This is a genomic window from Comamonas sp. MYb69 (assembly GCF_037479315.1).
Taxonomy (GTDB): domain Bacteria; phylum Pseudomonadota; class Gammaproteobacteria; order Burkholderiales; family Burkholderiaceae_C; genus Comamonas.
This window is the reverse complement of the sequence record NZ_JBBGZG010000020.1, coordinates 55,623-97,437: the sequence shown is the minus strand read 5'-3', so window position 1 is coordinate 97,437 and position 41,815 is coordinate 55,623. Positions and strand designations below refer to the sequence as shown.

The 41,815-nt window shown below is 63.1% G+C and carries 37 protein-coding genes (1 of these 37 running past the window's edge); 24 read left to right on the top strand and 13 right to left on the bottom strand.

Annotated elements, in window-relative coordinates:
- Positions 1 to 233: 233 nt before the first annotated feature.
- Positions 234 to 1,418: a TniB family NTP-binding protein gene (locus WH303_RS22275; RefSeq protein ID WP_339521140.1), complete on the top strand. Its 1,185-nt coding sequence runs from the start codon at positions 234 to 236 to the stop codon at positions 1,416 to 1,418.
- 10 nt (positions 1,419 to 1,428) lie between these two features.
- Positions 1,429 to 2,781, top strand: a complete 1,353-nt coding sequence (locus tag WH303_RS22270) for a TniQ family protein (protein WP_339521139.1) — start codon at positions 1,429 to 1,431, stop codon at positions 2,779 to 2,781.
- Between the two features lie 294 nt (positions 2,782 to 3,075).
- Here WH303_RS22270 and WH303_RS22265 read toward each other — a convergent pair whose 3' ends face one another.
- Positions 3,076 to 4,260: a TniQ family protein gene (locus WH303_RS22265; RefSeq protein ID WP_339521138.1), complete on the bottom strand. Its 1,185-nt coding sequence runs from the start codon at positions 4,258 to 4,260 to the stop codon at positions 3,076 to 3,078.
- Between the two features lie 301 nt (positions 4,261 to 4,561).
- On the opposite strand from WH303_RS22265, the gene WH303_RS22260 reads away from it, so the two are divergent.
- The 6 genes from WH303_RS22260 (at position 4,562) to WH303_RS22235 (ending at position 11,787) form a co-directional block, all read left to right on the top strand.
- Complete coding sequence (locus WH303_RS22260; RefSeq protein WP_339521137.1) at positions 4,562 to 5,158, top strand: GspH/FimT family pseudopilin; 597 nt, start codon at positions 4,562 to 4,564, stop codon at positions 5,156 to 5,158.
- Between the two features lie 68 nt (positions 5,159 to 5,226).
- Positions 5,227 to 5,856, top strand: a complete 630-nt coding sequence (pilV, locus tag WH303_RS22255) for a type IV pilus modification protein PilV (protein WP_339521136.1) — start codon at positions 5,227 to 5,229, stop codon at positions 5,854 to 5,856.
- Position 5,857: 1 nt separating this feature from the next.
- On the top strand, positions 5,858 to 6,823 hold the full coding sequence (locus WH303_RS22250; RefSeq protein ID WP_339521135.1) for a PilW family protein: 966 nt from the start codon (positions 5,858 to 5,860) through the stop codon (positions 6,821 to 6,823).
- A gap of 21 nt (positions 6,824 to 6,844) precedes the next feature.
- On the top strand, positions 6,845 to 7,642 hold the full coding sequence (locus tag WH303_RS22245; protein WP_339521134.1) for a pilus assembly PilX family protein: 798 nt from the start codon (positions 6,845 to 6,847) through the stop codon (positions 7,640 to 7,642).
- A gap of 98 nt (positions 7,643 to 7,740) precedes the next feature.
- Positions 7,741 to 11,352 carry a pilus assembly protein gene (locus WH303_RS22240; RefSeq protein WP_339521133.1) on the top strand — a complete coding sequence of 1,204 codons (3,612 nt, stop codon included), beginning with the start codon at positions 7,741 to 7,743 and terminating at the stop codon, positions 11,350 to 11,352.
- 12 nt (positions 11,353 to 11,364) lie between these two features.
- Complete coding sequence (locus WH303_RS22235) at positions 11,365 to 11,787, top strand: type IV pilin protein (RefSeq protein WP_339521132.1); 423 nt, start codon at positions 11,365 to 11,367, stop codon at positions 11,785 to 11,787.
- Positions 11,788 to 11,869: 82 nt separating this feature from the next.
- Here WH303_RS22235 and rpe read toward each other — a convergent pair whose 3' ends face one another.
- Complete coding sequence (gene rpe, locus WH303_RS22230) at positions 11,870 to 12,550, bottom strand: ribulose-phosphate 3-epimerase (RefSeq protein WP_021025696.1); 681 nt, start codon at positions 12,548 to 12,550, stop codon at positions 11,870 to 11,872.
- A gap of 50 nt (positions 12,551 to 12,600) precedes the next feature.
- On the opposite strand from rpe, the gene apaG reads away from it, so the two are divergent.
- The 6 genes from apaG to WH303_RS22200 all read left to right on the top strand — a co-directional run bounded on the left by apaG (position 12,601) and on the right by WH303_RS22200 (position 17,603).
- Positions 12,601 to 13,011, top strand: a complete 411-nt coding sequence (gene apaG, locus WH303_RS22225; protein ID WP_021025695.1) for a Co2+/Mg2+ efflux protein ApaG — start codon at positions 12,601 to 12,603, stop codon at positions 13,009 to 13,011.
- Entirely contained in the window at positions 13,011 to 15,104 is a 2,094-nt protein-coding gene (locus WH303_RS22220; RefSeq protein WP_339521131.1) for a site-specific recombinase, read from the top strand. Before apaG ends, WH303_RS22220 begins: the two co-directional genes overlap by 1 nt.
- Before the next feature lies 1 nt (position 15,105).
- Complete coding sequence (gene thiL / locus WH303_RS22215; RefSeq protein ID WP_339521130.1) at positions 15,106 to 16,089, top strand: thiamine-phosphate kinase; 984 nt, start codon at positions 15,106 to 15,108, stop codon at positions 16,087 to 16,089.
- A gap of 57 nt (positions 16,090 to 16,146) precedes the next feature.
- Positions 16,147 to 16,710: a phosphatidylglycerophosphatase A family protein gene (locus WH303_RS22210; protein ID WP_445228321.1), complete on the top strand. Its 564-nt coding sequence runs from the start codon at positions 16,147 to 16,149 to the stop codon at positions 16,708 to 16,710.
- Positions 16,707 to 17,234, top strand: coding sequence for a CinA family protein (locus WH303_RS22205; RefSeq protein ID WP_339521129.1), 528 nt, complete (start codon positions 16,707 to 16,709; stop codon positions 17,232 to 17,234). Before WH303_RS22210 ends, WH303_RS22205 begins: the two co-directional genes overlap by 4 nt.
- Positions 17,235 to 17,366: 132 nt before the next feature.
- Positions 17,367 to 17,603 carry a glycine zipper domain-containing protein gene (locus tag WH303_RS22200; RefSeq protein WP_027010612.1) on the top strand — a complete coding sequence of 79 codons (237 nt, stop codon included), beginning with the start codon at positions 17,367 to 17,369 and terminating at the stop codon, positions 17,601 to 17,603.
- 45 nt (positions 17,604 to 17,648) lie between these two features.
- On the opposite strand, the gene WH303_RS22195 is transcribed toward WH303_RS22200, so the two are convergent.
- The 3 genes from WH303_RS22195 to WH303_RS22185 all read right to left on the bottom strand — a co-directional run bounded on the left by WH303_RS22195 (position 17,649) and on the right by WH303_RS22185 (position 20,946).
- Complete coding sequence (locus WH303_RS22195) at positions 17,649 to 18,734, bottom strand: TFIIB-type zinc ribbon-containing protein (protein WP_339521144.1); 1,086 nt, start codon at positions 18,732 to 18,734, stop codon at positions 17,649 to 17,651.
- 165 nt (positions 18,735 to 18,899) lie between these two features.
- Positions 18,900 to 19,997, bottom strand: a complete 1,098-nt coding sequence (locus WH303_RS22190; protein WP_339521128.1) for an SPFH and helix-turn-helix domain-containing protein — start codon at positions 19,995 to 19,997, stop codon at positions 18,900 to 18,902.
- Positions 19,998 to 20,136: 139 nt separating this feature from the next.
- A complete protein-coding gene (locus WH303_RS22185; RefSeq protein ID WP_339521127.1) occupies positions 20,137 to 20,946 on the bottom strand; it encodes a UPF0149 family protein in 810 nt (269 codons plus the stop codon).
- A gap of 216 nt (positions 20,947 to 21,162) precedes the next feature.
- On the opposite strand from WH303_RS22185, the gene WH303_RS22180 reads away from it, so the two are divergent.
- A complete protein-coding gene (locus WH303_RS22180; protein WP_339521126.1) occupies positions 21,163 to 22,884 on the top strand; it encodes an FMN-binding glutamate synthase family protein in 1,722 nt (573 codons plus the stop codon).
- Positions 22,885 to 22,953: 69 nt separating this feature from the next.
- A complete protein-coding gene (locus WH303_RS22175; RefSeq protein WP_339521125.1) occupies positions 22,954 to 23,820 on the top strand; it encodes a hypothetical protein in 867 nt (288 codons plus the stop codon).
- Between the two features lie 76 nt (positions 23,821 to 23,896).
- Here the strand turns inward: WH303_RS22175 and WH303_RS22170 are convergent, their stop codons facing one another.
- The gene (locus WH303_RS22170; protein ID WP_339521124.1) at positions 23,897 to 25,240 is read right to left on the bottom strand and encodes a dicarboxylate/amino acid:cation symporter; all 1,344 of its coding nucleotides are present in this window, start codon (positions 25,238 to 25,240) and stop codon (positions 23,897 to 23,899) included.
- A 165-nt stretch (positions 25,241 to 25,405) separates the two neighbouring features.
- Here WH303_RS22170 and WH303_RS22165 point away from each other — a divergent pair, with 165 nt between their 5' ends.
- Positions 25,406 to 28,057, top strand: a complete 2,652-nt coding sequence (locus WH303_RS22165; protein WP_445228320.1) for a PAS-domain containing protein — start codon at positions 25,406 to 25,408, stop codon at positions 28,055 to 28,057.
- On the opposite strand, the gene WH303_RS22160 is transcribed toward WH303_RS22165, so the two are convergent.
- The 4 genes from WH303_RS22160 to WH303_RS22145 form a co-directional block, all read right to left on the bottom strand.
- Positions 28,043 to 28,705: a response regulator gene (locus WH303_RS22160; RefSeq protein ID WP_260718283.1), complete on the bottom strand. Its 663-nt coding sequence runs from the start codon at positions 28,703 to 28,705 to the stop codon at positions 28,043 to 28,045. The genes WH303_RS22165 and WH303_RS22160 overlap by 15 nt on opposite strands.
- A gap of 80 nt (positions 28,706 to 28,785) precedes the next feature.
- Positions 28,786 to 29,772, bottom strand: a complete 987-nt coding sequence (locus WH303_RS22155) for a Bug family tripartite tricarboxylate transporter substrate binding protein (protein WP_339521123.1) — start codon at positions 29,770 to 29,772, stop codon at positions 28,786 to 28,788.
- 68 nt (positions 29,773 to 29,840) lie between these two features.
- The gene (locus tag WH303_RS22150) at positions 29,841 to 30,983 is read right to left on the bottom strand and encodes an acyl-CoA dehydrogenase family protein (RefSeq protein ID WP_339521122.1); all 1,143 of its coding nucleotides are present in this window, start codon (positions 30,981 to 30,983) and stop codon (positions 29,841 to 29,843) included.
- 41 nt (positions 30,984 to 31,024) lie between these two features.
- On the bottom strand, positions 31,025 to 32,602 hold the full coding sequence (locus tag WH303_RS22145) for an AMP-binding protein (protein ID WP_339521121.1): 1,578 nt from the start codon (positions 32,600 to 32,602) through the stop codon (positions 31,025 to 31,027).
- A 210-nt stretch (positions 32,603 to 32,812) separates the two neighbouring features.
- Here WH303_RS22145 and WH303_RS22140 point away from each other — a divergent pair, with 210 nt between their 5' ends.
- From WH303_RS22140 to WH303_RS22110, 7 genes are all read left to right on the top strand, one after another.
- On the top strand, positions 32,813 to 33,994 hold the full coding sequence (locus WH303_RS22140) for a thiolase family protein (protein ID WP_339521142.1): 1,182 nt from the start codon (positions 32,813 to 32,815) through the stop codon (positions 33,992 to 33,994).
- Positions 33,995 to 34,055: 61 nt separating this feature from the next.
- Complete coding sequence (locus tag WH303_RS22135) at positions 34,056 to 34,823, top strand: SDR family NAD(P)-dependent oxidoreductase (protein WP_339521120.1); 768 nt, start codon at positions 34,056 to 34,058, stop codon at positions 34,821 to 34,823.
- Between the two features lie 170 nt (positions 34,824 to 34,993).
- The gene (locus tag WH303_RS22130) at positions 34,994 to 35,770 is read left to right on the top strand and encodes a crotonase/enoyl-CoA hydratase family protein (protein ID WP_339521119.1); all 777 of its coding nucleotides are present in this window, start codon (positions 34,994 to 34,996) and stop codon (positions 35,768 to 35,770) included.
- 75 nt (positions 35,771 to 35,845) lie between these two features.
- On the top strand, positions 35,846 to 36,832 hold the full coding sequence (locus tag WH303_RS22125) for a Bug family tripartite tricarboxylate transporter substrate binding protein (RefSeq protein WP_339521118.1): 987 nt from the start codon (positions 35,846 to 35,848) through the stop codon (positions 36,830 to 36,832).
- Positions 36,833 to 36,844: 12 nt separating this feature from the next.
- A complete protein-coding gene (locus tag WH303_RS22120; protein ID WP_339521117.1) occupies positions 36,845 to 38,569 on the top strand; it encodes a long-chain-fatty-acid--CoA ligase in 1,725 nt (574 codons plus the stop codon).
- Positions 38,566 to 39,369, top strand: coding sequence for an SDR family oxidoreductase (locus WH303_RS22115; RefSeq protein WP_133855895.1), 804 nt, complete (start codon positions 38,566 to 38,568; stop codon positions 39,367 to 39,369). The genes WH303_RS22120 and WH303_RS22115 overlap by 4 nt, the downstream gene beginning before the upstream one ends.
- Positions 39,366 to 40,163, top strand: a complete 798-nt coding sequence (locus WH303_RS22110) for an enoyl-CoA hydratase/isomerase family protein (RefSeq protein ID WP_339521116.1) — start codon at positions 39,366 to 39,368, stop codon at positions 40,161 to 40,163. The genes WH303_RS22115 and WH303_RS22110 overlap by 4 nt, the downstream gene beginning before the upstream one ends.
- Positions 40,164 to 40,173: 10 nt before the next feature.
- Here WH303_RS22110 and WH303_RS22105 read toward each other — a convergent pair whose 3' ends face one another.
- From WH303_RS22105 to WH303_RS22095, 3 genes are all read right to left on the bottom strand, one after another.
- Positions 40,174 to 40,506, bottom strand: coding sequence for a hypothetical protein (locus WH303_RS22105; RefSeq protein ID WP_339521115.1), 333 nt, complete (start codon positions 40,504 to 40,506; stop codon positions 40,174 to 40,176).
- Between the two features lie 67 nt (positions 40,507 to 40,573).
- On the bottom strand, positions 40,574 to 41,689 hold the full coding sequence (locus WH303_RS22100; RefSeq protein WP_339521114.1) for a CaiB/BaiF CoA transferase family protein: 1,116 nt from the start codon (positions 41,687 to 41,689) through the stop codon (positions 40,574 to 40,576).
- Positions 41,690 to 41,734: 45 nt separating this feature from the next.
- Positions 41,735 to 41,815: the end of an IclR family transcriptional regulator gene (locus WH303_RS22095; protein ID WP_116926261.1), read on the bottom strand. 702 nt of this gene lie beyond the right edge of the window; 81 of the gene's 783 nt are visible here — the last part of the coding sequence; its start codon lies beyond the right edge, outside the window; it ends in the stop codon at positions 41,735 to 41,737.

Genomic DNA, 41,815 nt, shown 5'->3' with positions numbered 1-41,815 from the left:
TTACCATTCAGTTCGGAGACCGCATCTCCATCAACTGAAGCCCGTCCCGTTTACACAAAATATCGGACACGCCCAGTCACAGAGAGCCTCTGCTAGATCTTGCAGACCGCCAGTTCGCGCCTACCACAGCTGTTATTGAGCCTGCCGCCGGAATCCAGTCCTTGCTTAGGCGCACACTGACCCTCGCTAATCCGCTAAGCCCGTCAAATCGCAAGCTGTGCAATCAGATCGGTGTGCTTGAGTCAGTAGATGCTTTAAAAATGCTTACTCCTGCCCAAGGTGGCGGGATGCTCCTATCGGGCATGACAGCTGCCGGCAAGTCGGCGTTACTTACACGCGCGCTCGAGATCTTTGCCCCACAACAAGTACTCGATCATGGAAATTCTGAAACAGGTGGGTACTATCGGCTACGGCAATGCGTGTATCTGCTTGTCGACCATCCGAGCAACGGCTCACGCGGCGCATTACTCAAGCGCATCTTGCAGTGCCTCGACAGCAAAGTCCAGACAACCTACTACGAGGAACATCGGAGGGTCACCAACCTAGACTCGCTATTGGTGACAGTGTCCAAGCTACTCACTCGCCATCGTGTTGCACTGCTATGTGTCGACGAAAAGCAGGAATCGACATTCGAGGACAGCCCCTGGCGAATGGAATTCGCTCTTTTTTATCTTCAGTTGATGAATTTGGGGATATCTGTTGTTCTCGCGGGTAACCCTTTGGCCTTTGAACACCTCGGCAGCTACAGCCAGCTCATGCGCCGCTTCAGTACTGGAGGAGTTCATTCGCTTTTTCCTGCAGACCCCCGCAGAGACCCTTGGTGGGCACGTGATTTTGTTCGTCACGCGAGGGAATTTTCGATTATCGAAGAATGGACTATTGATGAGCAAAGAAGGTCTCTGTTCGAAAACGAGAACTCAGCTGGCTTGCCGGGCCTCTTTATGGCTTATCACCAAGAGGTTCAAAGGTCAGCCCTCCGCCGCGGCGGCCTTTTCGCAGCGGTCGGAGAACAAGACTATCTCGCAGCTCAAACCTCCCCACGTTTCAAGCATTTGCGCCGAATCGCACTAGCAGCGGCCTCAGAAGAGGCTCGTCTTTCGAGTCAATTCATCGACATTCCGCCAGTAACTAGGCCGATAAAAACACCCAAGAATACAGTCATGCGCAGTCCAACTGACGCCATGAATACAGCGGCCCCAAAAGTAACAATTACCGCGGCAGAGAAGCTCGTCCGTAGCTTCAAAGCTAGGCAAACCAGGCAAACCAATCAGATCTCTCAGCGCCTCAAAGCGCTGAGCAAATTGCCACCCGAGGACGTTAGACGCTTAGGAGTAAGCGAAGATTTAATTGATAGTATGACTAAACAACTGGAAGCTCTCAAATCTGTTGAAAAAAAGAAGCCGGGACGAGCCAACTAGAGGAGTCATGATGCAGCACGATGCTTCAAAATCAGGTCGCTTCACTGCAACCCACAGCCTCTTTTCAATCCATCCAGATGAGACGCTGTATAGCTGGTGTGCTGCAAACCATGCCATGAGCTGTTGCCGCAACTCTGCGGCAACAGCTTCAGAGCTTCTTGGTGCCGCTCATGCTGTTCGACAACATGAGTTCCCGCATTCGCTTGAAAGGTTCACTGCTATCTCAAAAGCAGAGCCAGCTTCCTGCCTTGGGCTTCTCCGCGATCATTCGGTAGCTGGCTTCTACCTACCGTTCCTAAGTGCACAAGCGCAAAAAGAGCTCGCCTATCAAGCACTACACCCACAATCAACGCACTGGATGAGAGCAGTGTTGGGATCATCACGCACCCAACAGGTAACGCATCCACTGAAATGGTGCTGTCGTTGCATGCAGCATGACATAGAGAACATCGGCCGCCCCTTATGGCATACAGTCCACCAATACCCGACAGCTGTAATCTGTACCCAACATAACGAGCCATTGCGTTCGAGCTATCGAAGACGCAAGCAATGGCGTTTGCCTAGTAAAGAGGACGGGATCGCAATTGTGGTCCCAGACGCCTTGAGTCAACTTGCGAGCAATGCTGCTGCATTAGGCAGCCATCTTCAAAGGACTCCATGCATAGACATGCTCTCTTTGCGCCGCTCCGCTATCTGCCGGTTACAGGAAATTGGTGTCATACATTCAGCCAATGGTATGCGGCACGAACGAATCGCTAGATGGTTCTCTTCCACCGGATCTTCCTCTCTAGTGCGGATTGCACAACCCGAGCTAAACGAACTCATTGATGGCAGCCTAATCCCGGGACTGCTTTGGCGAAAAAAAAAGTCGACGGCGATTGCCTGGGTGGTCTTATGGAACGCTCTGGAGTGGAAGTCCCATCATGAGCTCATTCACTCTTTTGCAGATGCGGCTTCGGGTCGCAGTCCGTCCATAAAAGGCCAACTCCCGTTATTTAATGAATTTCCAACAGATTCATTAGTGGCGCCAGAATACGTCCGTGACGCGTTTCAATGCTGCGACAGCTATGCGGACGTCATGGAGCGGTTACGCGTTAGCCGCCGTGATGTTGTTAGATGGTTGGAAGTCGACCCCACACTACGTAACGAGTGGAAATCGCGTCTCCGTAACACTCACCAAGCTGAATGCATTGAACGCATCCGATGCTTCGTACAAAGCGCACCACAAAGCCGGCGAGCTGACATTGAAAATCACTGCAGTGCCGACTACCGCTGGATGCGTGAACATGCGCCCAACCAGCTGGCTGCTTTGATGAAATCGCTGGGCAATCGAAGCTCGTCGCAATTTAGGTTTGAATACTAAACAAAAACCATTTGGGTGGACTTTTTAAAACCTACGATCAGCTTTTCCATAGAGAAAATATGAATTCACTACGTGACTTGCACAACCTTTAATTTCTGCAGTGGACGCTGCAAAGCCAAACTCCCAAACAGGCATGAATGCATCTGAACCGTGCCTTATATGAGCTTCTAATTATCTAGAATTTGGCACAGAAAATATATCAGGAAATCACCACCCATATTAAAACAAACTGATAAATTTATAGAGAAATACAGCTAACAAATCCAAAATTAGCACTGGCGTTTCCAAACATGATTACATACGATTTCCAGGAAGAATATTTCTCACTGTTTCCGCCCCAAGATCCAACACCATCGATTTACGGACTTTGCTCCATGCAAGTTGAATTGTAGTATACGAAAGACCTGAAGCAACTGCAGCTGAATGAAGACTCAAAGGCATTATCAATGCATACGTAGTTCGACTACTGATACCTAAACGAGATGCATACTGCCTAACAACGTTTGAGAAGCATAATTGATAGGAATGAACGCTTGGCAGCGCGTCACCAGAACCTAGAACTCCAGATACTTTTGGACAGATCAACTGCATCACGCGGCGCAGAAGAATTCTGACGGAGAGATATTTGTCACCGTTTTCGAAAACATTCTCCGCAATCAACAAAGGTATATTTATTAACTCCCACACCTGCTTGATCGAAGAGACCTCCCACTCACGACAGATATAATCCACCACTACCTTTTGCGCATCGACCCAAGATGGAAAGTTGGAGATAAACAGCGAAACTTCATCATTCCATACGTTATGGCGAAATGTGTTCACCTGCGTCTCAAAAGCATTGGCAATATTCTTAATCAGCGACCAATGTGCATCCCGCACGTGAATAATTTCACCTTCAAAATTAGTACTATTGCACTTCGGGCACGGTTCACCTGGTAGACGGAAATTCTGTACTGCTCCAATGGCTGTACCACAGCCTTTACACATTGAAAGCAAAGGATTGCCATGAATGTGACAGATAGCAACCTGGGGAATCTGATGAATAACTTTCCAGCTTGCGAAACCGTACGCCTCAGACTCTATACTCGCACAGCATTCACACCAACGAAGATTTTGAACACTCGCAGATCTGACAATGGAATTGTAAGGATTACCGAGAATCAACAATTTTTCGAGAGCATCGGCTTCAGCCATGTTCTGCGAGAGATTCAGATATCCATATAGCGTGTGCTGGCGGAGCAGTTCCTGAGGTGTGAGAATTCCTGCAAAGTATGTTCGGCTAACGTAACCTGCATTCCATCCCATACATAGCGGAAGTTTTATGTTGTGCGGTAAGTTTAGAAAATTTGCGACTGTCTGCCTCTTCGACAGGTGGCTTGAAGAGCGAAGTCTGTGAACAAGCGCAGTGTAAAGATACGTGCCGCTTTTTAAGGTGGCACCAGCCCCGGCCATAGGGTTTTCGAACTCTATTCCAGTCATTCTTCACAAGACATGACGTGGGTCGCCAAATTTTCCAACTATCGCCAACGAAGTGCGAGTGGCAGCACACTCACGTTGCCTCTGAGACAGAAGAGCTTTTTCTTCAACTCTATTCAGTTGCTCCAGCTGCAGGGTTTTGTTCACATCAGTCATTAGAGATTCTTTCGGGCCCAGCCGGTGATTGTGCCGCAGATCATCCAGCGCCTCAGTTCCCGGTGGCCATGCATCTGCGGCCAATGCCGCTCATCGCCTCTGCCCTTCCGCTCGTCGCCCGTGTCCGCTTATTAGCAAAGTATTACCTATGATTCATTTTATGAAACATGGGCAATGGTCACTGCTGCGCCGGACATCCGGCTTTACTGCGATCGAACTTTTGGTGGTGATCGCCATTGTGGCGATTCTCGCTTCGCTGGCTCTGCCCAGCTTCAAGGGCTTGACCGAACGCTGGCGTGTCCGCAGCGCCGTAGAAGACCTGCAGTCCACCCTGTACTACGCCCGTTCAGAGGCCATCCGGCGCGCGGGCAATGTGGTCATTGTCAAAAAGGCCGATGGCGACGGCTGCACCAATGCTGGAAGTGACGCGCAATGGGGCTGCGGCTGGTTGGTGTTTGTCGATACCAACCGCGATGGCGCTCAGAGCGGCACTTCAGAAATCACACTGCAGCAAACCAGTGCGCCGACACGCACCGAAGTGGAGATCAGCAGTGCGGGTACCACCATGAACGCCATGATCAGTGTCGACCGCTGGGGACATTTCAGCAATAACACTGCACAGACCTTCGTCTTTCGGGCTTGGCCGCAAGGATCGAGCAGCAGCGATTCCGCAGCCTCCGCGCTTTGCATCCAGCCCGGTGGTTTGATCAAACGCCTGAGCTCAGGCGCTGCGGATTGTCCTTGACCATGCAATGCCCATCGATACGCGGTCCACGGTCGCCCATGACAAGCCCAAATACAGAAAGAAGTCCTATGCGCAGATTGACGAGAATCTCTGCAACGCAGCGCGGCCAGCGAGGCATCAGCTTGCTGGAGTCACTCATCGCCCTGGTGGTCGCCGCTCTCGGCATCTTGGGCATCGTGGGCGTGCAGCTGCGAACCCTCAGTGACACGCAAACCAGCGTTCGCCGAGAGCAGGCGATCAGGCTCATCGAAGACCTGAGTGAACGCATGAAGGTCAATCCCAATGCGATGGCCAATATGAGCAGCTATCTCAGCGATTGGGACGATACACCCAGCCCCAGCAAAACTTGCAGCACCGTTGTTTGCACGGGTGCGGAACTCGCCGTCTACGATGTTTCTCAGTGGAAAGCATTTGTCAGCAGAGCATTGCCATTGGGCGATGCCAATCTCTTCACGTCCGCAGGCGAAGACGTCGCTGCCAACCGCCGTCAGTTAGGCGTGATGATCCGGTGGCGAGAAAACGAGAGGAAAGGGGCCGACAGCGATTACCGCTCCGCCATCAATGCCGCTTCGGACAGCGGCGCCGCCGTGAGCTGCGGCGAAGGCTACACCTGCCACCTGCAGTACATCCCCGTCAGTGCCCGCTGCGCACCCTACAAGGGCACCAGCACTGCCCGTTTTTTCTGCCCAGGGATTTGATATGCATACAAAAAACACAAAGGGCTTGAACAGCGTGCCTGCAGCGACTCTGGGCCACGCCTTCAAACCAAGACACCAAAGCGGCATCACGCTGGTTGAGCTGATGGTCGGCGTCGCCATCGGTTTGATGGTTGTTGCGGTCGCAGGCGGCGCGCTGATGGTCTCGCGCAGCACTTCAGGGACCGTCAGCGATGCAAGCCAGTTGCAGCAACAGGCTGGATATGCCTTTCGCGTCATTGGACAACAACTGAGGCAGTCGGGCTCGCTCTACCTCAACCTCAATGCCACCAAGAATGCCAACACAGACATTGACCGGTATGCGCTGCCGGTGGCTTTCGAGGCCAAGGCCACCTCATCACAACCGGACCGGAATTTTTCCCCCGCCACTGACACCATCAACGGCACAGACACCACGCTCACCCTGGGTTACCGACGCTACAAGGAACCGGTGTACCCCCTCAGCGACACATCCCTGGCGACGCAGTCGCTGTCCCGGGATTGCCAAGGTGGCCCCCAGGACCTGGACACGGCGGACAACAACAGCTTTATGCGTATTTCCAGCGCATTCGCACTCAACGCCAACAACCTGGTCTGCACGGGAACCTCGGGAGCAACCCAGCCGGTGATTGGCAACGTCGCCAATTTCAGAATCCGCTATCTTCGTATGACCGACATCGCCAGCGGCGCGCCCAAAATCCAGTACGTCAATGCAGCTGGAGTCGGTACCAACTGGGGACAAGTTACCGGCGTGGAAGTCTGCCTCGTGCTTTATGGCACCGAGCGCATGAACCTGACCACTGCCAGCTACACCGACTGCGATGGCACCACCGAGGTTGACTACGCCAGCGCCGACGCCACCGATATGAGCGGAAGCGCCATCGGCGCAAATCGCGCCCAACGCCTGCACATGGTGTTTCGCAGCGTCTACCAATTGCGCAGCCAGGGGCTGATTGGCAATGTGCTGTAACCCGAACCAAGAGCCCTAACCATGCAAGGCAGATTCTTCATTCGCGACCAACGCCCACCGCTCCGCCAGCAGCGCGGCGTAGCGCTGTTCGTCGTCATCATCTTTGTCATGCTGTCGATGCTGCTGGCCCTGTGGTCGGCACGTACCTCTTTGTTTGGGGAGATGTTGGTCAGCAATGATGCAGATTACCAGCGTGCCTTTGAGGCAGGACAAGCGCTGCTGCAGGATGCGGAGCTGGACATCCGCAACGAGAATGCTGACGGATCGGTGTGCAGCGGCACTGGCGATGTCTGCCGTCAGAGCACCGCAGACCAGATTCCGCTGGAAGCGCCCTCCGTCGGCAAGCTGCTGGCAACGCTGGACAGCCAAACCTACAAGTGCCGCAACGGCCTGTGCACCAAGCGCCAGGGCAACCAGGATTTCTGGAACAACAGCGATGCCGATCGCGGCGTTACCTTGGCGCAGATGACCAGCACCCCCACCGGCGGTGCGCCCGTCGGTGCGCGTTATGGCCAGTACACCGGAGCGAAGCTGGGCAATGCCAGCAACCCGGCCAACCCTATTCTTGCAGACCGCAGTGCTGCCAACCGCGGCGGCTGGTACTGGATTGAGGTGCTGCCCTATGACGAAAGCAGCAAGAACTCGAACCTGATCGTGGCCGAAGACAGTGCCGGTAACAGCATGGTGGCCAATAACTTTTTGGCGCTGAATATGATTCCGAATGTGGTTTATCGCATCACCAGCCTTGCACATGGCCGCAAGCCCAATACCCAGGTCGTTTTACAGCAGACCTATGCCCGGCAGCGACTCAAGGACTGAGTCTCTGGCGCTGGATCCTTCACGCTTTACCAGCCACATGCAGGCCTAGTGCCGAGACTGGCTAAAACCCATTATTCGCAGTATCGACAGGAGGCGCTGTGGCTCATAACAACACCCCCCATTTCCGCAAACACCTGCTGGCCTTGGCGGCTTGCGCTGCTTTGCTACCGCAGGGCAGCTGGGCACTGGACCTGGCCAGCGGACCGCCAGGTACCAAAGAGCCCTATGTGGCCCCCAACATCATCATCTCGATCGATGACTCGGGGAGTATGCAGTACCGCCTGGACCGCGAAAACCAAAGTGGCGCGAGCAATACCCAGGTGCCAAATACCGATGGTTCTTGGCCAGTGTCAGCCCGGCGTATCAATGTGCTTAAGTACGCCCTTATCGGAAATGGTGGCAGCGGCGGCGTATTGCGCGATACCTCACTGCTGCCAGACGGCAAGGTGCGCATGTCTTGGCAGGCCATGTGGAACAACGGCAATGCCTCGGGTGCAGGCAGCGTCGACAGCACCTCGATGAACACCAACTCGATGCGGGTCCTCAATACCAGCCACCGCAACAACTTGATCAGTTTTGTCAACGGCCTCAGCGCGGTGAACGGCACACCCTCACACAAGATGTTCTCGCAGGCTGATGCTTATATGCGACGTCCGCTGTCGACGAACAGCCCCTGGGCGTCGGTCCCTGGAACGACAGGATCGCCTTATCTGGGCTGCCGCCGCAGCTACCACATCATCATGACGGATGGCCGCTGGAACAGTGGAGCCTCCAAACCCAGCCAAACGGACAATGCCACGAACCTGACCTTGCCCGATGGTACCGTCTACGGTGGCACCACGGCCGCCGCCCGAGCCAAGAGTGCACTGTACCGCGATGCATTTGACAATACGCTGGCGGACTGGGCCTTCTACAGCTGGGCCGTGCCGCCGCACACCACCGGCTGGACTGGCACGATGCAGCCCACGGCTGACTACCGCAAGGCACCAGCAACTGAAACGTTCACCAGTGGTTCCACCACCGGGACGCTGGACCGTTACTGGAACCCCCGATACAACCCGGCCACCTGGCCGCATATGGTGACCTACACCATCGGTTTCAGTGCGCTGTCCTACACATGGAAGCAGAACTACAGCGACGCAAAATACAACATCAGCGCTTCATCCAGCATGGTGCCTTTTGGCTATGACGGCAGCTTTCCCGCGCTGGTCAATGGCACCAAGACCTGGCCCGACATGAACGGCGGCGGCGAAGATGTTCGTGCATTGGACCTGTGGCACTCGGCCATCAATGGGCGGGGCCGCTTCTATGCAGTAGAAAAAGGCGAGGATCTGGAGAAGGCCTTCCGCGAGATTTTTGGCCAGATCAACACCCAGACGGATGCCGACCTGACCTCCTCGGTCAGCAGTGGCTCGAATGCGGCGCGCTACGATGTGGCCACCTTCACTGCGGGCTACCAACCCGACTCCAACTGGAAGGGCTATGTCGCAGCCAGAACCGTGAACAAGAGCGGCACCAGCACGCCAGCATGGGAGAACAAAACCACCGCCGACTTGCTGGATGCCCGCACCGGTGTGACTGATCGACTGGTCCTTGGCTGGAGTGACCAGTGGGTGACCAAAACCGGCACGACCTCAGGCGACAAAGGTGGTGTGCAGTTCAAGTGGGCCAGCGACCAGACTTACCTGAGCACCGCGCAAAAGGCCAAGATTGGCCTGGCCAGTGCCACCCCTATTTCCACCAGTGGCGAGAGCATTGTGAACTTCATCCGAGGCGATCGCACGCTGGAAGGCTCCGACACCACCGGCTACACCACCGCCAAGCCCTTCCGCGAACGCAAGAGCCGCCAGGGCGACATCATCAACTCCGGCGTCTGGTATACCGGCGCGCCGTCCGGTACCTACGCGCTCCAAGGCTACAGCAGCTTTGTGCAAGCCCAGAAGAATCGCGTTCCCATGGTCTATGTCGGCGGCAATGACGGCATGTTGCATGGTTTCTCTGCCACCGATGGCTCTGAAAAAATGGCCTACGTCCCCAATGGCGCCTTGTCAACGATCAAGAACCTGGCCGGCTCTGGCTATACCCACCAGTACTATGTCGATGGCTCCCCCATGACGGGCGATGTGGAGCTTGGCGGCGTCAAGGAAACCACTCCTGGCACCGAAGCCTATATTGCCGACTGGCGCACCTTGTTGGTAGGCACCATGGGTGCTGGCGGCAAGGGCTACTTTGTGCTGGATGTCACCAACCCGGCAGCTGGCAGCACCTCTAGCGCACCCAGCTTTGCGGCAGCCAATGCCAACACGCTGGTGCGCCTGGACCGGACTCGCGGCGTAGCAGACGCCTTGGATTGCACGGCGCTGACGGGCACCCAGCGCACCGCCTGCATTGCAACCGCTAGCGAGAACAACGACATCGGTCACATAACCGCCAAGCCGGTGATGGACGAAACCGACTTTCTGCGCACCACACAGATCACGCGGATGAACAACGGCCGCTGGGCCGTGGTGATGGGCAATGGCTACAACAGCACCAACCAACGCCCCGTTCTGCTGATTCAGTACCTGGACAAGGGCCAGGAACTGGTACGCCTGCCAGTCACCAGCCAGGCCGCTGGCACCGGCTATGCCATTGACAATGGCCTGTCCGCTCCGCGCCTGATAGACCTGAATGGCGATGGACGGGTGGACATCGCCTACGCCGGCGACAACCAGGGCAACCTCTGGAAATTCGACCTCACCAGTGACGTCGCCAGCGAGTGGAATGTGGCCTTTAGCAGTACGCCGCTGTTCACCGCGCGCGGTCCTTCGGCCCTCAGCTCCTCATCACGCAGCAATGTGCAGCCGATCACTGTTGCACCGACCGCTCGCGCAAACGATCGGGTCAAGGAAGTGACGCAAACAGACGGCACCAAGAAATCTGTACCCGTGGGCGGCATGATGGTGGCCTTTGGTACCGGCCGCAATGTGAGCCGAACCGACCCCAGTGATGTGCTGGTGCAAAGCATTTATTCCGTGCTGGACAATACACGCTACCGTGTCCGAAAAACCGAAGGTTCCAGCCAATGGTTGGAAGTACATCCTGGTAAAGCATGCGACTCTTCAGCACCGGCTGAATGCCTGGTAGTTCCAGCGCCCGCAGCCTTGGGCACGGGTGTAGCGACTGCCGGTTTGGCCAAGCGTGAGATCGCCGAGCTGACGATTGCCGGTGGCGTAGGCGGCCGGGTGGACGAAGTGGACACGCTCGACAAGACCACCTGGGGCACGACCTACAACGGTTGGTACATGGACCTTCCAGCGGTGGGCGAGCGCGCGCTCAAGAACCTGGAGCTGTATGACAACACCAATATCCTGGTTGCCTACACCCAGGTGCCGGCCAAGGGCCTGGATGTGGATGTCACCCGCGAAAGCTGCGACTCCACGTCGGTCGATACCGAGCGCCAGTACCGCACCATGCTCAATATCATGGACGGCAAAAAGCCCAGCATCCAACTGATCAACCTGGGCAGCAATACCTCCTTCGGCGCGACGGAAAACGGCAATGCTTCGCGTGCACAGGTTGACAAAGGCTCGCACTCCCAGGTTGCATCGTCGGAAACGCAGATGCTCGATATCAGCACCTGTACTGGCGACCGCTGCATCAACAATATGGAGGCACTGCTGCGCATGCCTGAACAAACTTTGCGCCCCAGCTGGCGCCAGCTGCAGTAAGAAGGACCAGCAATGACACCGAAAAACCTGAGGATGCAGCGCGGCTTCACGCTGATTGAATTGATGATTGTGGTGGCTGTCGTCGGCATCCTGACTGCGATCGCGCTGCCCAGCTACAACGAATACATCCTTCGCGGTCACCGCGCAGACGGGCGTACGACCTTGCTGCAAACCGCTCAGTGGATGGAGCGTGCGGCTACAGCCAATGGCACCTACCCAACGAGTCTTCCTAGTAGCATGACCTCCATGGCCTCTGGGCGCTATGCGATCAGCCTGGACTCAGACGGCGCCACCTTCACGCTGACAGCCACGGCCCAAAACGCCCAGGAACATGACAAGTGTGGCAACTACACGCTGACCAATACAGGTCTGCAAGGCGCCAATGGCAAAACCGAAGGCGCTTCCGGTTACGACAGCAGCTGCTGGACAAAATAAGCCGCCGAGCAGCACCAGTAAAAAAGGCTCCAGCAATCCATTGCCGGAGCCTTTTTTATCGCCCATCCTCAGGGCAAAACCATCACCCCAGCGCCCCCCGCATCTGCTCAATCACCCCCTTGTAATCAGGCTTGCCAAAAATCGCACTGCCCGCCACAAAGGTGTCGGCCCCCGCATCCGCCACGCGGCGGATATTGGTTTCCTTGATGCCGCCGTCGACTTCCAGGCGGATGTCCTTGCCGCTGGCGTCGATGCGCTTGCGCGTTGCTTCGATCTTGCGCAGGGTCGAGTCGATGAAGCTCTGGCCGCCAAAGCCGGGGTTGACGCTCATCAGCAAGACCAGGTCGATGTCCTCGATCACCCAGTCCAGCACGTCCAGTGGCATCGCCGGGTTGAACACCAGGCCAGCCTTGCAGCCCTGCGCCTTGATGGCCTGGATGCTGCGGTGTACATGGGCCGAAGCATCGGGGTGGAAGCTGATATAGTCGGCGCCTGCCTGGGCAAAGGCGGCGGCCAGCTCGTCCACCGGCTGCACCATCAGGTGCACATCGATAGGTGCCGGCGTACCGTCAGGCTTGATCGCATGGGGCTTCAGGGCCGCGCAAATCATCGGCCCGAAGGTCAGATTGGGCACGTAATGGTTGTCCATCACGTCAAAATGTATCCAGTCCGCGCCAGCGGCCAGTACGTTGCGCACTTCCTCGCCCAGGCGGGCAAAGTCTGCAGACAGGATTGAGGGGGCAATTCGGTAGGTGGAGCTCATCCCTCTATTGTCGCAGTTAGTATTTCTACCTGACTTCAATCCAGTTTCACATGCCAAAGTTCCAGTTTGAGGTGTCGGTGACACCACAGTACCTGCCTGAGCAGTCCCTGCCCGAGGCCGGCGTATTCCACTTTGTCTATAGCATCATCATTCGTAACAGTGGTGAGGTTCCCGCGCAGCTGATCGCGCGGCACTGGATCATCAAGGACGCCACCGGCTTGGTCCAGGAGGTCAAAGGCCTGGGGGTGGTGGGCCACCAACCGCTGCTCGCTCCCGGCGAATCCTTTGAGTACCAGAGCCAGTGCCGCCTGGCCACCCCGCAAGGCAGCATGGAAGGCAGCTACCTGTGCATCAGCGATGAGGCCCAGACCTTTGACTGCCCGATCCCCCGCTTCACGCTCGACGCCACACAGTACCCCGCCCAAGACGACGACCTGGCGCAAGGACGAGTGCTGCATTGATGTTCAGCAAGAAGAAACCAGATCCGCTGGCGCAGCTGCTCGCAGCGCTCGACCCTGATGCCCCGCTGGCCGAGCGCAACCTCTGGATCATCGAGATCGCCGCCTGGATTCGCGGCCAGCAAAACTCGGTCGACGCGGCCGTGGCCCGCGTGAGCCAGTTGCTGGACGCCATCGATGGCGATGCCGCGCTGCGGGACAAAGTGCAGCGCTGGTGGGCCGTGCAACTGCAGACGGTGGACCTGACGGCGCTGCTGGCCGATTTTGGCTTTGCGCCCCGCACCGCCTTCTTCAATGAGCTGGCCGAGCGCCTGCGCTGGAAGCTGCTGCCCTCCACGCCCGAGACGATCGACGCCACCGTGCTGTTCTCGATGGTCCTGCACACGCCTTTCGATGCCCAGTGGCTCAAGGCCATGGACAAGCCCTTGCTCGAGCGCATCGCCCAGCTGCTGTCGCCCGGCTTTGTGTCGCTGGAGGTGATGGTCGTCCCCACGCAGATTGCGCAAAGCGATGTCGATGCCGGCAGCATTGCCGGGCTGGAGCACTACGGCAACCGCCTCTCGCCCTGGCAGCACCTGGTGCTCAATGCCCTCACCTATTGCGCCGGCCAGATTCTGGCGGCCGGCTTTGCGCCGGAGCTGCGCCTGCGCATGAGCGGCAGCGCCAAGAACACCCAGCCCTTCTACAGCCTGATCAGCGGCGTCGAAGAGCTGCGCCGCGCGATGCTGCACCCCAGCCCCAAGGCCGCCGATGTGCTGGAGGCCGAAGAGAATGTACGCCGCAGCCTGGACGAATGCCGCACCGCCGTGGCCTCGATCTACGAACACTTTGAAGACAATGGCGTCTCGGTCGGCGTCGTGTTCCGGCTGCGCCAGCTGCGCATGCGCATCTTGCGCGTGCGCGAGCTGCTCGACTGCCTGCTGTCGGCCAACCCCAAGGTCATCACCGCCAAGCTGCTGGCCCACCTGGTGGCCGTGGGCCTGGAGCGCCAGAGCATCCGCGCGCTGATCTCGTCCAACTCGTCGCTGCTGGCCTCCAAGGTGGCCGAGCGCAGCGCCGAGACCGGTGAGCACTACATCACCCGCGACAAGCGCGAGTACGCGCAGATGGCGCGCAAGGCCGCGGGCGGCGGCCTGGTGATGGCCTTCACCACCTTGATCAAGTTCGCACTGCATGCGGTGGCCATCTCCGCGTTCTGGGGCGGCTTCATCGCCGGCTTCAACTACGCGATCAGCTTTGTGCTGATCCAGCTGCTGCACTTCACCGTCGCCACCAAGCAACCGGCGATGACGGCACCGGCGATGGCCGCCAAGCTCAAGGAGTCGGGCGATACCGAGGCCGGCATTGCGTCCTTTGTCGACGAGGTCAGCTACCTGGTGCGCTCCCAGGTGGCTGCCGTGCTGGGCAATGTGTTCACCGTCTTCCCGATGGTGCTGCTGCTCACCTGGGGCTGGGCGCGTGCCACCGGCTCGCCCTTTATCGACCAGCACGAGGCCGAGCAGACGCTGAAGTCATTGACCCTGCTGGGCCCCTCGGTGTTCTATGCCGCGTTTACCGGCGTGCTGCTGTTCTCCTCCAGCATCATCGCCGGCTGGACCGAGAACTGGTTCGTGCTGCACCACATGGATTCGGCCATCCGCTACAACCCGCGCATCACCGGCTTTTTGGGCAAGGCGCGCGCTGCGCGCTGGGCGGGCTTCATGCGCCGCCATATCTCCGGCTTTGCGTCCAATATCTCGCTGGGCTTCATGCTGGGGCTGATTCCGGTGGTGGCACAGTTCTTTGGCCTGCCCATCGATATCCGCCACGTGACCCTCGCTGCCGGTCAGATCGCCGCAGCCGCCACCAGCATGGGCTTTGAAGTGCTGCACTTCCACGGCTTCTGGCTCTGCGTGGCGGCCCTGCCCTTGCTGGGCGGCTTCAACATTCTGGTGAGCTTCTACCTGGCGTTCCGCCTGGCCCTGCGCGCGCAAAACGTCAGCAATGTCGAGCGCTCGCACATATACAAGGCGCTGCTCAAGCGGGTGCTGACCCGGCCGCTGAGCTTTTTGCTGCCGCTGCGTTTGAGCCGCAACGCCAGCCCGGGAGGGCGCTGAGATGGCCCAGGGCGAGTTCGAACTGATTGCGCAGTACTTCCAACGGCCGGTGCAGCGGGCCGTGCTTGGCGTCGGTGACGACTGCGCCTTGCTCGCGCCCCGGCCCGGCATGCAGCTGGCCATCTCCAGCGATATGCTGGTGCAGGGCCGCCACTTCTTTGCCGATGTGGACCCGCGCACGCTGGGCCACAAGGCGCTGGCCGTCAACCTCAGCGACCTGGCTGCCACGGGCGCCCAGCCGCTGGCCTTCACGCTGGCGCTGGCCCTGCCCGCTGTCGATGGGCCTTGGCTGCAAGGCTTCTCGGAGGGCATGTTCGCCTTGGCCGATGCCCATGGTTGCGAGCTGGTGGGCGGTGATACCACCCAGGGCCCGCTGAACATCTGCATCACCGTGTTTGGCGAGGTGCCAGCCGGCCAGGCGCTGCTGCGAAGCGGCGCCCAGCCCGGCGATGACATCTACGTCAGCGGCCAGCTGGGCGATGCCCGCTTGGCGCTGGAGGCCTTGCTTGGCCAGGTGCAGCTGCCCGCCGCTGCGCTGGCCGCAGCCCGCCAGCGGCTCGAAAGCCCCAGCCCGCGCGTCGCCCTGGGCACTGCGCTGCGCGGCATTGCCAGCAGCGCGCTGGACTTGAGCGATGGCCTGGTCGGCGACCTGGGCCATATCCTGCAAGCCAGCGAGGTGGGTGCCGAGCTGCAGGCGGACCGGGTGCTGGCGTGCATGGCAGCGACCGCAGGCGCACCGGGCGCGGCACTCAACCTGCCCATCGACCTGCAACTGCAATGCTGCCTGGCGGGCGGCGATGACTACGAGCTGTGCTTTACGGCCGCCGCAGACCGGCGCGATGCCGTGCAGCAGGCCAGCCTGGCCGCGCAAACCCCCGTGCAGTGCGTTGGCCGCATCACCGCCGCAGCAGGCCTGCGTGTGCACGATGCGCAAGGCCAGCCACTAGCGCAGCACTGGGCCTCGTTTGACCATTTCAAGGCCTGACGGGTCTGGTGGCCCGGCGCTGGCTGGTGCTGCACAGCGCCTTGCCGCAGGCTTATGATGGCGGGCATGAGCGACTCGCCCTTTTCCCCTTCCGCGCCCGGCGCAGCAGACCCCATTGCGGCGCCCCGCCGCGCCAACTGGTCCTTCATGCTGCGCAACCCCCTGCACTGGATGGCGCTGGGCTTTGGCTCGGGCCTGAGCCCGGTGGCACCGGGAACGGTAGGCACCTTGTGGGCCTGGGTGGCCTACCTGGTGCTGCAGCTGTGGCTGACGCCAGCGGCGATTGGCTGGGTGATTGGCGCATCGCTGGTGCTCGGCTGGTGGGCCTGCACGGCCACCGCACGCCACCTCGGCGTGGCTGATCCCGGCGCCATTGTCTGGGATGAGATCATCGCCTTCTGGCTCATCTTGTGGCTGGTCATGCCCACGGGCTTCTGGGGCCAGTTGACCGCTTTTGTGCTGTTCCGCTTTTTCGACGCCGTCAAACCCCAGCCGGTGCGCTGGGCCGATCGCTGCTTCAAAGGCTTTGGCTGGGGCGGCGGTTGGGGCATCATCTGGGACGATCTGGTCGCCGCTTTCTGCACCTTGCTTGTCATCGCCATCGGGAGACATCTGCTATGAACGCCACCGCTGCCTTGCTGACCAAAGATGGGCTGCCCATCCCGGAAACCGTGGCCCAGCTGGCCCAGCACTTGAGCCACCGGGGCTGGATGATGGCCACGGCCGAGAGCTGCACCGGCGGCCTGATTGCCGGCGCCTGCACCGAGCGGCCCGGCTCCAGCCAGTGGCTCGATTGCGGCTTTATCACCTACTCCAACCGCGCCAAATCCGCGATGCTCGATGTGCCCGCTGCGCTGATCGCCGCCCATGGCGCTGTCAGCGAGCCGGTCGCCCGCGCGATGGCCCTGGGCGCCATTGCGCAGTCCCAGGCCCAGGTCAGCGTGGCGGTGACCGGCGTGGCCGGGCCAGATGGCGGCAGCGCCAGCAAGCCCGTTGGCACCGTCTGGTTTGGCTGGCAGGTGGCCGGGCAGCTGCACAGTGAAGTGCAGCGGTTTGACGGCGACCGCCACGCAGTGCGCCAAGCCACCGTGCAGCATGCGCTGCGCCGCCTGCTGGCGCTGGTGCAGGCTGCCCCGGCGCAGTAAGCGCTGTCCCACACCCAAACTTAGCCTTGGCCGATGCGGCAAGCGCGTGCGCTGCGCCACACTTCAACCATGGCAATCCGGTTTGCAGCACTCTTCCGACTGACAGCCGATGCGACCAAGAGGAGAACCCTAATGAAACGACTTGCAATCACCACCGCTTCCATCGTGCTGGCGCTGAGCGGCCTGACCGCTTGCTCCAGCAACCCCACCAATGCCCAGATCGGTACCGGCGTGGGCGCCGTGGCCGGTGGTGTGCTGGGTGATGCCGTGTTCGGCTCGACCCTGGGCACCATTGGTGGTGCAGCAGCCGGTGCCTATTTTGGCAACCAGGTCGGCGACAACATGGATGGCAACCGCCGCCGTCGCTAAGCGCTGAACACCAAGGGGGTGTTCCACCCCCTGCATCCTGCCCTCTTAACGGCTGGCTGCCATCAGTAACACCAGTACCAAGAGCACCGCCAGTGCGGTGAACAGAATTTTTACCCAGCTATAGGGTTGCTCACCGGCCAACTGGCCGGTGTAGCCGTTGGCAAGAATCTGGTAGCTCTTGCTGCCATAGGTATAACCGACCAGCCACACGGGCACCAGCACATGCTTGAAGCTGCGGCCCTGGTACTGGCGCTGCACCTGCAGGTTGCGGTAGGTGTCGCCCGGAATCTGGCGCGCACACAGCGCCTGCACCTGCTGGTCCATATCCCCTTCGTTGATCGTGGCGGCCCGGTTCAGGTCGACCTGGTAGCGCTCCACGGTCCAGCCGCGCACAAACTCGGGCGAATAGGGTTTCAGATCGGTCCGGGTCGGGAAAGGCTCCACCTTCTGCAGCAGCCCCTGGTGCACCCCAACCGTGCCTGCAACCAGTTCATCGTCAAAGAAATGCTGCAGGCTGCCCGAGGCCGGCTCCCAGCGCACATGGCGTACCTGGCGCGTGCTGATGTTGCCATTGGCATCGCGGTACTGCTCGGTCGTGTAGTAGTAAAAACCGGCATCGGCGCGCCACTGGGCCTGCACATGGGCATCAAAGGTCCAGTACGGCAGGTAGATGCCTTTGAGCGTATCGGTCAGCGCCGCGTTCTTGAACTTGTTGGGCGCAAACCAGCGGCTGCCATACCATTTGCGGATCAGGTCGCGCACCTGGCCGTCGCTCACCTTGAACGGCAGCAGGCTTTGCGGCGTGATCGCGTCGTTGCGTTCTTCATGTGCTTGGATCGCGGGTGAGCCGCAGAAATCGCAGCGCGACGCCACCCGCCCATCGACAAACACCGAAATCGCGCGGCAGTTCTGGCACTGGTACTCGCGCCGTGCCTCGCCCCAGCCGCGTCCGCTGGCGGGGTTGGCCAGCGCGGCGGCCAGGTCCTGCTCGACGATCTCGCCCCCCAGCTGTTGCTGCTGCTCCTCGGTCCAGGGCACCACCGTGCCGCAGTAGGGGCACTTGAGCGACTGCGCCTTGGCATTCCATTCCAGATTGCCACCGCATTCGGGGCAGACATGCTTGGCCACCATCGAGGTCGGTGGCGGCGCAAAGGGGTCAGTGGCGGGAGTGGGTGAATTCACGGTCAAACTCAGCGTTGGCGCACAGCAGGTCTGCGCCACAGGCTCTCAAAACGGGGTCACACCAACGCGCATGCACCGGCCAAGGCAGCGGTGCATGGCGCGATCAGCGCAGATTTATCCGCGCAGGAACTCGTTCAGCGATTCCTGCGAGATGCGCCAGGCGCTGCCAATCTTGCGGCCCTTGAGCGCGCCCGATTCCAGCTCGGTCACGACATCCTGCACCGTCACGCCCAGCGCCTGGGCCGCCTGCTCGGGCGTCAGCACCTGCAGGCCGGCGCCGGCAGCCGCAGCGGGTGCCGCTTGCGCAGCCTGTGCGGCAGCGGGCGAGAAGGGGTCGCTGGCAGCGCCACCGGACGGCTGCTGCATGCCCTTCATCATCTCCTGCGCCATGCCAAAGCCCATCGCCATCGTCGCGGGGATGGTGGCCGCTGCCGCGCCTTCGCCGCCATTGGCCATCGCCTGGCCCATCTGGTACTTCACATAGTCGTTGAGGTTGCCGATCGCGCTCATCGACGAGCGCTTGTCGATCGCCTGTTCCACCTCGGGCGGCACCGAGACGTTTTCCAGCAGGAAGCTGGTGATCTCCAGGCCGTATTTTTCGGTGACGGCCGGGTTGATCAACTGCAGCAGCGCATCGCCCATCTCGGTGTAGCGCTGGGCCACATCGAGCACGGGCACCTGGGCCTTGGCCAGCGCTTCGCTGAAGATGCTGACAATGCGCGAGCGCATCGTGTCGGCAAACTCGTCAAGGCGGAAATTCTGGTCCGTTCCCGCCACTTCCTTGAGGAACTTGGCCGGCTGCACGATGCGGAAGTCATAGGTGCCGAAGGCGCGCAGGCGCACGACACCGAAGTCCTTGTCGCGCATCATCACCGGGTTGGAGGTGCCCCATTTGTTGCCGGTAAAGAGGCGCGTGTTGATGTAGTAGACATCGCACTTGAAGGGCGAATTGAAGCCATACTTCCAGCCGCGCAGGGTCGACAGAATCGGGATGTTCTGCGTCGTCAGCTGGTGGCGGCCGGGGCCGAACAGGTCGGCAAACTGGCCTTCGGAGACAAACTGCACCTGCTGCGATTCGCGCACGATCAGCTGGGCGCCGTTCTTGATTTCCTTGTCCTCATCGGGCCAGCGGTACGACAAGGTATCGCGCGAGTCATCGGTCCACTCGATGATCTCGATCAGTTGCTTGGTGATGATGTTCATGAGGTTCATCGGTGATCCTTGGCCAAAAGAGGATGAAAACCAGGCCATTCTAGAGCCACTGCCCGCTCGCGGCCATGTCAATCTGGGCCCGCACAGCAAAACAGCCGCAAAAGCGGCTGTTCTCAGAGCGGATGGTGAACGCCTGCTATCAGGCGCCGCAACATTTCTTGAACTTCTTGCCGCTGCCGCAGGAGCAGGGGTCGTTGCGGCCGGGTACCTCGCCCTTGACGATGGTGGCCTGGCGCGGGCCCATGCTCTTCCAGATCTGGCGCAGGTCGTACACCGCCCAGATCGCTTCGCCAAAGGTCTCCACGCGCTCCTGGCTGGTGCTGGCGGGGCCATTTTCGTCGTACATGCAGACCGTGGGGGTGCCGGTGTCGTCCTCGGTCAGGGCCACCACAGATTCCAGCGCATCGTTCAGCCAGCGGGCCGCTTCCTTGTCGCGCGGTGCGGTCCACTCATCGGCCCAGTTTTCCACGACGAACATGAAGCCCAGCGCCCAGACCTGTCCAAACGAGGGGATCTCCTGGCCGTCCAGCTCCTGGCGCTCTTCCTCGGGCAGGCTGGCAATGGCGCCGCGCATGTCCATGGCATCGGGCTGGAAGGTGTCGTCGTCTTCGAGGCTCTTGACATCGGCATCGAGCTGGGCAGTCACCTCGTTCCAGCGGATCTGCCAGAGCTCCAGAAAACGGTCCTGCTGGGCCCGGTCCTGGAAGGCCGGCAGCTGTGGCAGCTTGCCATCCGCATCGCGCTCCAGCAGCTCGCCATCGCCCACCAGCATCGGCAGAAACTCTTCGACCGGCACCGCGCGGCGCGTGCAGACCAGTGCGGTGAGCGCGCCGTCGGCAAATTCCCACTGCGGAATCTCTTCGGCGCGCGTGCGCATGTCTTCCAGGATCTGGTCGATCTCGGTCAACTGGTCGTCATTCAATCCATCGGGGATCTGGGGCTGGGTCATCGGAGCTCTCTCAATAGGGGGCCGCACAGCACAAACCCCTGCACGCTTGCAATGCCACCAGCGCCCCCTATGATGGGTCTGGTTTTGTAACAACATTGCAATGGCAGACGGCCGCTGCGCCTGGCAGGGCCTGCAGTGTAGCGCCAGCCAGGCGCCTGTGCTGCAGCCCGGGATTTGCGCGCGCTTGTGGGCGGTCTGACCTGCACCCCACACCCCATGAACCAGCTCAACAAGATTTTCCCCGTCCGCTACACCGTGATGGCGCTGTGCATGCTCTTGCTGGTCGTCGGCATCATCGCGCTCGTGCTGCAGGCCAGCGCCTGGTGGTGGCTGGCCGTGCTGGCCGGCGCCGCACTCACGCTGCTGGGCCTGCGCGACCGGCGCCAGACGCGCCACGCCATCCTGCGCAACTACCCGGTCATCGGCCATATGCGCTTTTTTCTGGAGTTCATCCGCCCGGAAATGCGCCAGTACTTCATCGAAAGCGACACCGAGGCCCTGCCCTTCTCGCGTGCCCAGCGCTCGCTGGTCTACCAGCGCGCCAAGGGCGATCCGGACAACCGCCCTTTTGGCACCTTGATGGATGTGGGCGCACGCGGCTATGAATGGGTCAACCACTCGATGGCGCCCACGCGGCTGGACGGCCATAACTTCCGCGTCTGGATCGGCGGCTCGCCCGATGCGCCGTCGCAATCGGTCGCGCCCTGCACCCAGCCCTACCATGCCAGCGTCTTCAACATCTCGGCGATGAGCTTTGGCGCGCTGTCGGCCAATGCCATCCTGGCGCTGAACAAGGGCGCGCAGATTGGCGGCTTTGCCCATGACACCGGCGAAGGCTCGATCAGCCAGCACCACCGCGTGCACGGCGGCGACCTGATCTGGGAGGTGGCCTCGGGCTATTTCGGCTGCCGCAATGACGACGGCAGCTTCAGCGAAGAGCGCTATATCGCCAACGCCACCCAGCCCCAGGTCAAGATGATCGAGCTCAAGCTCAGCCAGGGCGCCAAGCCCGGCCATGGCGGTGTGCTGCCCGGCGCCAAGGTCACCCCCGAGATTGCCGCGGCGCGCGGCATTCCGGTGGGCATCGACTGCATCTCGCCGGCCCGCCACAGCGCCTTCTCCACGCCCGAGGAGATGATGCATTTCATCGCCCGGCTGCGCACGCTCTCGGGCGGCAAGCCCACCGGCTTCAAGTTCTGCCTGGGCCACCCCTGGGAATGGTTTGCCATCGTCAAGGCCATGCTCAAGACCGGCATCACGCCGGACTTCATCGTCGTCGACGGTGCCGAAGGCGGCACTGGCGCAGCGCCGGTCGAGTTCACCGACCATGTCGGCGTGCCGCTGCAAGAAGGCCTGCTCTTGGTGCACAACACCTTGATCGGCGTGAACCTGCGCGACCGCATCAAGCTGGGCGCCGCCGGCAAGGTCATCACCGCCTTTGACATCACCCGCATGATGGCGCTGGGCGCCGACTGGTGCAATGCCGGCCGGGGCTTCATGATGGCGCTGGGCTGCATCCAGGCGCAGACCTGCCACACCGGCAACTGCCCCACTGGCGTCACCACGCAAGATGGCGTGCGCCAGCAGGCACTGGTCGTGCCCGACAAGGCCACGCGTGTGGCCCAGTTTCACAAAAGCACCTTGCATGCGCTGCAGGAGCTGGTGCAGGCCGCCGGCCTCCAGCACCCTTGCGAGCTCAATGCCCACCATATCGTGCGCCGCATCAGCGACACCGAGGTGCGCCTGCTGTCCAACCTGCTGCTGCAGGTGCGGCCTGGCGCGCTGCTCGACGACCTGGCGCACCAGCACGACGTCTTTCGCACCTACTGGCCGCTGGCCAGCGCCGAGAGCTTCCAGCCACTGGCGCAGCCCCATGTCAAACCCTCGGCACCGGCCGACCACCAGGACATGGTGCCCCAGGCGGCCGAGGCCTCTTGAGCGGGCAGCGATAATGCAAGGTTTTCACTGTTGCTGGAGTGGCCGCTGCGGCGTGCGCCCCGCTTGCGCATGACCGATACCGCTTCCCCCTTACAGCCCCCTGCCCCCGCTGGCGCCCCGCCCGGCACCTTGCCCGCCGAGCGCCCGGACTATGCCGCGTTTTTGCAGCAGCACCTGGCCAGCCAGGCCTTCAATGTGGTGCGCTATGAGCTGCCGGGCGAATCGGTCTGGCTCAAAAAAGCCGGCCCGGCGATAGCGGCCTGGCGCTACCGGACCTTGGGCCTGCTCTCGCGCCTGCTGGATGTACCGGTGCTGCAACCCGTGGTCAACCCGGGCGGGCAAGCCGCCATTGCGACCGAGGTGCGGCGCCTGCGCGACCTGCATGCGCGCGGCCTGCGCGTGCCGCTCGTGCTGGCCGATGCGCCCGAGGGCTTTCTGATGCGCCACCTGGGCCTGCCCGGCGGCGATACGCCGTCGCTCAGCGACGAGATCGAGGCCGCCGCACGCCAAGCCCCCGCCAGCACCTTGGCGCTGTGGCAGCAGGGCTTTGCCGCGCTGCAGCGCGTGCATGCCAGCGGCACCTGCCTGAGCCAGGCCTTTGCCCGCAACATGGTGCGCTGCCCCGATGGCGTCATCGGCTATATCGACTTTGAGGACGACCCGCTGGCGACCTTGCCGCCTGCGCTGTGCATCGTCAAGGATGCCCTGTGCTATGCGCATTCCACCGCGCTGTTCCTGGACAATGCCGGCACCCTGGAGGCCGCGCGTGCCGATTGGCATGCCTGGCTGGCGCAGACCGAGCCTGCGGTGCGCGCCGCGCTGGAGCGCACCGTGCAGCAGATGCGCTGGGTCGGCAAGCTGCCCAACCAGCGCAAGCTGGGGCGCGATACCCTGCGCCTGCGGGCGATGTATGGCCTGCTGCGCCCGCTGCCCTGAGAATCTGCTTTAAGGCATTTCACCGACAAAAAATGGCCTGCATCTGCAGGCCATTCCTTTTGGAGCGGGGTGTTGATCAGCCCTTGGCGGTATCCACCACGGGCACCTGCACGGGCGCGCTCTCCAGCACCGGCTCGTTGTTCAGCACCGCGTTGAGCTTGGTGTAGTCCAGCGCGTTTTCCCAGCGCGAGACCACGACGGTGGCAACGGCATTGCCGATAAAGTTGGTCAGCGAGCGGCATTCGGACATGAAACGGTCCACGCCCAGGATCAGCGCCATGCCGGCCACCGGCACTTCCGGCACCACGGCCAGGGTGGCAGCCAGGGTGATGAAGCCCGCGCCGGTCACGCCCGCAGCGCCCTTGGAGCTCAGCATCGCCACCAGCAGCAGCGCAATCTGGTGTCCCAGGGTCAGGTGGGTGTCGGTCGCCTGGGCGATGAACAGCGCCGCCAGGGTCATGTAGATGTTGGTGCCATCGAGGTTGAACGAGTAACCGGTAGGCACCACCAGGCCCACCACCGACTTGCTGCAACCGGCCTTTTCCATCTTGTGCATCAGCGATGGCAGGGCCGATTCGGACGACGAGGTACCCAGCACCAGCAGCAGCTCATCCTTGAGGTAGCGGATCAGCTTGAGCACCGAGAAACCGCAAGCACGGGCCACAGCACCCAGAATCACCAGCACAAAGAGCAGCGAGGTGATGTAGAAGGTCGCGACCAGCTCGGCCAGGTTCAACAGCGACCCCAGACCGAACTTACCGATCGTGAACGCCATCGCACCAAAGGCGCCGATGGGGGCGAGCTTCATCACGATGTTGACCAGCTTGAAGACGGGCTTGGTCAGCGATTCGAGCAGGTTGAGCACGGGCTTGCCGCTGTCACCAACCATCGCCAGCGATACGCCGAACAGCACCGCCACCAGCAGCACTTGCAGAATGTTGTCGCCGACAAAGGGGCTGATCAGGGTCTTGGGGATGATGTCCATCACAAAACCGGTCAAGGTCATGTCATGCGACTTGGCCACGTAGGAGCTGACTTCCTTCTGGTCCAGATCGGCCACATTGATGTGCATGCCGGCGCCCGGCTGCATCACATTGGCCACGATCAGGCCCACGATCAGCGCCAGGGTCGAGAAGGTCAGGAAGTACACCATGGCCTTGCCGAACACACGGCCCACGGTGCTCAGGTGCGTCATGTTCGCAATGCCGGTCACGATGGTCAGGAAAATCACCGGCGCGATGATCATCTTGATCAGCTTGATGAAGGCATCGCCAAAGGGCTTCATCGCCGCACCATATTGGGGCTCGAAATGCCCCAACAAGACACCGATGGTGATGCCGATAATCACCTGGAAGTACAAAGTCCGGTAAAAAGGCGGTGCCTGGACGGGCGCCTGGCTGGCGGTGGTATCGATCTGCATGGTGGGGCTCCAAAGATTCTCGGCACCAACTCGGTGCGCTGAGGCGCGTTTGTATCCCAGCCCTTACAGATTGCCCATTAGACATTAGTATTAGGCGCTGCCTTCCCAGAGCTACGGAAAACCCAAACCCAGGGAAACTACCTAGCCCGTTGTTACACCTTAGCCATGATTCCCCGCCGCTCCCTGCGATCCCTGTGGACCTTCTGCGCCGTGCTGCTGAGCACGGCCGCTGCTGCCGCGGGCGCCTGGCACTGGATGCTGCAGCACAGCCTGGCCGAGGAAAACCTGCAGGCCCACCGCCAGCTCGTCCTGTATGCGCAGGCGCTCAGCCAGCGCCTGGACCGCTACCGGGTGCTGCCCGATGTGCTGGCGCTCGATGCCGAGCTGCGCGAGGCGCTGACCCACCCGCAAAGCCCCGAGCAGGTAGTACGCCTCAACCGCAAGCTGGAGCAGGCCAACGGCGCCAGCCTGGCCTCCACCCTCACCTTGATCGATGCCCAGGGCGTGGCCCTGGCCGCCAGCAACTGGCGCACGCCGTCCAGCAATGTGGGCGAGGACTACAGCTTTCGCCCCTATGTGCAACTGGCGCTGGCGCAGGACAAGGGCAGCTTCTACGGCATCGGTGTGACCACCGGCGAGGCCGGTTACTTCCTCTCGCGCGCCATCAGCAGCGATGCCGGCGGCCAGCACCGGGTGCTGGGCCTGATCGCGATCAAGATCGTGCTGCTGGAGCTCGAGCGCGAATGGATCCAGAACCCCGACATCGTGCTGGCCAGCGATACCAACGGCGTCGTGTTTCTGGCCAGCAACGAGGACTGGCGCTACCGCAAGCTCAAACCCATCGATGCCCTTGCGCAGCAGGAGATGGACCGCACCCAGCAGTACCGCAGCCAACCGCTCAAGCCCATGCGCTATGCGCAGGAGCAGCCGCTGGACGAAGGCGGCGCGCTCGTGCATTGGCAGGACCCGGCTGTGGGCCGCAAGCTCTGGCAAACCGTGACCTTGCCCGAAACCAGCTGGCAGCTGCATATCCTGCACGATGTGGACAACAGCCTGGCCTCTGCCTGGTGGGCCGCTGGGGCGGCGGGCGGCAGCTGGCTGGCGCTGTCGCTGCTGCTGCTCTATGCGCGCCAGCGCCAGCGCTTATCGGCCTTGCGCCAGCGCAGCCGCGAAGAGCTCGAAGCGCTGCTCAAGCAACACGCCCAAGAGCTGCGCAGCGCGCAAGATGGCATCGTGGCCGCTGCCCACCAGGCCGATGCCGGCCACAGCCAGAGCCTGGAACACCTGCCCCAGGGCGTGGTGGTGATCGATGCCGCGCTGAACCTGGTCGCCTGGAACTCGCGCTACATGGAGCTGTTCCGGCTGCCGGCGGGCCTGTTGAAAGTGGGCATGCCGGTCGAGGAGCTGTACCGGTACAACGCGCGCCGGGGCCTGCTGGGCACCGGGCCCATCGACGAGGCCATCGAGCGGCGCATGCAGTTTTTGCGCAGCGGCAAGCCCCATGCGCGCGAGAGCGAAAAGGCCGACGGCACCGTGCTGGAGATCCGGGGCAACCCCCTGCCCGATGGCGGCTTTGTGACCAGCTATGCCGACATCACCAGCTACAAGAATGCCGCGCGCGAGCTGCGCTCGCTGGCCGATGCGCTGGAAAAGCGCATCGCCGACCGCACCGAGGACCTGGCCCAGGCCAAGCGCGAGGCCGAGCAGGCCAACCGCTACAAGTCCAAGTTTGTCGCCGCCGCCGTGCATGACCTGCTGCAGCCGCTGAATGCCGCGCGCGTGTTTGCATCGCTGCTGCGCCAGCATGTGCAGGGCGACAAGGCCTTGCAGTTGGCCAGCGATGTCGAAGGCGCGCTGGCCTCGCAGGACGACATCCTGAACAGCCTGCTCGATATCGCACGCATGGAATCGGGCCAGCTCGAGGTGAACCGCCGCGACTTTGCGCTCCAGCCCATGCTGGCCCAGCTGGGCAGCAGCCTGGGCGTGCTGGCCCAGGGCCATGGCCTGCAGCTGCAGGTCGTTCCCTGCCGCGCGGTGGTGCACAGCGACGAGGCGCTGCTGCGCCGCATCGTGCAGAACTTTCTCTCCAACGCCATCCGCTACACGCGCCAGGGCCGCATCGTGCTGGGCTGCCGCCGCGTCGGCCAGCATTTGCGTATCGAGGTGCATGACCAGGGCCCGGGCATCCCCGAGAGCCTGCACCGCGAGATTTTTGAAGAATTCCGCCGGCTGGAGACAGGCCGCCAGCATGAGCGGGGCGCCGGCCTGGGCCTGGCCATTGTCGAGCGCCTGGGGCGCCTGTTGCAGCACCCGATTGGGCTGCGCTCGGCGCTGGGCCGGGGCTCGGTCTTCTGGGTCGAGGTGCCGCTGAGCCAAACCGCCTTGGCCCCGGAGCCACCACGCCAAACCACTGAGGCAGCGCCTGCAGGCGTCAACGCCGCACCGCTGCAAGGCGCCAGCGCCTGGTGCATTGGCCCGGCCGCCATCCACGGCGCCGCCCCGCTGCTGCAGCGCTGGGGCTGCCAGGTGGTGCCGCAAGCCGATGCCGAGGCGGCCTTGGCACAGGCCCAACGCAGCCAAGACGGGTGGCCTGCCTTGCTGGTGGTGGATGCCGCGTATGCCACGCCAGCAGCAGTCCGTGCCTTGCAGGCCTGCGGGCCCAAGGCGCCGGGCGTCGTCTGGCTCAGCACGGATGCGGACAGCCAAGATGCCGCCAGCCAGCAGGCCATTGCGCTGGGTTGGGGGGTGCTGACGCAGCCCGCGCGGCCGGCGGCGCTGCGTGCGCTGGTCGGCCAGCTGCTGCTACGCCAGCGCTGAGTCGTCCGTGGGCAGGCCGCCATCGGCCTCCAGGTTGCGCACCAGCACGGCAACCTGGGTGCGGCTGTGGCAGCCCAGCTTTTTCAGGATCGCGGTCACATGCACCTTGACCGTGTGCTCGGTCACGCCCATCTCCTGCGCAATCTGCTTGTTGAGCAGGCCATCGGCGAGGTACAGCAGGGTCTTGAACTGGTGCGGTGTCAGCTGCGCCATGCGGGCGGCCAGCTCGGCATCTTCTTGCGACAGCTCGGCGGCCATCGAGGGAAAGACGGTGTCACCTTCCAGTACCGCCTCGATCGCTGCGGTGATCGCGTCGGCGGCGGCGGCCTTGGAGATAAAGCCCGAGGCGCCAAACTGCTGGGCGCGGCGGATGATGCGCGGGTGGTCGTTGGACGAGATAACCACCACCGGCAACTGCGGGTAGGCGCCGCGCACATGCAGCAGCGCCGAAAAGCCATGCGTGCCCGGCATCGTCAGATCGAGCAGCACCAGCTCAATGCCCGGGTGCGCCGCCAGCGCTGCGCTGAGCGAGCTGGCACTGGAGGCTTCGAGCACCTCGAAGGCGCCAAAACGCCCCCGGATCACCTGCACCACGGCAGCGCGAAACAGGGGGTGGTCATCGGCAACAAGCAAGGCGGGAGGGGACATAGACGATAGTCTGCCATGGCTGGGCTTCTCCTGTACTGCGCCACCGCCCTGAAGTCCCGTTAAAGCGCTGTGTTTTCGCGTCAATCCATCGAGATCTTCGCCGCATCGACAATCGATTTCCAGTGCGCCGCATCGCGCGCGAGCAGCGGCTTGAACTCCGCCGGCGTCGAGCCCACGGGGATCAGGCCCATGTCCAGCAGGCGCTTGCTGATCTCGGGCATCTTGACGATGGCAGCCAGCTCATTGCCCAGCTTGTCCACAATCGGCTGCGGGGTGCTGGCGGGTACAAAGTAGCCAAACCAGCCATTGGCCTCAAAGCCGCTGTAGCCGGCCTCGGCCATCGTCGGCACATCGGGCAGCGCGGGGTGGCGCGGCGCGCCGGTCACCGCCAGGATGCTGACCTTGTCCGATTTGATATGTGGGTAGGCAGCGGCCGCATCGATAAAGGCCGACTCCAGCTGGCCGCCCAGCATGGCCGCCATCTCCGGGCCCGAGCCCTGGTAGGGGATGTGCACCATGTCGATGCCGGCCTTGAGCTTGAGCTGCTCGCCATGCAGGTGCGACGAGGTGGCATTGCCGTAGGAGCCGAAGTTGAGCTTGCCGGGTTGGGCCTTGGCCTTGGCGACAAACTGCTGCAGGCTGGTGATACCCGAGCTGCGCGGCACAAACACCAGGTCGGCCGACTTGACCGCCTGCGACACGGGTGCCAGGTCACTCAGCTGGTAGGGTACCTTCTTGTACAGCGCGGGGATCTGCACCAGCGCGGTGATGCCCAGCAGCACCGTGTAGCCGTCGCCCGGCGCCTTGGCCACCAGGTCGTTGCCCATCATGCCGCTGGCACCGGGCTTGTTGTCCACAATCACCGGCTGGCCCCAGCGCTGCGACAGCTGGGTGCCCATCAGGCGGGCAATGATGTCGGTGCCGCCCCCTGCCGGGTAGGGCACCACCAGGCGGATGGGCTTGCTGGGGTAGTTGTCGGCGGCCAGGGCGCTGCCGGTGGCAAGCACCAGGGCAGCGCAGGCGGCAGTGGTGAGCACACGGCCCAGGGCCGAGCGGCGGTTTTGCATGGTTTGTCTCCTTGTTGCTGGTTATGCCGCTGGCGCGCTCTGTGGCGTGCTCGGGGCGCTGGTCATGGTCAAAGCGTTCGGGCAATGATTTCCTTCATGATCTCGTCGCTGCCGCCGTAGATGCGGCCAATGCGGGCATCGGTCCAGGCCCGGCCGACCTGGTACTCGGTCATGTAGCCGTAGCCGCCGTGCAGCTGCAAAAATTCGTCAAGCAGCTTGTTTTGCAGCGCCGTCGCATTGAGCTTGACCATGGCCGCGCGGTCCGGTGTCAGCTCGCGCGTCAGGTGCAGGCGCATGCAGTCATCGACAAACACGCGCAGCATCGTCGCCTGGGCCTTGGCCTCGGCCAGCTTGAAGCGGGTGTTCTGGAACTCGAACACGGTCTGGCCAAAGGCCTTGCGCTCACGGGTGTAGTCCACGGTCTTCTGCAAAAAGGCCTCGATCGACATCGCAGCGCGCACCGCCACCACCAGGCGCTCCTGCGCCAGCTCGTGCATCAGGTACTTGAAGCCCATGTTCTCGTCGCCCAGCAGGTTGTCCACCGGTACGCGCACGTTGTCAAAGAACAGCTCCGAGGTGTCCTGCGCCATGAGGCCAATCTTTTCGAGCTTGCGGCCCTTGGCAAAGCCCGGGGTGCCCTCTTCCACCACGATCAGCGACACGCCCTTGGCCCCCAGATCCGGTGCCGTCTTGCAGACCACGACAACGATCTCGGCATTGATGCCGTTGGTGATGAAGGTCTTGGCGCCATTGATCACATAGTGGTCGCCGTCACGCTTGGCCGTGGTGCGCACCGATTTGAGGTCGCTGCCCGCGCCGGGCTCGGTCATCGCAATCGCGCCGATCATCTCGCCGGCCGCCATCTTGGGCAGCCAGCGGTCCTTTTGCGCGGTATTGCCATAGGCATGGATATAGGGCGCGACGATGTCCGAGTGCAGCGGAAAGCCCAGGCCGCTGGCACCCGTGCGGGCAATCTCTTCGATCAGCACCGCAGCATGGCCAAAGTCGCCACCGCTGCCATAGGGCTCGGGCAGCATGGTGTTCAAGAGGCCCTCGCGGCCGGCCTTGCGCCAGACCTCCTTGGGCACAATGCCATCGCGCTCCCACTGCGCATGGAAGGGCACGATCTCCTTGTCAAAGAAATGGCGGACGGCATCACGGAACTGCACATGGTCTTCGCGGAACACGCTGCGTTGGGTCAGGTCTTGCATGGTGGTCAAAGGGTGAAATGAAGAAAAATGAATGAGGGGCATCAGCCCTGGGCGCCGCTGCTACTGCGCAGGCCAAAACCCGCCTGCGGCGCCTCCTTGAAACGGTCCTTGAGCACGCGGCGCAGCAGCTTGCCCGTCTCCAGCCGAGGCAGGCTGGGCTCGAACACCAGGCGCTGGGGCCGCTTGACCTTGGACAGGCTGCCAGCGGCCTGGTCGACAATCGCGCGTGCCATGGCCTCGTCGGGCGCAAAGCCGGGCTTGAGCACCACGACGGCCAGGGTCTGCTCGCCAAAGTCCTCATCGGGCACGCCGACGACGGCCACCTCTTCCACGGCCGCATGCCGGGCCAGCGCGTTCTCGATCTCCTGCGGGTAGAGGTTGACCCCGCCCGACAAAATCAGATCGGCGCGCCGGTCGCTCAGGAACAGAAAACCTTCGGCATCGACATGGCCGATGTCGCCATAGGTGGCCCAGCCGCGCACATCGATGGCCTCGCGCGTCTTGCGCTCGTCATTGAGGTACTGGAAAGCGCCACCGCCCGAGAAATACACGCGGCCCACTTCGCCAACACCCAGCTCCTGGCCGTCGTCACCAACAATATGCAGCTGGCCGCTGATGGCCCGGCCGACCGAGCCCGGCCGTTCCCGCCACTGGGCCGAATCGATCAAGGTGGTGCCGCAGCCTTCGGAGCCGGCGTAGTACTCCAGCAAGATATCGCCCCACCAGTCCAGCATGCCTTGCTTGACTGCCAAGGGACAAGGCGCTGCCGCATGGATCGCCACGCGGTGGCTGTCCAGCCGGTAGCGGCGCTTGACCTCGTCAGGGAGCTTGAGCAGGCGCCCCAGCATCGTCGGCACCCACTGGCTGTGCGTGACCTGGTAGCGCTCGATCAGCGCCAGCGCCTGCTCGGGGTCAAAGCGGCTCATGATGATGGCCGAGCCGCCGACATCCAGGGTGCGCAGGCTGTAGCGCAAGGGCGCCGCATGGTAGAGCGGCGCGGGCGAGAGGTAGACGGCGTCTTCATCAAACCGCATGCTGCGCATCCAGGCGGCGACCTCGGGGTCGCGCTGCTGGCGGTAAGCCGCTGCGAGCAAGGGCTTTTTGATTCCCTTAGGCCGGCCGGTGGTGCCGCTGGAATAGAGCAGATCGCGGCCCAGTGGGCGCGTGGCCAGGTCGATCTGCGCGCCCTGGGGCACGGCGGCCAGCGCGTTGGCCAGGGGCGCCACACCGGGCGTATCGCCATCGACCGAATAGCAGGCCAGCGCCAGGCCCTGCACCGCCTCTTGCGCGGTAGGCCAGGTCTTGCTGGAGACCAGCAGCATCCGGGCGCCGCTGTCCTGGGCGATATAGGCCACCTCGGCGGCTGTCAGGTGCGTGCTGATGACGGCGGCATACAGGCCGGCCAGACGCGCGGCCAGCACCAGCTGCACAATCTCATAGCGGTTCTCCAGCAGCACCGCGATGGTCTCTTCGGCCTGCAGCCCCTGCTGCGCCAGCCACTGCGCCATCCGCTCTGCGCCCTGCGCTATCTCGCCTGCGGTGTAGCGCCGGCCAGTGTCGGCCTGCGTCAAAACCACCCGCTCGGGCTGGGCCTGGGCCCAGCTGAAGAAGTTGTGCATCTCCTCGGTCTCCGTGGTGCACAGGAGAGCGCTGCACGCAATCACCTGTGTTACATCTTTACTCTAATTTTGAATCAGTCGTCTCGAATTTCGAGATTTCACGGACAGTATCTGGTGTTTACTCGGAAATTTACTGCGGGTAAATACCAGTAGGTATTCGGTTTTTTGAAACCTATTATTAATTTAATGATCCACAAGTCTCATTAAATGATGAAAACACCCGTCATAGTCGATGCCATCCGCAGCCCCATGGCCCGGGCCAAGCCCGATGGCGCCCTGGCCGAACTCCACCCGGTCGACCTGCTCTCGCAGGTGCTGGAGCAGCTGGTGGCCCGCAACCAGCTCGACCCCGCAACCGTCGATGACGTGATCTGCGGCTGCGTCAGCCAGGCTGGCGAGCAGGCCGGCACGCCCGGGCGCCTGGCCTGGCTGGCCGCCGGCCTGCCCGCGCATGTGCCCTCGACCACCATCGACCGCAAGTGCGGCTCCAGCCAGCAGGCGGTGCACTTTGCGGCGCAGGCCATCATGTCCGGCACGCAGGACATCGTCATCGCCTGCGGGGTCGAATCGATGAGCCGGGTGCCGATGGGCAGCTCGCGCATGGGCAAGAACACCACCGGTGCCCGCTTTGACGAGCGCTATGCACCGGGCCTCGTGGGCCAGGGCGTGTCGGCCGATCTGGTGGCCGCCAAATGGGGCCTGTCGCGCAGCGATCTGGACGCCTATGCCGCCCGCTCGCACCAGCGCGCCCATGCCGCCCAAAGCAGCGGCGCGTTTGCACGCGAGATCGTGCCCATCCGCAGCCCGCTGGGCCTTGTCAGCGCCGATGAAACCATCCGCGCCAGCACTACGCCCGAGAAGCTCGCCGGGCTCAAGGCCGTGTTCGAGAACGAGGAACTCTCGGCCCGCTTCCCGCAGATCCAGTGGAGCACCACCGCCGGCAATGCCTCGCAGATGACCGATGGCGCCAGCGCCATGCTGATCATGAGCGAGGAGCGCGCCTTGCAACTGGGCCTGCGCCCACGCGCCCGCTTTGTGGCCTTCGATGTCGTAGGCGACGACCCGCTTTACATGCTGACCGCCCCCATCCCTGCGACCCAGCGCGTGCTGGCCAAGGCGCGCATGCAGCTGGCCGACATTGCGCACTACGAGATCAACGAGGCCTTTGCCTCGGTGCCGCTGGCCTGGCAAAAGGAGCTGGGCGCCGATGGCGAGCGCCTGAACCCGCGCGGCGGCGCCATTGCGCTGGGCCACCCGCTGGGCGCATCGGGCATCCGGCTGATGACCACGATGCTGCATGCGCTCGAAGACAGCGGCCAGCGCTATGGCCTGCAGTCGATGTGCGAAGCCGGAGGCATGGCCAACGCCACGATTATTGAGGTGCTGCGCTAAGCGCCTCAAGGCCCTCCGGGCTCCATCGGATTGAACGTTTGAACTGACAAGGATTGTTGAGATGCAATTGACTCAAGGAATGACCGCCCTCGTGACCGGCGGCGTATCGGGGCTGGGCGAAGCCAGCGCCGTGGCCCTCTTGGAGCGCGGCCTGAACGTGGTGGCGGTGGACCTGAACGAAGAGCGCGGCGCGGCGATGGAAAAGCAGTACGGCGGCCAGCTTAAGTTCATCAAGGCCGATGTGGCCGATGCCGAGCAGATGCAAAAGGCGGTGTCTGCCGCCCAGGCCTGGGGCCAGTTCCGTGCGCTGGTGCATTGCGCCGGCATTGGTGGCCCGGTGCGTTTGATCGAGAAGGACGGCAGCCCCGGCTCGCTGGAAAAGTACACGAACATCATCCGCATCAACCAGATCGGCACCTTCAACACCTTGCGCCTGTCGGCCGTGGCCATGGCGCAGAACGAGCCGGTCGAGGGCGAGCGCGGCGCCTGCGTGCTGACCGCGTCGGTCGCGGGCTATGAAGGCCAGATCGGCCAGATTCCCTATGCCTCGTCCAAGGCCGCCGTCATCGGCATGACCATCGTTGCCGCCCGCGATCTGGCCTCCAAGATGATCCGCGTCTGCACCATTGCCCCTGGCCTGTTCGACACCCCCATCCTCGCCAAGCTGCCCGAGAACGTGCGCCAGTCGCTGGCCGCCTCGGTCCCCAACCCGGCCCGCCTGGGCCGCCCGCCCGAGTACGCGATGACGGCGCTGCACATTCTGGAGAACCCGATGCTGAACGGCGAAACCATTCGCCTGGACGGCGCCATCCGCATGCAACCACGCTGAGGCACTAACACAGCCCTTGATACGTCGTTGCACGCCTTGTCGTACTTTTGTACTGCCTGCGGCTTTGCGCATCGTCGGGGGCGCTCAGCCTCAACCGCAAACCTTCGGTTTGCTGGGCTGTCTTAGCGCCTCAAAACCCCCTGCCCTGCAGCACCCTTTGAAAGGTCCCCATGTCTGGCTCTGAAACCGCAGAACTCCTGGTCGAAACCCGTGGCCCGGTGCTCATCATGCAGCTCAACCGCCCCCAGGCGCGCAATGCCGCCACCCTGGAGATGGCCGAGGCGATGGCCAGCGCGCTCGATGCGCTGGACAGCCAGCCGGAGCTCAGGGTGGGCATCATCACCGGCGCGGGCGGCAGCTTTTGCGCCGGCATGGACCTGAAAGGCTTTTTGCAGGGCAAGCGCCCCAGCCTGCCGGGGCGCGGCTTTTGCGGGCTGACGATGCGGCCGCCAGCCAAGCCACTGATCGCGGCGGTCGAAGGCTATGCGCTGGCTGGCGGCTTTGAGGTGGCGCTCGCCTGCGACCTGATCGTCGCCGCGCACGATGCCAAATTTGGCCTGCCCGAAGTCAAGCGGGGCCTGGCCGCATCGGCCGGTGGCCTGCTGCGTCTGCCCAAACGCCTGCCCTACCACGTGGCGATGGAATGCATTCTGACCGGCGATATGTTTGGCGCCGAGCGCTTTGCCCAGCTGGGCCTGGTCAACCGCCTGACCGAGCCCGGCGGCGCACTCGATGCCGCGCTGGCACTGGCCCAGACCATTGCCGCCAACGGCCCGCTGGCAGTCGCCGCGAGCAAGCAGGTGGCCAGCCAGTCGGGCGGATGGCCACTGGCGGAGATGTTCGACCGCCAGGCCGTCATCACCGCGCCGGTCTTCAGCTCGCAGGACGCGCGCGAAGGCGCAGCCGCCTTTGCGGAAAAACGCCCACCGGCCTGGAAAGGTGCCTGAACCCCGTCCAGCCCGGAACTCGTAGTTGCACAGCCCTTAGACGCGCCACAGAAGCGCGCAGCAGGAGACAAAACCATGCCACGTACCAGCCATCCACGCCAGCCCCTGCGGGCCTTGGCGGCCCTGGCGCTGCTCGCCAGCGCGCTCAGCGTCCATGCCGAGGCCCCCTGGCCCACACGCACCATCACCTTGATCGTGCCCGGCGCCGCAGGCGGGTCGACCGATATCCCGGCGCGCCTGCTGGCGCAAAAGCTGGGCCAGCGCCTGGGCCAGTCGGTGATCGTCGACAACAAGCCGGGCGCCGGGGGCAGCCTGGGCGCCAGCCTGGTCGCGCGCGCCCAGCCCGATGGCTACACCGTGCTGGTGGGCAACAGCGGCTCCAATGCCATCAACTACACGGCCTATAAAAAGCTCAGCTACAAGCCCGGCGACTTTGCCCCGCTGACCGACATGATCTCGTTTGCCAACGTGCTGGTCGTGCCCGCCAAGTCGCCGATCCAGAGCCTGGATGCGCTGGTGGCGGCGGCCAAGGCGCAGCCGGGCAAGCTGTCGTTCTCGTCCGCCGGTGTGGGCCAGACCACGCACCTGATGGGCGAGCTCTTCAAGGAGCGCACCGGCACCGACGTGGTCCACATCCCCTACAAGGGATCGGCCCCCGGCACCATGGCGATCGTGACCGGCGAGACCCAGTTCATGTTCGACAACATGACCGCCTCCCTGGTCCATATCAAGGACGGCAAGCTGCGCCCCTTGGCGGTGACTGGCGACCAGCGCGAGCCCAATCTGCCTGAGGTGCCGACGATGACCGAGCTGGGCATGCGCAACTTCAACCAGGTCGGTTGGATGGGCTTCTTCGTGCCCGCCAAGACCCCGCCCGAGGTGCAGAAAAAGCTGGCCGACAACCTGCAAGCCGTGCTGCAGGACCCCGACATCATGCGCCGCTACCGCGAGCTGGGCGGGCGCCCCGGCGGCATGCCGCAAGCCGGTTTTGCCAAGCTGGTGGCCGATGACCAGCAGACCTGGGGCGCGCTGATCCAAAGCCAGCAGCTGCAGCTGGATTGAGGCGAGCTGCCGATGCCTGACACCTCCACCTCCACCGCCTCCCCACGCCCTGCGCTGCCCTTCTACTGGCCCAAAGGGGTCTCGCGCGATCTGCGCGTGCCCCGCATCACGCTGGACGACAATCTGAGCGCCTCGGCCCAGCGCTACCCCGACAAGGCCGCCATCATCTACGCGGGCGCCAGCACCAGCTATGCCCAGCTGCTGGGCCAGGTGGAGGCGCTGGCCGGCTTCTTGCAGCAGTGCCTGCAGCTGGCACCGGGCCAGCGCGTGCTGCTGCAAAGCCAGAACTGCCCGCAGTTCGTCATCGCCTGCTATGCCATCTTCCGCGCCGGTGGCGTAGTGGTGCCGGTGAGCGCAATGACCACCGCCACCGAGCTGCGCTACTACGCCGACAACAGCGGCGCGCGCCTGGCCATCGTCGCCCAGGAGCTGCTGGCCAGCGCCCAGCCCTGTGTGGACGAAGGCCTGCTCGATGCGGTGGTCGTGCATGCCTACAGCGATGCGCTGCCCACCACGCCGCCGCCCGATGCCCTGCCCGAGGTGGTGACCGCGCCGCGTCTGCCGCTGCCCGCCGGCCCCTACCATGGCTTTGCCGCAGCACTGGCGCTGCAGCTGGCGCCTGGCCCGCGTGTGGCGAAGGCCGACATGCTGGCCACCATCCCCTATACCTCGGGCACCACCGGCCACCCCAAGGGCTGCATGCACAGCCACCATTCGGTGCTGGCGTCGCTCACTGGTTCGCGTCTGTGGCGCGGCTTCAATGACGACCTGGTGTTTCTGTCGGTCGCGCCGATGTTCCACATGCTGGGCACGCAGTACGGCATGAACATGCCCATTGCCGTGGGCGGCACCGTGGTGATGATGCCGCGCTGGGATGCGCTGCTGGCTGCCCGGCTGATCGAGCGCCACCAGGTCACCGCCTGGACCGCGCCGCCCAGCATGGTGATCGACCTGTTCAGCCAGGCCGCTGCCCATGGGCTGGACCTGTCGAGCCTGGCCATGCTGGCCGGTGGCGGCGCGGCTATGCCCGAGGCCGTCTCGCAGATGCTGGCCGAGCGCTATGGCCTGCACTACAGCGAAGGCTATGGCCTGACCGAGACCGCCGCCTTCTTGCACGCCAACCCGCCAGGCCACACCAAGCGCCAGTGCCTGGGCGTGCCCACCCAGGGCGTGCATTCGATGATCGTCGACCCCGAGACCCTGGAAGAGCTGCCAGCTGGCGAGGTGGGCGAGCTGGTCTCCAGCGGCGCGCAGGTGATGCAGGGCTACTGGCGCAATGACGAGGCCAACCGCGAGGCCTTTTTCGAGCGCCATGGCCGGCGCTACTTTCGCACCGGCGACCTGGCCTCGGTGGACGCGGATGGCTACTACTTCATGCGCGACCGCTTGAAACGCATGATCAATGCCAATGGCTACAAGGTCTGGCCCGCCGAGGTCGAGAACATGCTCTACAGCCACCCGGCCGTGCTGGAGGCCTGCGTGATCGCCGTGCCCGACGCCAAACGCGGCGAATCGGTCAAGGCCCTGGTGGTGCTGCGGCCCGGCGCGCAGAGCTCCGAGGACGAGATCATCGGCTGGAGCCGCGCGCAGATGGCCGCCTACAAGGTGCCGCGCGCGGTGGACTTTCTCGCCGCGCTGCCCAAATCCGCCACCGGCAAGATCCAGTGGCGCGCACTGCAGGAGGCGGCGCAGCAAGCCGCCGCCCCCTCCCTTTCTTTGTATACGGAACACCCATGAGCTCTTTCTCCTTTCGCCACCAGCATGTGTTTGTCGCAGGCGGCAGCAGTGGCATCAACCTGGGCATTGCCAAGGCCTTCGCCCGCGCGGGCGCGCATGTCGTGGTCATGAGCCGCTCGGCCGACAAGGTGGCCCAGGCCGCCGCCGAGCTGGAGGCACTGGGCGCGCAGGCGCTGGGCCTGAGCGCCGATGTGCGCGACCCGGCTGCCGTGCAGGCCGCGCTGGAGCAGGCCCATGCCCGCTTTGGCCCCATTGATGTACTGGTATCGGGCGCGGCGGGCAACTTCATTGCGCCGGCCAAGGATCTGTCGCCCAATGGCTTCAAGACCGTTGTCGACATCGACCTCAATGGCAGTTTCCATGTGCTGCGCCTGGCCTACCCGATGCTGCGCAAGCCCGGCGCCAGCGTCATCAATATCTCGGCACCGCAAGGCGTCAACCCGACCATGTACCAGGTCCATGCCTGCGCGGCCAAGGCCGGCATCGACATGATGACCAAGGTGCTGGCGCTGGAATGGGGCGAGGACGGCATCCGCGTCAACAGCATCTCGCCCGGCCCCATCGGCGATACCGAGGGCATGCGCCGCCTGGCGCCCACCGCCGATGCGCTGGAGCGCGCCGTCTCTACCGTGCCGCTGCTGCGCATGGGCAGCACCGATGACGTCGCCCACATGGCCCTGTTCCTGTCGTCCGAGCTGGCCAGCTATGTGACGGGCGCCATCATCCCGGTCGATGGCGGCGCCGCACTGCGCGGCGGGCGCGACATGCGTGCGTCCTACGTGCCCCGGAGCGCTGCATGAGCCAAAGCTACGAACGCATCATTTTTGAGCGCCAGGACGGCGTGGCCACCTTGCGCTTTAACTACCCGGCCAAGCGCAATGCCTTTGACCCACAGATGCGCGAGGAGATGGCCGAGGTGGTGCGCCTGGTGCAGACCGATGCCAGCCTGCGCGCGCTGGTGCTGACCGGCGTGGGCGAGCACTTTTGCTCGGGCGGTGACCTGGGCAATATTGCGGCATCGGGCCTGGACAATGCCGGCTGGCGCGCGCGGCTGTCCAGCCTGCACCACTGGCTCAAGGACCTGATGCTGCTGGACAAGCCGGTGATTGCGGCGGTGGACGGTGCCGCCTATGGTGCGGGCTTTAGCCTGGCGCTGGCGGCAGACTTCATCATTGCGTCCGACCGGGCGCGTTTTGCGATGTCGTTTATCCGCGTCGGCGTGGTGCCCGATTGCGCGGCGTTCTACACCTTGCCGCGCGTTGTTGGCGTGCAGCGTGCGCGGGAGCTGATGCTGTCGGGCCGCGAGGTCTCTGCCCATGAGGCCTTGCAGCTGGGCATTGCCAGCGAGCTGGTCGCCCCCGAGCAGCTGCAGGCACGGGCCCAGGCGATTGCGCACAGCTTTGTGGGCGCATCGCCGGTGGCGCTGAGCTTGATCAAACGCTCGCTGGCGATGGCGGCGAACGACTTGCCCGCGCTGCTGGAACAAGAGGCGAACGCCCAGGCGCTGGCGATGGGCACGGCCCAGCACCGCGAAGCCGTGCAGGCTTTTTTGAACAAGCAGCCTGCGCCTTTCCAGTGGCCTGCGCGAAGCTGAAAAATCCGGCTTATTCGTTGCTGGCGCTGCCGCGCGTTTTGGGCGGCTCCATCGCATTGCGGCGGCTCATCCCTGCCCGCCCGGCCTTGCTCCAGTCATAGTGCTCGCCATCGGGGGTGCGGCCGTCTTCCACGGCGGCCACCCCTATCTGGCCGACCATGTCGCGCAGCTCGGACGACATCACCACATGCGCATGGCGCGGATCGGCACGCAGGCGCTGGCATTGCGCCAGCGCCTCGCTCATCTGCTGGTCGCTATAGGCCAGGCACTGCGGCTGCCAGTCGGGCGGCACGCCCTCGGCATCCTCGGCGCTGTTGCGCAGGTAAAAAACCACGATGCCCATTGGCTGCTCCCTTCATCGGTGCCCAGCCAGACCTTGTCTGGGCAGGGCATTGTCGCACCTGGGAAGCTCAGCGGCGCCAGGCAGCGCTCGCATCCCCTGCCGTGACCTGCGCCAGCACGGCCTCGGTATGCGCGCCAGCGGCGCACATCGCCGGCGTGTCATAGGCCTGGCCGTCAAAGCGCGGTGCGGGCGCTGCCTGCAACACGCCGCCTTGCTCGTGGTAGACGCCACGCGCCTGCATATGCGGGTGGTCAGATGCCTCCAAGGGGCTCAGCACTGCGCCAAAGCAGACATCGCTGCCCTCGAACACCTGCTGCCAGTGTGCGCGCGGCTCGGTGATAAACAGCGCCTGCAGGCGTGCACGGCGGCGCGGCCACAGCGCCTTGTCCCATTGCGACTGGGGCGCGGCAAAGTCCGGGTCATCGGCCAGGCCCAGGGTCTGCAGCAGCAGCGCATAGAACTGCGGCTCGATGCTGCCAATGGTGATGTGCTCACCATCGGCGCAGACATAGGTCTCGTAGAACGGTGCGCTGTCGTGGATGCTCTGGCCGCGCACATCGGCCACGATGCCGCGCTGGCGGGCGCTGAGCGCCAGGTTCAGCATATGGGCGGCGCCATCGACAATCGCGGCATCCACCACGCAGCCCTTGCCGCTGCTGCGCGTCTGGATCACACCAGCGAGCAGGCCGGTCATCAGGTAGAGCGCGCCGCCGCCGATATCGCCCACCATCGCAAACGACGACACGGGCCGCGCATCGGCCGGGCTGCAGCCCCAGAGCGCACCCGAGACCGCTGCGTAGTTGTTGTCATGGCCGGCGCGCGGGGCCAGCGGGCCGGTCTGGCCCCAGCCGGTCATGCGGCCATAGACCAGCTTCGGGTTCAGCGCCTGGCATTCGGCCGGGCCCAAGCCCAGGCGCTCCATCACGCCGGGGCGCATGCCTTCGATCAGCACATCGGCCTCCTGCACCAGGGCCAACACCAAGGCCTTGCCCTCGGGGCTTTTCAGGTCGGCAAACACCGAGCGCTTGCCCCGGTTGAGCAGGTTGCCGGTGGGGGCTGCGCCCTTTTCCTCGCGCACGATGGAGATCACATCGGCGCCCAGGTCGGCCAGGTGCATCGCGCAGAACGGGCCCGGTCCCAGGCCGCCAATCTCCAGCACCTTGATGCCGTCCAATACTTTCATGCTTGTCTCCTGTGGTTGTTTTTTGCGATGCGATGCCCGCTCGGATCAGGACAGGCTGGAGGTGCCGATCAGCCCTTCGAGCGAGCGCACCAGGGTCACGAGGCGCGGGCCGATGTCGGTCTCCAG

Excerpts from the sequence above, each read along its gene's own strand:
- WH303_RS22140 (WP_339521142.1), top strand. The coding sequence starts at position 32,813 with ATGAAAACACCCGTCATAGTCGATGCCATCCGCAGCCCCATGGCCCGG.
- WH303_RS22180 (WP_339521126.1), top strand. The coding sequence starts at position 21,163 with ATGAACCAGCTCAACAAGATTTTCCCCGTCCGCTACACCGTGATGGCG.
- WH303_RS22250 (WP_339521135.1), top strand. The coding sequence starts at position 5,858 with ATGCATACAAAAAACACAAAGGGCTTGAACAGCGTGCCTGCAGCGACT.
- WH303_RS22265 (WP_339521138.1), bottom strand. The coding sequence starts at position 4,260 with ATGACTGGAATAGAGTTCGAAAACCCTATGGCCGGGGCTGGTGCCACC.
- apaG (WP_021025695.1), top strand. The coding sequence starts at position 12,601 with ATGCCAAAGTTCCAGTTTGAGGTGTCGGTGACACCACAGTACCTGCCT.
- WH303_RS22145 (WP_339521121.1), bottom strand. The coding sequence starts at position 32,602 with ATGCACAACTTCTTCAGCTGGGCCCAGGCCCAGCCCGAGCGGGTGGTT.
- WH303_RS22150 (WP_339521122.1), bottom strand. The coding sequence starts at position 30,983 with ATGCAAGACCTGACCCAACGCAGCGTGTTCCGCGAAGACCATGTGCAG.
- WH303_RS22100 (WP_339521114.1), bottom strand. The coding sequence starts at position 41,689 with ATGAAAGTATTGGACGGCATCAAGGTGCTGGAGATTGGCGGCCTGGGA.
- WH303_RS22220 (WP_339521131.1), top strand. The coding sequence starts at position 13,011 with ATGTTCAGCAAGAAGAAACCAGATCCGCTGGCGCAGCTGCTCGCAGCG.
- WH303_RS22185 (WP_339521127.1), bottom strand. The coding sequence starts at position 20,946 with ATGACCCAGCCCCAGATCCCCGATGGATTGAATGACGACCAGTTGACC.
- WH303_RS22245 (WP_339521134.1), top strand. The coding sequence starts at position 6,845 with ATGCAAGGCAGATTCTTCATTCGCGACCAACGCCCACCGCTCCGCCAG.
- WH303_RS22200 (WP_027010612.1), top strand. The coding sequence starts at position 17,367 with ATGAAACGACTTGCAATCACCACCGCTTCCATCGTGCTGGCGCTGAGC.
- WH303_RS22205 (WP_339521129.1), top strand. The coding sequence starts at position 16,707 with ATGAACGCCACCGCTGCCTTGCTGACCAAAGATGGGCTGCCCATCCCG.
- WH303_RS22105 (WP_339521115.1), bottom strand. The coding sequence starts at position 40,506 with ATGGGCATCGTGGTTTTTTACCTGCGCAACAGCGCCGAGGATGCCGAG.
- WH303_RS22120 (WP_339521117.1), top strand. The coding sequence starts at position 36,845 with ATGCCTGACACCTCCACCTCCACCGCCTCCCCACGCCCTGCGCTGCCC.
- thiL (WP_339521130.1), top strand. The coding sequence starts at position 15,106 with ATGGCCCAGGGCGAGTTCGAACTGATTGCGCAGTACTTCCAACGGCCG.
- WH303_RS22165 (WP_445228320.1), top strand. The coding sequence starts at position 25,406 with ATGATTCCCCGCCGCTCCCTGCGATCCCTGTGGACCTTCTGCGCCGTG.
- WH303_RS22115 (WP_133855895.1), top strand. The coding sequence starts at position 38,566 with ATGAGCTCTTTCTCCTTTCGCCACCAGCATGTGTTTGTCGCAGGCGGC.
- WH303_RS22130 (WP_339521119.1), top strand. The coding sequence starts at position 34,994 with ATGTCTGGCTCTGAAACCGCAGAACTCCTGGTCGAAACCCGTGGCCCG.
- WH303_RS22175 (WP_339521125.1), top strand. The coding sequence starts at position 22,954 with ATGACCGATACCGCTTCCCCCTTACAGCCCCCTGCCCCCGCTGGCGCC.
- rpe (WP_021025696.1), bottom strand. The coding sequence starts at position 12,550 with ATGAGCTCCACCTACCGAATTGCCCCCTCAATCCTGTCTGCAGACTTT.
- WH303_RS22160 (WP_260718283.1), bottom strand. The coding sequence starts at position 28,705 with ATGTCCCCTCCCGCCTTGCTTGTTGCCGATGACCACCCCCTGTTTCGC.
- WH303_RS22235 (WP_339521132.1), top strand. The coding sequence starts at position 11,365 with ATGACACCGAAAAACCTGAGGATGCAGCGCGGCTTCACGCTGATTGAA.
- WH303_RS22125 (WP_339521118.1), top strand. The coding sequence starts at position 35,846 with ATGCCACGTACCAGCCATCCACGCCAGCCCCTGCGGGCCTTGGCGGCC.
- pilV (WP_339521136.1), top strand. The coding sequence starts at position 5,227 with ATGCGCAGATTGACGAGAATCTCTGCAACGCAGCGCGGCCAGCGAGGC.
- WH303_RS22190 (WP_339521128.1), bottom strand. The coding sequence starts at position 19,997 with ATGAACCTCATGAACATCATCACCAAGCAACTGATCGAGATCATCGAG.
- WH303_RS22210 (WP_445228321.1), top strand. The coding sequence starts at position 16,147 with ATGGCGGGCATGAGCGACTCGCCCTTTTCCCCTTCCGCGCCCGGCGCA.
- WH303_RS22260 (WP_339521137.1), top strand. The coding sequence starts at position 4,562 with ATGATTCATTTTATGAAACATGGGCAATGGTCACTGCTGCGCCGGACA.
- WH303_RS22155 (WP_339521123.1), bottom strand. The coding sequence starts at position 29,772 with ATGCAAAACCGCCGCTCGGCCCTGGGCCGTGTGCTCACCACTGCCGCC.
- WH303_RS22195 (WP_339521144.1), bottom strand. The coding sequence starts at position 18,734 with ATGGTGGCCAAGCATGTCTGCCCCGAATGCGGTGGCAATCTGGAATGG.
- WH303_RS22110 (WP_339521116.1), top strand. The coding sequence starts at position 39,366 with ATGAGCCAAAGCTACGAACGCATCATTTTTGAGCGCCAGGACGGCGTG.
- WH303_RS22270 (WP_339521139.1), top strand. The coding sequence starts at position 1,429 with ATGCAGCACGATGCTTCAAAATCAGGTCGCTTCACTGCAACCCACAGC.
- WH303_RS22170 (WP_339521124.1), bottom strand. The coding sequence starts at position 25,240 with ATGCAGATCGATACCACCGCCAGCCAGGCGCCCGTCCAGGCACCGCCT.
- WH303_RS22135 (WP_339521120.1), top strand. The coding sequence starts at position 34,056 with ATGCAATTGACTCAAGGAATGACCGCCCTCGTGACCGGCGGCGTATCG.